49 protein-coding genes and 2 pseudogenes are annotated in these 56,128 nt (G+C 65.9%); 20 read left to right on the top strand and 31 right to left on the bottom strand.

Going from position 1 to position 56,128, the window contains the following annotated elements:
* Positions 1–322 (bottom strand): annotated as a pseudogene (locus AC1DW9_RS30975) (IS110 family RNA-guided transposase); the annotation flags it as partial.
* A 174-nt stretch (positions 323–496) separates the two neighbouring features.
* Here AC1DW9_RS30975 and AC1DW9_RS30970 point away from each other — a divergent pair.
* From AC1DW9_RS30970 to AC1DW9_RS30960, 3 genes and pseudogenes are all read left to right on the top strand, one after another.
* Positions 497–1,360 (top strand): tyrosine-type recombinase/integrase, encoded by an 864-nt coding sequence (locus AC1DW9_RS30970; RefSeq protein ID WP_476855281.1) that lies wholly within the window; start codon positions 497–499, stop codon positions 1,358–1,360.
* A 16-nt stretch (positions 1,361–1,376) separates the two neighbouring features.
* Positions 1,377–1,631 (top strand): annotated as a pseudogene (locus AC1DW9_RS30965) (transposase zinc-binding domain-containing protein); the annotation flags it as partial.
* Positions 1,526–1,936 carry a transposase gene (locus AC1DW9_RS30960; RefSeq protein WP_476776813.1) on the top strand — a complete coding sequence of 137 codons (411 nt, stop codon included), beginning with the start codon at positions 1,526–1,528 and terminating at the stop codon, positions 1,934–1,936. The pseudogene AC1DW9_RS30965 and the gene AC1DW9_RS30960, both read left to right, overlap by 106 nt.
* A 799-nt stretch (positions 1,937–2,735) precedes the next feature.
* Here the strand turns inward: AC1DW9_RS30960 and AC1DW9_RS30955 are convergent.
* Positions 2,736–3,905 (bottom strand): IS110 family RNA-guided transposase, encoded by a 1,170-nt coding sequence (locus tag AC1DW9_RS30955; protein WP_441481456.1) that lies wholly within the window; start codon positions 3,903–3,905, stop codon positions 2,736–2,738.
* A gap of 326 nt (positions 3,906–4,231) precedes the next feature.
* On the opposite strand from AC1DW9_RS30955, the gene AC1DW9_RS30950 reads away from it, so the two are divergent.
* From AC1DW9_RS30950 to AC1DW9_RS30930, 5 genes are all read left to right on the top strand, one after another.
* On the top strand, positions 4,232–5,140 hold the full coding sequence (locus AC1DW9_RS30950; RefSeq protein WP_441493667.1) for a LysR substrate-binding domain-containing protein: 909 nt from the start codon (positions 4,232–4,234) through the stop codon (positions 5,138–5,140).
* A gap of 98 nt (positions 5,141–5,238) precedes the next feature.
* Positions 5,239–6,297, top strand: coding sequence for a D-2-hydroxyacid dehydrogenase (locus AC1DW9_RS30945; RefSeq protein ID WP_476776811.1), 1,059 nt, complete (start codon positions 5,239–5,241; stop codon positions 6,295–6,297).
* Between the two features lie 64 nt (positions 6,298–6,361).
* Positions 6,362–8,008: an ABC transporter substrate-binding protein gene (locus AC1DW9_RS30940; RefSeq protein ID WP_476776810.1), complete on the top strand. Its 1,647-nt coding sequence runs from the start codon at positions 6,362–6,364 to the stop codon at positions 8,006–8,008.
* A gap of 64 nt (positions 8,009–8,072) precedes the next feature.
* Complete coding sequence (locus AC1DW9_RS30935; RefSeq protein ID WP_441493664.1) at positions 8,073–8,993, top strand: ABC transporter permease; 921 nt, start codon at positions 8,073–8,075, stop codon at positions 8,991–8,993.
* 33 nt (positions 8,994–9,026) lie between these two features.
* Positions 9,027–9,905, top strand: a complete 879-nt coding sequence (locus AC1DW9_RS30930; RefSeq protein ID WP_441507191.1) for an ABC transporter permease — start codon at positions 9,027–9,029, stop codon at positions 9,903–9,905.
* 604 nt (positions 9,906–10,509) lie between these two features.
* Here AC1DW9_RS30930 and AC1DW9_RS30925 read toward each other — a convergent pair.
* The 6 genes from AC1DW9_RS30925 to hisD form a co-directional block, all read right to left on the bottom strand.
* On the bottom strand, positions 10,510–12,093 hold the full coding sequence (locus AC1DW9_RS30925) for an ABC transporter substrate-binding protein (protein ID WP_476776809.1): 1,584 nt from the start codon (positions 12,091–12,093) through the stop codon (positions 10,510–10,512).
* Positions 12,094–12,101: 8 nt separating this feature from the next.
* The gene (locus AC1DW9_RS30920) at positions 12,102–13,079 is read right to left on the bottom strand and encodes an aminotransferase class IV (protein ID WP_441493661.1); all 978 of its coding nucleotides are present in this window, start codon (positions 13,077–13,079) and stop codon (positions 12,102–12,104) included.
* Positions 13,072–14,565, bottom strand: a complete 1,494-nt coding sequence (locus AC1DW9_RS30915) for a M81 family metallopeptidase (protein ID WP_441493660.1) — start codon at positions 14,563–14,565, stop codon at positions 13,072–13,074. The genes AC1DW9_RS30920 and AC1DW9_RS30915 overlap by 8 nt, the downstream gene beginning before the upstream one ends.
* A gap of 106 nt (positions 14,566–14,671) precedes the next feature.
* On the bottom strand, positions 14,672–15,565 hold the full coding sequence (locus AC1DW9_RS30910; protein WP_441493659.1) for an ABC transporter permease: 894 nt from the start codon (positions 15,563–15,565) through the stop codon (positions 14,672–14,674).
* On the bottom strand, positions 15,562–16,503 hold the full coding sequence (locus tag AC1DW9_RS30905; RefSeq protein ID WP_441493658.1) for an ABC transporter permease: 942 nt from the start codon (positions 16,501–16,503) through the stop codon (positions 15,562–15,564). Before AC1DW9_RS30905 ends, AC1DW9_RS30910 begins: the two co-directional genes overlap by 4 nt.
* A 5-nt stretch (positions 16,504–16,508) precedes the next feature.
* Entirely contained in the window at positions 16,509–17,813 is a 1,305-nt protein-coding gene (gene hisD, locus AC1DW9_RS30900; protein ID WP_476776808.1) for a histidinol dehydrogenase, read from the bottom strand.
* 141 nt (positions 17,814–17,954) lie between these two features.
* On the opposite strand from hisD, the gene AC1DW9_RS30895 reads away from it, so the two are divergent.
* Both AC1DW9_RS30895 and AC1DW9_RS30890 read left to right on the top strand, forming a co-directional pair.
* Positions 17,955–18,773, top strand: coding sequence for an XRE family transcriptional regulator (locus tag AC1DW9_RS30895; protein WP_476776807.1), 819 nt, complete (start codon positions 17,955–17,957; stop codon positions 18,771–18,773).
* Between the two features lie 369 nt (positions 18,774–19,142).
* Positions 19,143–21,995, top strand: a complete 2,853-nt coding sequence (locus tag AC1DW9_RS30890; RefSeq protein ID WP_476855280.1) for an autotransporter domain-containing protein — start codon at positions 19,143–19,145, stop codon at positions 21,993–21,995.
* Between the two features lie 238 nt (positions 21,996–22,233).
* On the opposite strand, the gene AC1DW9_RS30885 is transcribed toward AC1DW9_RS30890, so the two are convergent.
* From AC1DW9_RS30885 to AC1DW9_RS30850, 8 genes are all read right to left on the bottom strand, one after another.
* Entirely contained in the window at positions 22,234–22,815 is a 582-nt protein-coding gene (locus AC1DW9_RS30885; RefSeq protein ID WP_441507200.1) for a hypothetical protein, read from the bottom strand.
* A 324-nt stretch (positions 22,816–23,139) separates the two neighbouring features.
* Positions 23,140–24,186 carry an extracellular solute-binding protein gene (locus AC1DW9_RS30880; protein ID WP_441493646.1) on the bottom strand — a complete coding sequence of 349 codons (1,047 nt, stop codon included), beginning with the start codon at positions 24,184–24,186 and terminating at the stop codon, positions 23,140–23,142.
* Between the two features lie 5 nt (positions 24,187–24,191).
* Positions 24,192–24,998, bottom strand: coding sequence for an ABC transporter permease (locus AC1DW9_RS30875; protein ID WP_441493645.1), 807 nt, complete (start codon positions 24,996–24,998; stop codon positions 24,192–24,194).
* Positions 24,995–25,879 carry an ABC transporter permease gene (locus AC1DW9_RS30870; RefSeq protein ID WP_441493644.1) on the bottom strand — a complete coding sequence of 295 codons (885 nt, stop codon included), beginning with the start codon at positions 25,877–25,879 and terminating at the stop codon, positions 24,995–24,997. Before AC1DW9_RS30870 ends, AC1DW9_RS30875 begins: the two co-directional genes overlap by 4 nt.
* Entirely contained in the window at positions 25,876–26,961 is a 1,086-nt protein-coding gene (locus AC1DW9_RS30865; protein WP_441493643.1) for an ABC transporter ATP-binding protein, read from the bottom strand. The genes AC1DW9_RS30870 and AC1DW9_RS30865 overlap by 4 nt, the downstream gene beginning before the upstream one ends.
* Positions 26,958–28,265, bottom strand: a complete 1,308-nt coding sequence (locus AC1DW9_RS30860; protein WP_476776805.1) for an NAD(P)/FAD-dependent oxidoreductase — start codon at positions 28,263–28,265, stop codon at positions 26,958–26,960. Before AC1DW9_RS30860 ends, AC1DW9_RS30865 begins: the two co-directional genes overlap by 4 nt.
* Positions 28,266–28,267: 2 nt before the next feature.
* Positions 28,268–29,101 (bottom strand): IclR family transcriptional regulator, encoded by an 834-nt coding sequence (locus AC1DW9_RS30855; protein WP_476776804.1) that lies wholly within the window; start codon positions 29,099–29,101, stop codon positions 28,268–28,270.
* 226 nt (positions 29,102–29,327) lie between these two features.
* Positions 29,328–29,978 carry a DUF2239 family protein gene (locus AC1DW9_RS30850; protein ID WP_476776803.1) on the bottom strand — a complete coding sequence of 217 codons (651 nt, stop codon included), beginning with the start codon at positions 29,976–29,978 and terminating at the stop codon, positions 29,328–29,330.
* 120 nt (positions 29,979–30,098) lie between these two features.
* On the opposite strand from AC1DW9_RS30850, the gene AC1DW9_RS30845 reads away from it, so the two are divergent.
* Positions 30,099–30,434 (top strand): GIY-YIG nuclease family protein, encoded by a 336-nt coding sequence (locus AC1DW9_RS30845; protein ID WP_476776802.1) that lies wholly within the window; start codon positions 30,099–30,101, stop codon positions 30,432–30,434.
* Between the two features lie 16 nt (positions 30,435–30,450).
* The gene (locus AC1DW9_RS30840; RefSeq protein ID WP_476776801.1) at positions 30,451–31,365 is read left to right on the top strand and encodes an alpha/beta fold hydrolase; all 915 of its coding nucleotides are present in this window, start codon (positions 30,451–30,453) and stop codon (positions 31,363–31,365) included.
* 186 nt (positions 31,366–31,551) lie between these two features.
* Here AC1DW9_RS30840 and AC1DW9_RS30835 read toward each other — a convergent pair whose 3' ends face one another.
* A complete protein-coding gene (locus AC1DW9_RS30835) occupies positions 31,552–31,731 on the bottom strand; it encodes a hypothetical protein (protein WP_476776800.1) in 180 nt (59 codons plus the stop codon).
* 253 nt (positions 31,732–31,984) lie between these two features.
* On the opposite strand from AC1DW9_RS30835, the gene AC1DW9_RS30830 reads away from it, so the two are divergent.
* Positions 31,985–32,296: a hypothetical protein gene (locus AC1DW9_RS30830; protein ID WP_476776799.1), complete on the top strand. Its 312-nt coding sequence runs from the start codon at positions 31,985–31,987 to the stop codon at positions 32,294–32,296.
* Positions 32,297–32,494: 198 nt separating this feature from the next.
* Here the strand turns inward: AC1DW9_RS30830 and AC1DW9_RS30825 are convergent, their stop codons facing one another.
* Entirely contained in the window at positions 32,495–34,096 is a 1,602-nt protein-coding gene (locus tag AC1DW9_RS30825; RefSeq protein WP_476776798.1) for an ABC transporter substrate-binding protein, read from the bottom strand.
* Positions 34,097–34,517: 421 nt separating this feature from the next.
* Between AC1DW9_RS30825 and AC1DW9_RS30820 the strand changes: the two genes are divergently transcribed.
* Positions 34,518–34,937, top strand: coding sequence for an OsmC family protein (locus AC1DW9_RS30820; RefSeq protein WP_441493634.1), 420 nt, complete (start codon positions 34,518–34,520; stop codon positions 34,935–34,937).
* 194 nt (positions 34,938–35,131) lie between these two features.
* Here AC1DW9_RS30820 and AC1DW9_RS30815 read toward each other — a convergent pair whose 3' ends face one another.
* The gene (locus AC1DW9_RS30815) at positions 35,132–36,343 is read right to left on the bottom strand and encodes a M24 family metallopeptidase (protein WP_476776797.1); all 1,212 of its coding nucleotides are present in this window, start codon (positions 36,341–36,343) and stop codon (positions 35,132–35,134) included.
* Positions 36,344–36,745: 402 nt separating this feature from the next.
* Between AC1DW9_RS30815 and AC1DW9_RS30810 the strand changes: the two genes are divergently transcribed.
* Positions 36,746–37,090, top strand: coding sequence for a hypothetical protein (locus AC1DW9_RS30810; protein ID WP_441507213.1), 345 nt, complete (start codon positions 36,746–36,748; stop codon positions 37,088–37,090).
* Positions 37,091–37,092: 2 nt separating this feature from the next.
* Here the strand turns inward: AC1DW9_RS30810 and AC1DW9_RS30805 are convergent, their stop codons facing one another.
* The 8 genes from AC1DW9_RS30805 to AC1DW9_RS30770 form a co-directional block, all read right to left on the bottom strand.
* On the bottom strand, positions 37,093–37,962 hold the full coding sequence (locus AC1DW9_RS30805; protein ID WP_476776796.1) for an isocitrate lyase/PEP mutase family protein: 870 nt from the start codon (positions 37,960–37,962) through the stop codon (positions 37,093–37,095).
* A gap of 99 nt (positions 37,963–38,061) precedes the next feature.
* The gene (locus AC1DW9_RS30800) at positions 38,062–39,249 is read right to left on the bottom strand and encodes an ABC transporter substrate-binding protein (protein ID WP_441507215.1); all 1,188 of its coding nucleotides are present in this window, start codon (positions 39,247–39,249) and stop codon (positions 38,062–38,064) included.
* Positions 39,250–39,310: 61 nt separating this feature from the next.
* Entirely contained in the window at positions 39,311–40,033 is a 723-nt protein-coding gene (locus AC1DW9_RS30795) for an ABC transporter ATP-binding protein (protein ID WP_441507216.1), read from the bottom strand.
* The gene (locus AC1DW9_RS30790) at positions 40,030–40,758 is read right to left on the bottom strand and encodes an ABC transporter ATP-binding protein (protein WP_441492773.1); all 729 of its coding nucleotides are present in this window, start codon (positions 40,756–40,758) and stop codon (positions 40,030–40,032) included. Before AC1DW9_RS30790 ends, AC1DW9_RS30795 begins: the two co-directional genes overlap by 4 nt.
* On the bottom strand, positions 40,755–41,720 hold the full coding sequence (locus AC1DW9_RS30785) for a branched-chain amino acid ABC transporter permease (protein ID WP_441492774.1): 966 nt from the start codon (positions 41,718–41,720) through the stop codon (positions 40,755–40,757). The genes AC1DW9_RS30790 and AC1DW9_RS30785 overlap by 4 nt, the downstream gene beginning before the upstream one ends.
* Entirely contained in the window at positions 41,717–42,595 is an 879-nt protein-coding gene (locus AC1DW9_RS30780) for a branched-chain amino acid ABC transporter permease (RefSeq protein ID WP_441492775.1), read from the bottom strand. Before AC1DW9_RS30780 ends, AC1DW9_RS30785 begins: the two co-directional genes overlap by 4 nt.
* A 27-nt stretch (positions 42,596–42,622) precedes the next feature.
* Positions 42,623–43,957, bottom strand: coding sequence for a phenylacetate--CoA ligase family protein (locus AC1DW9_RS30775; RefSeq protein WP_476769502.1), 1,335 nt, complete (start codon positions 43,955–43,957; stop codon positions 42,623–42,625).
* Between the two features lie 15 nt (positions 43,958–43,972).
* Positions 43,973–44,755 carry a citryl-CoA lyase gene (locus AC1DW9_RS30770; protein WP_441507219.1) on the bottom strand — a complete coding sequence of 261 codons (783 nt, stop codon included), beginning with the start codon at positions 44,753–44,755 and terminating at the stop codon, positions 43,973–43,975.
* A gap of 194 nt (positions 44,756–44,949) precedes the next feature.
* Here AC1DW9_RS30770 and AC1DW9_RS30765 point away from each other — a divergent pair, with 194 nt between their 5' ends.
* The 4 genes from AC1DW9_RS30765 to AC1DW9_RS30750 all read left to right on the top strand — a co-directional run bounded on the left by AC1DW9_RS30765 (position 44,950) and on the right by AC1DW9_RS30750 (position 49,075).
* Positions 44,950–45,666: a GntR family transcriptional regulator gene (locus tag AC1DW9_RS30765; RefSeq protein ID WP_441492778.1), complete on the top strand. Its 717-nt coding sequence runs from the start codon at positions 44,950–44,952 to the stop codon at positions 45,664–45,666.
* A gap of 198 nt (positions 45,667–45,864) precedes the next feature.
* The gene (locus AC1DW9_RS30760) at positions 45,865–46,245 is read left to right on the top strand and encodes an autotransporter domain-containing protein (protein WP_476776795.1); all 381 of its coding nucleotides are present in this window, start codon (positions 45,865–45,867) and stop codon (positions 46,243–46,245) included.
* Positions 46,246–46,775: 530 nt separating this feature from the next.
* Complete coding sequence (gene edd, locus AC1DW9_RS30755; RefSeq protein ID WP_476776794.1) at positions 46,776–48,620, top strand: phosphogluconate dehydratase; 1,845 nt, start codon at positions 46,776–46,778, stop codon at positions 48,618–48,620.
* Between the two features lie 209 nt (positions 48,621–48,829).
* Positions 48,830–49,075, top strand: a complete 246-nt coding sequence (locus tag AC1DW9_RS30750; protein WP_441508707.1) for a DUF982 domain-containing protein — start codon at positions 48,830–48,832, stop codon at positions 49,073–49,075.
* A 135-nt stretch (positions 49,076–49,210) separates the two neighbouring features.
* Here the strand turns inward: AC1DW9_RS30750 and AC1DW9_RS30745 are convergent, their stop codons facing one another.
* Entirely contained in the window at positions 49,211–49,498 is a 288-nt protein-coding gene (locus tag AC1DW9_RS30745; RefSeq protein WP_476776793.1) for a DUF6894 family protein, read from the bottom strand.
* 158 nt (positions 49,499–49,656) lie between these two features.
* On the opposite strand from AC1DW9_RS30745, the gene AC1DW9_RS30740 reads away from it, so the two are divergent.
* Positions 49,657–49,923 (top strand): hypothetical protein, encoded by a 267-nt coding sequence (locus AC1DW9_RS30740; RefSeq protein WP_476776792.1) that lies wholly within the window; start codon positions 49,657–49,659, stop codon positions 49,921–49,923.
* 130 nt (positions 49,924–50,053) lie between these two features.
* Here AC1DW9_RS30740 and AC1DW9_RS30735 read toward each other — a convergent pair whose 3' ends face one another.
* From AC1DW9_RS30735 to AC1DW9_RS30725, 3 genes are all read right to left on the bottom strand, one after another.
* The gene (locus AC1DW9_RS30735) at positions 50,054–50,314 is read right to left on the bottom strand and encodes a DUF7696 family protein (RefSeq protein ID WP_441508704.1); all 261 of its coding nucleotides are present in this window, start codon (positions 50,312–50,314) and stop codon (positions 50,054–50,056) included.
* Positions 50,315–50,903: 589 nt separating this feature from the next.
* Complete coding sequence (locus AC1DW9_RS30730; RefSeq protein WP_476776791.1) at positions 50,904–53,243, bottom strand: autotransporter family protein; 2,340 nt, start codon at positions 53,241–53,243, stop codon at positions 50,904–50,906.
* A gap of 840 nt (positions 53,244–54,083) precedes the next feature.
* Positions 54,084–55,523, bottom strand: coding sequence for an IS1182 family transposase (locus AC1DW9_RS30725; RefSeq protein WP_476776790.1), 1,440 nt, complete (start codon positions 55,521–55,523; stop codon positions 54,084–54,086).
* Positions 55,524–56,128: the final 605 nt, after the last annotated feature.

Genomic DNA, 56,128 nt, shown 5'->3' with positions numbered 1-56,128 from the left:
CGCTGGAGGCATGGATGACATAAGCCTCGACATTGTGGGCTCGCAACCATCGGGCGAGCCAGAAGCCATCGCGCCCGGCCTCAAAGGCTACGACGATCCGCTGGATCGGGCGCCCGTTTCGTTCGGCCTCCACTCGCCAGCGATGCAGCAATTGCAGCAGGCCGTGCTGATCGACGGGCAGCTTCTTCAACGGCTGGCGCTCCACGCCTGGGACGAGGCCGGCGACCAACCAACTCGCCTGGCCCATCTCGATCACGGCGACCAGGGTCGCGCCTTGATCGAGCGGAATCGAACATCTGCTCGCATCGATGCTGTGTGCCATAAAGGTGCTCCATCGCTGATTGCGGCAACGATGGTACCGGCCTCGTTGCGCCGCCCATAGCTTCTAAGCCGCTCTCGCGGCAGGGCGCTTCGTCGCGTGCATCGCTGAGATTTCGCATGTGAGGCGCTGCATCCGAGGATTTCGGGGTCGTTTCCCTGATCCTTGGAGGCCTCCATGACCGATCCCGTCACCGTCAGCCCGCTGCGCCAGCGGATGATCGAGGACATGACGATCCGCCAGTTCGGCGAGCACACGCAGCGCGACTATGTCCGGCAGGTCCGCGCGTTCACGGCCTTCCTCGGCCTGCCGCCGGATCGGGCCGAGCCGGAGGATCTGCGGCGCTACCAGCTCCATCTGGCCTCGCTGGGGGCAAGCTACGCCCGAATGAACCTGGCCTGCACCGCGCTGCGCTTCTTCTTCCACATCACGCTCGGCCGGGCCGGCTTCGGTGACCGCATGGCGCGGATCCCGACGCCGGAGCGGTTGCCCGTGGTCCTGAGCCCCGAGGAGGTCGCGCTGCTGCTCGCCCACGCGCCGAACCTCAAGGGCCGCGCCGCGCTCAGCATCGCCTATGGCTGCGGCCTGCGCGTCTCCGAGATCGCCCACCTCAAGGTCGCCGACATCGACAGCGCCCGCATGCTGATCCGGGTCGAGCAGGGCAAGGGCCGCAAGGACCGCTATGTCATGCTGGCGCCCGACCTGCTCGCTCTGCTGCGGCAATGGTGGCGGATGAAGCGGCCGCGCGGCTGGCTCTTCCCCGGCCAGCAGCCGGGCCAGCCGATCACGACGCGACAGCTCAACCGGGCCTGCCATGCCGCGGCCGAGGCGGCGAGGCTCGACAAGCGGGTCTCGATGCACACGCTGCGGCACAGCTTCGCGACGCATCTGCTGGAACGGAAGACCGATATCCGCGTGATCCAGGTCCTGCTCGGCCACAGGAAGCTCGACACCACCGCCATCTATACCCGCGTCGCACTCAGGACGCTGCGCGAGGTGCCAAGCCCGCTCGCCCTGCTGGCGCCGCCGCCACCACCATAGCGGTCCCGCGCCGCTCATGGCGCGGCCTCCGCTGGAGGTCGCGGATATCCTGAACCGGCATGGCGAGGCTTATCCCGCGCGCCATCGGCTCAGCCGCGGCCAGCTCAAGGTGATCGGGGCGATCCGGGTCTGCCGGACGGCTGCGCTCGGCGGCCATGTCATGCGCTGCGGCGACTGCGATCACGCCACGATCGCCTACAACTCCTGCCGCAACCGCCACTGCCCGCGCTGCCAGGGCGCGGCGGCGAAGGACTGGCTCGCGCTACGACGCACGAGTTCATCCGCCGCTTCCTGCTCCACGTCCTGCCCGACGGCTTCCACCGCATCCGCCACCACGGTCTGCTCGCCTCCGGCCGGCGCGCCGATACCATCGCCCGCATCAGGCAGATCATCGCGGCGGGCACACCGGCCGACATCGCCAGGGACGACGTCTCGGTCGCCGCCGAGCAACCCGAGCAGGCCCCTGAACCGCATCCGCCATGCCCATGCTGCGGCGGTCGCATGATCCTCGTTGAGCGCTTCGCGCCGGGTTCTGCCCCGCGCACCATCCTCGCCGTCAGGATCGACACCTCATGACGATGGCGCCGCGGCGACACCCTGAGGAAGCGCTGCCGGTCCCGGCCAGAGAGCGGGCGATCCTGCGCGGCCCGCTGGCGAAAATGGAAATCGCTCCGGTCCCCGATCCGTCCCAGGCGCAGCAAACCCCAGGCTTCTGGGCAGCTCGCTCAGAACATCACGCCGCTGACGCGCGTCTCGTACGATCCCGTCGACCAGGCCGCGCGGCGAAATCCCCATAGCCCACGGCCCCGGGCCGCGGCTTCCTCCCCTGGAGGCTTTCGAACGCCGGCCCTCAGCCCGTCCGAACCCGCTCGCAGGGGCCGGCATCCGAAACCCTTGTATGGGGCCATATGTGTCAAGCTTGATCTTCGATCATTCCCATCTCCTTGTTCGGCCCAGATGGGACCATCTCCTCGTCCCGACCTGACTTCGGCCTAGCCGCCCCGCGCGCAGTGACGGTCAAGGGCGGCCGCAGGCCGTGGCGAAGCAACTTGCCCTTGACCGTCACGAGCACGGCGGCAGGCTGCGTTGGTCGGGCGGGAGCTTTTCTGCAGAGCGGCAAACAGAAGACAGTTCCGAGGGGAGCTCGCCATCGGCGGCGCTGATCGCGCCACAACCTTGTATTCGGTCGATCCGTGCGGATCGGAACCATGATGCAGTCATACGCATCAGCGGCGAAGCTCCGAGACGGCGGGCCCATTCTTCACAGCGGCTTGGAAGCCATGGGTTTAGCGGCGGGTCACCGCCACCTCGGATCGTCATCGGCAGACCCTGGCATGGGCTGCCAAGATGGTTGTCCCTCTCTCCGTTTGGTCGCTCATGACGCCGGACGTAAGACGACGCCCTGCGGCACCTCTCCCGTCCTGACGAGGCGCCACAGGGCGATGAGCAGCTTGCGCGCCAGCGCCACGATCATTGTCTTGCGCGTGCTGCCGCGTCCGTCGGCGGTTCGCGCCTGAAACCATCGGACCAGGACACTGTCCTTTTGGAACCTGAGAAAACGCCACGCCAACTGAATCATGCCACACCGGACGCGAGCGTTGCCGGCACGCGCAAGTCCCCGTTCGCGCCGGCGTCTGCCGCTCTCGTTCGGTGAACCGGTGAGGCCAGCGTAACGGGCGACAGCCTTGCTATCACGCAGGTGGCGCAAGAGGATCTCGTTGACCAGCATGTCCGCCGTCTCCACGCCCACGCCGAGGACCCGTGCAATGAGCTGTATCATCGCGTGCGGGCCTTGCGCGCCGGCAGGGGTTGCCGCGAGCCTGTTCCGGCGTTCCTCCTCGATCGCGCGGACCTGCTCGCGCCCGACGCGTAGCCGCACCACGTGGCGGCGCAGCTCCGCGCGGGTGTTCTCCGGCAGCGGCATCCCTTCCGCCGTGCGCAGACCTTCGAGCCTTTCCTCGGCCTTACCCGGGGTCGGCCGAAAGCTGCGGATGCCGAAGCGAGCGAGGATGGCCTTTATCTGGTTCACGATCCGCGTCTGCTCCGTGACCAGGTTCCCGCGCTCGCGGTTCGGCCGCCTTGCGTCCTCCTCCTCGACTGTCGGGATCGCCGCCATGCTGCAATGGCGCTTCTCCCCGCGCAGCCAACCGAGAAAGACGCGCATCAGCAGTTCCGTGTCGAGGCGATCGGTCTTCGCGCGCCGGTGTTCGCGCGACACTGCGATGCTTGAAGGATGGATGACGTAGGCCTCGATACCGCGCGCCCGCAGCCAGCGCGCCAGCCAGAAGCCGTCGCGCCCGGCCTCATAGGCGAGGGCGATGCGCTTGATCTGGCGTCCGGCCTGGCCGGCTTCGTCGCGCCACCGCCGCAACCGCTTCAACACTGCCTCCGCGTCGGCATCGAGCGTCTTCAAAGGCTGGCGTTGGAGGCCGGGAACCACCGCGGCAACGAGCCACTTCGCTTGGCTCATCTCGATCACGGCGACGATCGTGCTATCCTGCTCGAGGGCGGTGAGGGATCTGCTCGCGTCAAAAGTTTGCGACATGGGGCGCTCCTTCGGTGGCCGTTGAACAGCGCCGAAGGTGCCATGCCCTCGCCGCCCGCCCCATAGCATCTTCACATTTGCAGACATTGGCGAGTTGCCCAGAAGCAGACGTACGAGTGCGCTGGCCGGAGTTCTGACCGAAGCCGTGAATAAGCGGCGTACAGCGGTTACGTGCCGATGACGCGCACTCATGCTGGAACCGACCAACCCGATCGAGGCGCAACAATTCCGCTACGCCGTGACAGTGCCTGCTGGAGGCTTGAGTCGCACGCGCCTTATGAGAACGACTCCATTGACATGATTAAATATCATGTCAATGGAGTCAGATGCCTGACTTCCCATCCCTGAACGGTCTGCGCAGCTTCGAGGCGACGGCGCGTCTCGGCAGTATGACACGCGCGGCATCGGAACTCGGCGTCACGCAAAGCGCCGTCAGCCGCGCCTTGTCCTTGCTGCAGGCGGAACTTGGCTTTCCGCTGTTCCTGCGCACCAAGCCGTCAATCCAGCTGACGTCAAGCGGCGAAGCGATCTTCGTCGAGTTGCGCCACTCATTCGATCGGATGCGGACGCTGCTCGCGCGCCTTCGCCAAGATCAGAACGCATACGGATTGACCATCAACGTGCTGCCGACCTTCGCGCTGCGCTTCCTGATTCCGCGCCTGCCGGCATTCAAGGCGCAGCATCCGGACATGCAGGTCGACATCGTCGTCGGTGAGCAGGCGATCGATTTCGCCCTCGACGCCGTTGATGTCGGCATCCGCTATGGAAATGGCGACTGGCCGGGCGTGAAAACCTATCGGATACTGGACGAAGAACTGGTGATTGTCTGCGCGCCGCGGCTGCTCGAGGGCCGCACGGCGATCGATCCCGGGGCGCTTCGGCCCGAACAGCTCATTCGCCACACTACCCGGATCGAGGCCTGGCCTGAATGGTTCGAGAACCTTCATCTGCCGACGCCGACGCCTGCTGGCCTCGGCTTCGAGCATTTCTTCATGGTGATCGAGGCGGCCGTGGTCGGCATCGGCTTTGCCCTGCTGCCGCGGTTCCTGATTCGGCGGGAGTTGGAGAACGGCGACCTCGTTATCGCGTCGCCCCATATCCTGCGCCGCGAGCAAGGCTACTTCTTCATGTGCAGCCCGCTGCGCCGGTCCGAACCGAAAATCCTCGCCTTCCGGCGCTGGCTTCAGGGCGAGCTGGCAGCCCTAACGGCAGAAGGGCGTCCTCTTGAAATGTGAAAAATTCTCATGATAGTCATGTCCGCCGCCTGGATCTGTCCGACAATCAGACCGGCGCGCCGGGGTCGCCGCATGCCATCAACCAAAATCCGCGCGCCATGACGTCGTCGCCCGCGCATATCGCGTTCATCACCTCGCCGCTGGAGAGCGAGCATGTCGAGCGCATGCGCGCGGCGGCACCCGCCGGCGTCGACATCATCTTCGCGCCCGATCTGCTGCCAATGACGCGCTATGTCGGCGATCACAAGGGACGCGACAGCTTCCGGCGTACCGGGGCGCAGCAGCGCCGCTGGCGTGAGGCGCTCGGACGCGCGACGATCCTCTGGGATTTTCCAACCGGCGCGGAGGATGAGCGAGGCCTTGCGCTCGCGCCGAACGTGCGCTGGGTGCAGACGACCAGCTCGGGGGTGGGACAGCAAGTCCATAGCTTCGGGCTTGCGCCGACCGACCTGATCGTGACCACGGCTCGCGGCGTCCATGCTGACGCGCTGGCGGAGTTCGCATTTCTCGTGATGCTTGGCCATGTGAAGGATCTGCCGCGCCTGCAGCGCGATCAGCAAGCACATCGCTGGGAGCGCTATTGCGGCGGAGAGCTCTCCGGCAAGACGGTTGCGATCGTCGGCGCCGGTAAGGTCGGCGCCCGCATCGCCGCACTCGCGCGTGCGTTCGACATGTCGGTGACAGCGGTCGTCAACAATCCGTCGCCAGCGCGGAGCGCCGAATTGTTCACGACGGATATCTACGGCCAGCCGGACCTGCACAAGGCGCTCGCCAGCGCGGACTATGTCGTTCTCTGCACGCCGCATACGCCGCAGACCGAACGCATGCTCGATCGCACGGCGTTCGCCGCGATGAAACCCGGCGCCGTTCTGATCAACATCGCGCGCGGCCAGGTTGTCGATGAGGCGGCGCTGATCGCGGCGTTGTCGAGCGGGCGGATCGCGTTCGCCGGCCTGGACGTCGCCGCGGTCGAACCGCTTCCGCCGGGATCGCCGCTCTGGTCGATGCCGAACGTGCTGATATCGCCGCACTCGGCCAGCACCGCGCCGAGCGAGAACGGCAAGATCGTCGACATCTTCATCGAGAATCTCGGCCACTACGTCGCCGGCCAGACGGAGAAGATGATCAACGTGCTCGACAAGGCGCGCATGTATTGAGCCAAAACCTGCCGCGGCCAACGGCGCGCGCAGGATGCGGCGAAGAGGAACGAGGGAGGAGAGCATGATGAAAGCCCGGTGCAAAAGCCTGCTTGCTGCGTCGATCGCCCTGGGCGCCGCGCTGTCGGTGCCTGCCGCCGCGCAGGAGGCCAAGCCGCAATATGGCGGCGAACTCGTGCTCGCTGGACAGCTCGACAAGACGATGTTCCCCGGCCGTAACACGGACGCCGGCGGCATGGACGTTTACTTGAACGCCTGCGAGACGCTGGTCGAGCTGACAGCCGATCGTCAGATCAAGCCAGTGCTGGCTGAGAGCTGGACAACGTCCGAAGACAAGAAGACCGTGACGTTCAAGCTGCGGCCGGGCGTGCAGTTCCACGACGGCACACCGTTTAACGCCGAGGCGGTCGCCTTCGTCTTCAACGAAGCACTCGCTAAGAAATTCCTTTATGTCAGCCTGCTCGAGGGATTGCAGAAAGTCGTCGCCGACAATGACGGTCAGGTGTCGTTCCAGATGTCGGCGCCGTCGGCAGCGCTTATTCCCAATCTCGCTTACCGCACGATGTGCATCTTTAGCCCGACTGCCTACAAGGCCAAGGGGGAGGAGGGCCTCGGCAGCAACATCATCGGCACAGGCCCCTTCATCAACACCGGATATGCGAAGGGCGAATACGCGCTCTTCAAGAAGAACGACAAGTACTGGCAGAAGGGCAAGCCTTATCTCGACAGCATCCGCATCCTCTTCGTACCGGATGTGATGACGCGCCTCGCGATGCTGGAGAGCGGCGAGATCGACCGCGCCCCGGGCATTCCGAATTTCGACATTCAGCGGCTGGCCAAGGACAAGAGCATCGCGCTACGGACCATGCCGAGCCTGCAGCAGCATTATGTCGTCATCAACAATCTGGTGAAGCCGCTCGACGATCCCAAGGTGCGGCAGGCGCTCAACATCGCCGTCGACAAGGCCGGCATCGTGCAGTCCGTTTTCGCAGGCACCGGTGCCACGTTATCGCAGGCTCCGACATTATCGCCCGGCGTGTTCGGCTTCGCCGATATGCGCGAGCCCGGCAAGGACACGATCTTCCCGTTTGATCTCGCCAGGGCGCGGGCGATGCTGAAGGAGGCCGGATACGAGGATCGAAATGGCGACGGCTTCGTCGAGGACGCACAGGGCAAGACGCTGTCGCTCAAGCTCTATGGCCGGAAGGCTGGAACGGGCGACTACGAAATCGCGCAGCTCGTGAAGACGTTCCTCGAAAAGCTTGGCGTCAAGACCGAGCTCACGATCCTGGAGAGCGCGACGTTCAGCGCTGCGCTCTCGGTCGGGCCGAAGGATGCGAAATACGATCTCGCCGTATTGTCCTGGACCGTGCCGACGGCCGATCCAGACGAGCCGATGATGTATATGACGCATACCAAGGCGTGGAAGCCGGCCGGCGCCAATCGCATGTTCTTCTCCAATCCGGAGACGGACAGGCTGGCGGAGGCGGCGCATGTGGAGAGCGATCCCGCGAAGCGCGCCGAAATTGTGCGGCAATGGATGGCCGAACTTCTGAAGTTCGCGCCGGTCATCTACCTGCCGACGCTCAACCTGACCGACGCGACGCGCAGCTATGTGCATGGTGGCGTCTATCTGCCGTCGAATGTTTATGACGGGACCTTCGCCTGGATCGATCAAGCCGAGCGCAAGCGCCAGGGGATCAACCGCTGACGCTCATGAAAGCCGCTCTTCCTCCAATGCTCGCGCCGGCGGCGTGCCGGGAGCCTGACTGCGCATGATGAAGATGATCGCTAGCCGACTGGTCTTCATGATCGTTGCCGGGCTCCTTTTGTTGACGTTTCTGTTTTGCTTGTTCCATGCGATCCCCGGCGATCCCGCGCGCTTGATCGCCGGCGACAGCGCGCCGGAAGAGCTGGTCGCGAGCATCCGCACGGCCTACGGGCTCGATCAACCGCTTGGCGCGCAATATGTCGCCTACATGGGCAAGGTGCTGACGGGAGATTTCGGCGTTTCGAACTTCTCGCGTCAGCCTGTGCTCGCGATCGTCGGTCCGCGCCTGTTGAACACCGCTCTCCTGGCTGCCTGGGCGATGCTTTTCGCGACGACGATCAGCCTCGTCCTCGGCTCGCTCTCCGCCATGTACTGGAGCCGGCCGATCGACAGAGGCGTGTCGCTCGTCTCGCTCATCGGCATCTGTACGCCGATCTTCGTGTCGGGGATCGTCGCGATCTATTTTTTCGGGGTCTATCTGCGCTGGCTGCCGATCGGCGGCATGACCACCTGGCGTCACTACGTCATGCCGGTGTTGACGCTTGGCTTTGCGCAAGCGGCGGGCTTCACGCGCATGGTCCGCGCCTGCATGATCGATGCATTGCAGCGCGATTTCATCGTGACCGCGCGCTCCAAAGGCGTCCCCGAGCGCACGATCGTCTTCAAGCATGCACTGCGCAATGCATTGCTGCCGATCATCACCTTTTTCGGCCTTGGCCTCGGCAGCATGCTCGGCGGCGCCGCAGTCGCAGAATCGATCTTCAATTGGCCCGGCCTTGGCCGGCTCATGGTCGATTCGATCCTCACGCGCGATCTTCCACTGACCCAGGGCTGCATCTTCGTCTTCGCGATGATGTTCGTGCTGGTGAATCTGATCGTCGACCTGCTCTACCGCTGGGCGGATCCAAGGCTAGCCCATGATTGATCGGACAGCCTCGCCGCACCGGGCACGTGGCACATGAATCTGTTCAGGCACTATGCCCGCGATCGCGTCGGCCTTTTCTTCGGCGTGATCCTGGCCCTGTTCTACCTCGTCGCGATTCTCGCGCCGTGGATCGTTCCGTCCGACCCGCTGGAAACCAACCTGACGGCGGGGCTGTTGCCGCCATCCGCCAGTCATTGGTTCGGAACGGACCAGTTCGGGCGGGACACGCTGGCACGCGTGATCCTTGCGACGCGCGTGACTTTGCAGATCACGACGGCTGCGCTGCTGTTCTCGTTGCTGCTCGGCGTGCCGATCGGCATGGTCGTCGGCTATAGCGGAGGTCTCGCCGACGCGATCGTGATGCGCCTGACCGACATGATGCTGATCTTTCCGACGATCATGATCGCCATCGTGATCGTGGTCGTGGTTGGTCCGTCGGAAAGGGGCGTGGTGATCGCGCTTGGACTGTCGCAGCTCCCGAACTTCATCCGCATCGCGCGCAGCGCCGCTCTCGCTGTCCGACAGGAACTCTATATCGAGGCGGCGATCGCCGCTGGCGCAAGCTGGTCCGACATCCTGGTTCGACACGTGCTGCACAACATTTCCGCTCCGGTGATCGTCAAGGCGACCATCACGCTTCCCGGATTCGTGATCGGCGCGTCCTCGCTTAGCTATCTCGGCCTCGGCGTGCAGCCGCCGATGCCGGAATGGGGGCAGATGCTGAACGAGGCGAAGGGCTTCCTCACTCGCGCACCCTATCTGATTATCGGTCCCGCGGTCGCGCTATCCCTCTTCGTGCTCGCTGCGAACCTTGTCGGCGACAGCCTCAACGAGGCGCTTGATCCGAAGCTGCGCAGCCGCCGCCTTCTGCCGCTGGCGATGCTACGCCGACGCCAGGGCCAGAAGCCATGACCGCGCTTCTCGAGGCAAGGATTTGCGCGTCCAATTCGTGACGCCGTCAGTTCCACCCGCTGAATTCCAGTCATCAAGAGAGAAGTCGTCGCGTTCTGCGTCGCCCTCCCTGTCGTCAGAGCCGCTCGTCGAAATTTCTTCGGCTAGGAGCATATCCTTCGAGAGCAGGCCCGCATCCTCGAGCCCTTCCAGGTCGGGCAGGTCGCGCAGTCTGGCAAGACCGAACACCGGGCGGCCGCTGCCTGCAGCGCTGAGGCATCCTGCGACAACCTGCCAGCACTCTCCTCATCGATTCCAGGCACGCCGGCCTTACCCAATTGCAGACATTCCGAAGGTAGAGGCTGGGCCACTTTTGCCCATCGGCCGGCGCGCCAACCGGGCAGCCCGTAAGCAGACTCCCTGGATGTCGGGAAAGGGCCAACTCCGACCACCCGACGCCGATCTCCATGGGTCTCAAATGGGTTGGGACTGCGCGTCGAGCAGATCCAGCCGGTGCTGGCGCCGAGCGGACAGGGTGAAGCGCGGCCTGACCAGCCCCAGCCGGACCTGATGCCAAAACCCGCCGGATCGCTCCGGCGGGTTTGCTGTGGCTGCGGACCGGATGTCAGACCCGGCGGACGTTCCAGAACAGGGGGGAGGAGGCCGTCAGGATGCCCTGCAGGTTGCGGCGATAGGCGGTCTTGGGGATGATCTGGCCGAGCGGCGCGACCGGCACGGTGGTGAGCGCGCTGCGCTGCACATCGTCCAGCAGCTTTTGCGCCTGGGCCTCGTCGGTGCTGGCCAGCCATTGCGCGGTCAGCGTCTCCATCTCCGGGCTGTCATGCCAGCCGAACCAGCCGGACGCGCCGGCGCCGCGGATATAGAGGTTCTCCGCCGGGTTGGTGACGGAGGAGCCGGGCCAGTTCGTGTGAAAAATGCTCCAGCCGCCGCGCTCCACCGGCTCCTTCGAGGTACGCCGCTGCACGACTGTGCCCCAGTCCATCGTCTGCACGTCGACATTCAGGCCGAGCTTCTTCAGCAGATCGGCCGTGATGTCGCCGAGCGGCGCGATCAGCGGATGATCGGCGGCGTGAAGCATGACGATCTTCTCGCCCTTGTAGCCGGAAGCTGCGATCGCCGCTTTGGCCGCCTTCAGGTCGGGCGGCTGCTTCATGATCTCGGCGCCGAGTTCCTTCACACCCGGCAACCCGCAGGGGAACATCGCCTGGCAGGTGCGGAAGCTGCCGGTATCGCCGGCCATCACCGTCTGCATGTAGTCATCCTGCGTCACGGCCGAGAGAATGGCCCGCCGCAGTGCCGGATTGTTGAACGGTGCCTGCTGATGGTTGAAGCGCATCCCGAGGATCAGGCCGTAAGGGTCGAGCGTGCTGGTCGCGATCTCCTTGTTCGAGGTCAGCGTCGACATCAGGTCGGGCAGGGGGCGTTCCCACCAGTCGACCTCGCCGCGCTGCAGGGCGCCGGCCGCCGTCGCCGGGTCGGTGATGACATGCCATTCGACGCGGTCGAAATTCACGCGCTTGCCGCCCGACGTCCAGTTGGCCGGCTCCTGGCGCGGCACATAGCCCTCGAATTTCTCGTAGACCATGCGCGAGCCCGGCACGAACTCGTTGGCGACGAAGCGGAACGGCCCCGATCCCACCATCTCCTTGACCGGCGCCATCGGGTCGGAACTGGCGATCCGCTCCGGCATGATGAAGGCGGCCGAGGAATGCGGCTTGCCGAGCGCGCGCAGGAATTGCGGGAAGGGCCGCTTCAGCCGCACGCGGATCGTCTTGTCATCGACCGATTGCCAGTCGTCGACGACCGCGCCGAGCGCCTGGCCAAAACTGTCGCGCATGCTCCAGCGCTTCAGGCTGGCGACGCAGTCGCGCGCCCGCACCGGCTCGCCGTCATGGAATTTCAGGCCGTCGCGCAGCGTGATCTCGTAGGTCCTGCCGTCGTCGGAGACCGTGGCGCCGGCCGCCATCTGCGGCTGCGGCCGCAACTGGTCGTCGACGGCAAAGAGATTGTCGAACACGCAATAGCCATGCGTGGTCGAGACCGCCGCCGTGGTCACGATCGGGTCGAGGATGGCGAGGTTGGTTTCCGGGATGAATTTCAGCGTGCGCGCCGCCGTGCCTTGAGCGATGGCCGGGCGGGCAAGCGTGGCGGCGCCGGCTGCGGCGATGAACTGACGTCTGTTGAACATGGCAGGTCCTACTCCGAGGCAGAAGGGGCGGGGACGACGTAGTCGACGGGTTCACCGAGCCAGCCATCGGCGCGGCGTTGCCAGTAGGCGGCGTGGATCCGGGCGGTGAACGGGCCCGGTCCGTTGCGGATGGCCCTGGTGCCGACCGAGGTGACCGGCAGCACGCCGCCGGCGGTCGTCGTCAGGAAGATCTCGTCGGCCTCGAGCAGCGCTGTTACGGGAACGTCGGTCGCCTCGACCGCCATGCCGAGATCGGCGCAAAGCTCCATCACGGTGCGCCGTGTCATGCCGTCGAGCATGCCGCTGCGCGGGGTCAGCAGCGTCTCGCCCCTGCGGATGAAGATATTGAAGCCCGGGCCTTCCAGGACATGGCCCTGGCCGTCGGTCAGCACGACGGTCTCTGCGCCATGGTCGAAGGCCTCGAGCAGGCCGAGCTCGAAATCGAGCCAGTGGTAGTGCTTGACCATCGGGTCGACGGAGTTCGCCGGCACGCGATGCCGGCTGCCGACATGGAGATGCAGGCCGCGCTGCTGCACCTCGGGCGTCGCGATCCAGACATAGGGGATGCAGAAGGCCTGGAAACGCTGGGTGCAGAGCCGGATGTCGCGGCTGCCGATCGGCGGCCGGCCGCGCGTCATGATGATCTGCACATAGGCGTTGTCGAAGCCGGCGGTCGCGATCAGGGCGTGGACCGCGCTGTGGATCTCCTCGCGGCTGAGCGGCGAGGTCATGCGCAGGCGCTCCAGCGAGCGCCAGAACCGATCGAGATGGTCGTCGAGGCGAAACAGCAGCCCGTCCCAGGCCGAGATCGTCTCTTGGCAGGCATCCGAGCGCAGAAAGCCCCAGTCGAGCAGCGGCAGGGTGGCTTCCGCCACCGGCACGATCCTGCCGTCGATCCAGGCCGTGCCTTCGGCGAAGCGCGGCTCGATCGGCGGGCGGTTGCGGCTGCGCGTCGGCGCCGGCCAGGAAAGCAGGGGGTCAGTCACGGCTCATCTCCATGAAAACGGGTTGCGCCTGGTCGTCGCAGGGCCAGAACGGGCGCTGCTTGACGTGCCAGTCGATGCTGGCGAGGTTCGGGTTCGTCGGGCCCGCGCCGCCGACCATGACCCAGGAGGTCCCGGCATCGAGCAGGGTGCGAAAATTCATCGGGTTCTTGAAAACCACGATCTTGCAGTCGCCGATGTCGATGCCCGCAGCCCGATATTGCTCGTCCGCGTATTCGTAGGTCGCGTGGGTCGGCACGACGATGCGGAGCCGGCCGGCCCGGAGCACCGCGGTCGGCCCCATCTGGCCGGGCGTGCCGGCGCTAATGCCGGCCGAATAGGTGAAATGGCCGTCATGCAGGCTCTCGACCACCGCCTCGACCGCGACCGGCGGATGGAAGCGCGGGTCGAGCGCGGAGCCGATCGCGACGCGGATCGGCTGGCCGACGCCGAGCGCGAAGGCCTTTGCCGCTGCATTGGGATCGACGACCAGCACGGTCGCCTCCACATCGAGCCCGGCGCGCAGCAGGGCCGCCAGCACGGCCGGCGCGTCCCCGGGCGCGCCGCCGCCGACGCAGTCCGGCGCATCCGAGATCAGCACCCGCCCTGGTCGGGCGACGGCGTCACGGACGGCCTCGTCGGGAGACAGGCAGGGGATCTCGAAGGCGCGGCGACGGTCCCACATCGCCTGCACGATCTCGCCTGCGACGGCGGTGGCAGCTGCCGGATCGGCATCGGTCACCGCGACGCCCGCGATGCCGATACCGTCGATGTCGAGCCAGGGCTGGACCGGAAAATAGCTCGCGGCGAGCGCGCGCCCGTCCGCCTCGATCTGGCGCGCGAGCTGGCGCAGCTCCGCCATCGGCGCATCGCCATGGGTCGCGCCGCCGGCGACGGGCAGGAGCGCGTCGATGCGCCGGAGCCGGGTCACGGGCCGGATCCGGCCATGCAGTGCGCCCGCCAGCAGTTCGGCTGCACGCCGCCCGGTGCCATGGGCGTCGACATGGGGATAGGTTTCGTAGCCGACGAGAATGTCGGCATTCCCGGCCATGCGCGGCGTGACATGGGCGTGCAGGTCGAGGCTCACGGCAATCGGGATGCCGGGGCCGAGCGCCGCGCGCAGCGCCGCGAGCAGGGCGCCCTCGGGATCGCTCTCGCCCTCGCAGATCATCGCCCCGTGCAGGGCGAGGAAGACGCCGTCCACCGGCTCTCTCAGGATGCCGGCGACGATTGTCTCGAAGGTCTCGCGGTAGAAGGCGCCCTCGACGACGCCGCCGGAACCGCCATGGGCGACGAGGACGGGGAGGACCTCGAGCCCTTCCTTGCGCAGCGCCTCGAGCGCACCGGTGACGGCAAGGTCGCGGCCCTCGATCGCAGGCAGTACGGCTTCGCCTTCGACAAGGACCTTTCGGGCGAAGCTGTCGCGCCCGTTGATCTGCTGGGAGAGCGTGTTGCCCTCGAATTCAAAGCTGGCCAGTGCAACGCGCATGAACGTCCTTCCCCTTTTTCGTTTGATTGCCCGCAATGCTTGCGGTCAGGATCGAAGCTGCTACCGACCCGCTCCTCGCGGTTTGGCTTCCCGCACGCGCTTTCCCTCACAGGCTCTTGGCGATGCGCGGATCGAGCGAGTCGCGCAGGCCGTCGCCGAGCAGGTTGACCGCCAGGACCGTGATCGAGAGAAAGATCGCGGGAAACAGCACGATATGCGGCCTGACCTGCCAGAGCGCCCGGCCTTCGGCCATGATGTTGCCCCAGGACGGCGTCGCAGGCGGGATGCCGGCCCCGATGAAGGACAGGATCGCCTCGATGATCATCGCGCTGGCGCAGATATAGGTCGCTTGCACCAGCATCGGCGCCATGGTGTTGGGGATGATGTGCCGGATGATGATCCGCGGCGCCCTGGCGCCGCTGGCGACGGCCGCCTCGACATAGGGCTGTTCACGCAGCGAGAGAACGACGCCGCGTACGAGTCTGGCAACGCGGGGAATTTCCGCCAGCGTGATCGCCAGGACGACATTGCCGACCGAGCCACGCGTCAGCGCCATCAGGGCGATGGCGAGCAGGATCGGCGGGATCGACATCATGCCGTCGATGGCGCGCATGATGACGCCATCAGCCTTGCGCACGAAGCCGGCGAGGACGCCGATCGCCAGGCCCGCCAGCGAGGCGAGCGCCGCGACCGCAAACCCGACGACGAGCGAGACGCGGGCGCCATAGACGACACGCGAATAGACGTCGCGCCCGAGCATGTCGGTGCCGAACCAGTATGCTTCCGAGGGCATCCGGGTCCGCCGTGCCGGCGAGATCTGGGTCGGGTCGACCGTCCAGAGCAGCGGCGCCAGCACGGCGATCGCGACCATGGCGAGAAGCAGCCCGCCGCCGACCGCGACGGACGGGTGCCGGCCGAGATAGCGCAGGAGACGCTGCAGCCGCGAAGGTCTCGCGAAGAGCCGGGTCCCGCCCGCCTCGGTGCCGGTGAGCGCGGTCAATAGCGTATCCTCGGGTCGACGATGGTGTAGGCGAGGTCGATCAGCAGGTTCACCAGCACGTAGACGAAGCTGAACATCAGGATGACGCCCTGGATCACCGGATAGTCGCGCTGCAGGATCGCATCGACCGTCAGCCGGCCGAGACCGGGAATGGCAAAGACGCTCTCGGTGACGACCGCGCCGCCGATCAGGAGCGCGATGCCGACGCCGATGACCGTGATCACCGGCACGGCGGCGTTCTTCAGCGCGTGCAGGAACAGGACGTTGCGATGGCTGACGCCCTTGGAGCGGGCGGTGCGGATGTAATCCTGCTGCAGCACTTCGAGCATCGTCGCCCGGGTGATGCGGGCGATCAGCGCGATATAGACGAAGCCGAGCGCCAGCGCAGGCAGGATCAAGTTGCGCAGCCAGGGCCAGACACCCTCCGCCAGCGGCGTGTAGCCCTGCACCGGCAGCCATTCGAGCTTGAGCGCGAAGACATAGGCGAGGAGATAGCCGACGACGAAGACGGGCACGGAAAAGCCCAGCACCGCAAAGGCCATCGCCGCCTTGTCGACGACGCTTCCCGCATTCCAGGCCGCGAGCACGCCCATCGGCACGGCGATCAGCACGGTGACGAGCAGCGTCAGCACCATCAGCGACAGCGTCGGCTCGATGCGCTGCGCGATCAGCAGCGTGACCGGCCGCGACGTGAAGATCGAGGTGCCGAGATCGCCCTGCACGACGCGCCAGGCCCATTCGCCGAAGCGGATCAGATAGGGCCGGTCGAGGCCGAGGCTCTGCCGGATGCGCTCGACCTCGGCCGGCGAGGCCTGGTCGCCGGCGATCACGGCGGCGGGATCGCCCGGCGCGATATAGAGCAGCGAGAAGACGAAGAGGGCGACGAAGGCCATCACCGGGATGGTCGCGACGATGCGCCTGATGATGAAGGAGAGCATCGGGGCTATTCGGCCGCGGCGCCGTAGGGGATGTTGCGCCCGCCGAAGCGGCGGACTCGGATATTGGCCTGTTCGGCATGGCCGACGAAGCCTTCCATGATGCACAGCCGCGAGCAGGCTTCGCCGATCAGGACCGAGGCCTCGTCGGTCAGGATGCGCTGATAGGTGCAGGTCTTCAGGAATTTCCCGACCCAGAGCCCGCCGGTATAGCGCGCCGCCTTCTTGGTCGGCAGCGTATGGTTCGTGCCGATGACCTTGTCGCCATAGGACACGGTGGTGCGCACGCCGAGGAAGAGCGAGCCGTAATTCTTCAGGCGATCCTGGAAATATTGCGGGTCCGCGGTCATCACCTGCACATGTTCCGACGCGATCCTGTCGGCTTCCTCCGCGAGTTCCTCCAGGCTGTCGCAGAGGATGACCTCGCCATAATCCTCCCAGGCCTGGCGGGCGATTTTTGCCGTCGGCAGGATCGCGAGCAGCCGCTCGATCTCGCGCATCGTCTCGCGCGCCAGCGCCTCGGAGGTGGTCAGCAGGATCGCCGGCGAATTGACGCCATGCTCGGCCTGTCCAAGCAGGTCGGTGGCGCAGATCTCGCCATCGACTGTCTCGTCGGCGATGATCAGCGTCTCCGTCGGGCCGGCGAAGAGATCGATGCCGATCCGCCCGAAGAGCAGGCGCTTGGCCTCGGCCACATAGGCGTTGCCGGGGCCGGCCAGCATGTCGACCGGCTTGATCGTCTCGGTACCGAACGCCATCGCCGCGATCGCCTGGACGCCGCCGAGGCAGTAGATTTCATCCGCGCCGGCCAGATGCTGGGCGGCGACGATCAAGGGGGCGGGCGCGCCATTGAAGGGCGGCGCGCAGGAGATGATGTGCTCGCAGCCCGCGACCTTGGCCGTGACGACCGACATATGCGCCGATGCCAGCAGCGGATATTTGCCGCCGGGCACATAGCAGCCGACATTCGCGATCGGGATGTTCTTGTGCCCGAGGATCACGCCCGGCAGCGTCTCGACCTCGATATCCCGGAGCGCCGCGCGCTGCGCTTGCGCGAAGTTGCGGACCTGCTCCTGGGCGAATGCGATGTCGTTGCGCTGCTGTGTCGTCAGCCCATCGACGCAGGCCCGGATTTCGGCGTCGCTCAGCCTGTAGGAGGCGCGGTCGAGCCCGTCGAACCGGGTGGCGAGCGCACGCACCGCCTTGTCGCCGCCGGTCTCGACCTGCGCCAAAAGCTCCTCCACCGCCTTGGTGAGAGCCTTGTCCTGAACCGCATCGTCAAACCGTGCCGCCGTCTTCAAGCGCCTGATCATCACTGCCTTCCACACCACATCTGAGCGCAAGTGTTCGGCGCTGCCGTGCCGGCTGACAATTTCGCAGTCGCTTGATTGCTGACGCGAAGTGACGCAGTGATCGCGTCATCATGCTGCTGATGCTTGGGGGGCGGGGAGGCTATGAGACCGGATGGGGTAGAACGATTTTCGGCGAACCTGAGGTTCCTCTGCGAGCGGCACAGCTCGATCACGGCGGTCTGCCAGAAGATCGGGCTCAACCGGCAGCAGTTCAACAAGTACCTCTCGGGCGTGCACCTGCCGTCGCCCGGCAATATCCGGCTGATCTCGCAGTTCTTCGGGCTGGGCACCGCCGTGCTCTTCGCCGACCCGGACGAGGTCCGGATGCTCGTCGACGGCAATTATTTTCCGGTGCTGGAACGGCTGCGCGGCTCGCGCCAGTTCGACGCCTTCATGAATGCAGCCGTACTCGGCGCCAAGCGGGAGACGCCCGATATCGCGGGGGTCTATGACCGCTACCAGTATTCATCGATCTACAAGGGCGCGATCATCCGCTCGCTGCTCTGCATCTACCGCAACGAGAACCTCTACCAGCATTGCTATCTCGAACGCTTTCCGAGCGCGGAAGCTCGGGGGAAGACGGATTACATCTTCAAATATCACGGTTTCACGGTGCCGCTGGCCGGGCGGATCTTCTTCTTCGATTTCGAGAGCGTGCAGAAGAACGAGCTGACGACGTCGATCCTGATGCCGGTTCAGCGCAGCAAGACCAAGTTCATGTTCGGCATCGCCAGCGGCATCGCGGCGACCATGCTGCGCGAGCCCTATGCGACCAGGACCGCCTTGCATTATCGCCGCGCCGGCCTGATCGGCAGGGCGGACATGGCCATCGCCACGACCTTGCAGCCCGACGACCCCTCGATCCCGCGCGATGTCCTGCACTATCTCGGCGATGGCAGCGACATGCTGCGGGTGAGCTGAGCTGCGCTGGCGGGGACTGGAACGGGGGGCGGGGACAGGCGCCTGGCGCCGTTTGACCTCAAGGCGAGGACGGTTCCGCGTGTTGCCGTCGCGCAATGATGCGGCTTCAGACCAGACCATCCGCCAGTTCTTCCGCCAGCATCGTGGTGGGCAGGTTGGTATTGGCCTCGGGGTGCGCAGGGCATCACCGAAGCATCGATGACATGGAGCCCGCGGACCCCGTGGATGTGCCATCGCGCGGCGAGGCGAAAACCGCGGAATCACCGGACGAAATACGGCATTTGCCGTATTGAGCGCCGCGGGCGGAATCCCGAAGCTGCGGACATGAGTCTCCGTGCGGAGGCTTTTTGCTCCCGCCCGAGGATGCCCTTGCCTGTCCGAGCCAAGCCCGCCGTCGCCGCCCTGTTGCTGACGACAGTCCTGACGAGCGCAGCCGCTGCCCAGTCGACTGGCCTCCTGACCGATCCGAACACGTGGCGGACGCCGGAATACCTGGCGCAATGGGGCCTGGAAACCATCAATGCCGCCAAAGCCTATGCCCGAGGAGTCGATGGCACCGGTGTCCTGGTCGGGGTCATCGATRGCGGCATCTTCGCCGGCCATTCCGAGTTCACCGGCCGTTACGCCGGTGGCTACGATTATCCCACCGGAACGGTGCAGGCGATCGATCGCGGCGGGCACGGCACGATGGTTTCATCAGTCATCGCCGCCAACCGTGACGGCAGCGGCATGCACGGCGTCGCGCCCGGCGCCTCGCTCATCGTGGCCGGAGCAGAAGACGCGCGGGGATGGATCGATTCGGATTTCGCGGCACGCGCCTATGCCGACCTGCAGGCGCGCGGCGTCCGTATCATCAATAACAGCTACGGCGATGACCGCCCGGTTACGGCATTCACTGCGGACAGCTACCTGGCGGAGTATGCCGTCGAAACCCCCGCCTATCGGCGCGCCGTCGCTGCGGGCGTTCTCAGCATCTGGGGCACGGCGAACCAGGGTCTCAACCAGCCGAGTGCCCAGGCTGGACTGCCGCATCTCTTCCCGGAGCTGGAGCGCGGCTGGCTGGCTGTGGCGGGTTATGCGAACGGCTACGAGCCCTGGTATACCAACCGCTGCGGCGTGGCCAAGAACTGGTGCCTGACGGCGCCCGGTGGCGGCGACTGGTTCGACACCGAATTTCCCGATGATCCCATCGTCGTGGCCAACACCAAGGGCGGCTACTCCAAGGTCTACGGCACCTCGCTCGCGGCGCCGCATGTCACCGGCGCCGCGGCCCTGGTCTGGCAGATGTTTCCGTTCTTCACGGCGGATCAGGTGCGCCAGACGCTGTTGGGGACGGCGCGGGACATCGGTCCGCCGGGAGTGGACGAGATCTTCGGCTACGGGTTGCTCGACGTCGGCAAGGCGGTGCTCGGTCCCGGCCGCTTCGACTGGGGCGACTTCGTCGTCGAGCAGCCAGGGGGTGTCGCATTCTTCGAGAACGACATCGTCGGGGCAGGGGGGCTGGTCAAGCGCGGCGGCGGCGAACTCGTGCTGTCGGGGCACAGCTCCTATGCCGGGGCAACGCGCGTCGAGGGCGGCTTCCTCTCGGTGATGGGCAGCATTGCCTCCCCGACCACGGTCAGCGGGTTCGGCGTGCTGGCCGGCACCGGCGTGATCAAGGGCTCCGTCGAGAATGCCGGCGCCGTCTGGGCGGGCGACGCCTATGGCGTCGGCATGCTGACGGTCAACGGCAACTATGTGCAGCGGCCCGAGGGCGTGCTGGTCCAGCAGATCGACGGCGCAGGGGGCCTCAACCATCTCGCCGTCGCCGGCAGGGCGAGCCTTGCCGGCCTCGTCGCCTTCACCGCGGAGAACCGGCTTCTGCCGCGCTCCCTGACCGCGCCCGTGCTAAGCGCCGGCCAGGGGATCAGCGGCCGCTTCGACGGTGTCGAGGGGCCGGCCGGCGACGGCACGGCCGCCTTCATTCGGGCGAGCCTGCGCTATGAGCCCCGCGTCGCCTATCTCGACATCCGCACGTTGCCGTTCGACACGCCGGAGGTCTGCGCCTCCGCCAACCAGTGCGCGGCTGGCAGCGGGTTGGAGCGCGGACTCGCCGGCGCGGACCGCGACCTGCGCGAGGTGGCGGGGGTGTTGCAGGCGGCGGGTACGCGCGCCGGCGCGCAGCGCGCTCTGGCAGCGCTGGCTGGCGAGACGCAGGCCAATCTCGGCACGCTGGCGCTCGGCGGCTTCGTGCCCTTTGCAGGAATGATCGAGCGGCGCCTCACTGCGCTGCGCGCCGGCCAGGCCGGGCCCAGCGGCGAGTGGAGTTCGGCGATGGCCTATGCGCCGGGCGCGACCAACAACCCGCTGGCGGCGATGCTGAGGCAGCTCCCGGCCGCCCCGGTCGCGCCGCAGAGCAGCGCCTGGCTGCGTGGCTACGGCCTGTTCGGCAAGCTTGGCGGCGACGCGAATGCGGGCGGCGGCACATATCGGGGCGGCGGCGCGATCGCCGGCGTCGACCGGCAGTTCACGCCCGCGTTCCTGGCCGGCGTCAGCGTCGGCTATTCCAGCACAGATGGCGATTTCCGCAATTTTGGCGGCAATGGCAGCGTCAAGGCCTATGAGGGCGCGCTCTACGGCGGCTATGCCAGCGGCCCGCTGCGCTTCGACGGCATCCTGGGCTATGCCCGCCTCGGCTTCGACAGCGAGCGCAGCATCGCCTTCGGTGGCCTGTCGCGCCAGGCCCGCGCCGCCTACGATGGCGACCGCCTCAGCGGCGCGCTGGAGGCCAGCTACGGCATCGATCTCGGCTGGTCGAAGATCGAGCCGCTGGCCGGACTGCGCTACACCTATCTGCACCAGGACGGCTTCAGCGAGACCGGCGCGGACAGCATTGGCCTGACGACCCGGCCGCAATCGGCGCAGAGCCTGCTCGGCAGCCTCGGCCTGCGTCTGGCGAAGAGCTTCGACATCGGCTCCGGCCGCCTCGCGGTCGAGGCGCGCGGGCGCTGGCAGCATGAATTCCTCGACGACACGATGGTGCTGAACGCGTCCTTCATCGGCGCCCCGACCGCAGGCTTCCCGGTGCAGGGTGCCCGGATCGCGCGCGACAGCGCGGTCATCGGCGCCGGCCTCTCGCTCCAGATCGACCGCAACCTGACCCTGTTCGCCGATTACGACGCCAGTCTGAACAGCGATGTCACCGCCCACGCCGCGACGGCCGGGCTGCGCGTGACATGGTAGAGGGCAAAGCTGTGCGGGAGCGGCGTGGACGGTGATGCAGCGTCCGTGCCTGATGGGTCCGGCGCCGTCACTGCAGGTTGGGAGGTTGGCCCGCTCTCGAGGGCTGGATGCATCCCGTCCTCGCTGAGGACATCCTGGTCGCAGGAGTGGCGAGCTGGCTGCGACCAGGTGCGATGCTCGCCTCCGTCCGGATGGGAGCTCGCACCTGGCATAGGCAGGCGGCGGTGAGCCGAGGGGCTCAGTTCTTCTGGAAGTGGAAGCCTTCAGCGAAGGTAAGCTCCACCATATCGCCACGCCTCAGGCGCCTGATCGCGTCTTGAATGCCGGGATCCGTGACTTCACGCGTCCGCGGTCCAAGCGGCCCGACATAGTTCACGACACCTGTCGCCGGATCGAAACTCTCGAACCTCGCGGTTACGGTCAGTGTCCGCACGATGAACTTGTCCGGCAGGTTCTGGAAGCTCGGGCTGCTGACCGCCTCGGTATAGACGATTGTCGGCTTGGCGCCTTTCCGAGCGCGCTTGGCACCAAGGATCACGCCTTCAACGCGTCGGATCCGGACGTTGTCACCGGCGTTGATATTCTGCAGGTCGCCGAACACGGACGGCACTGCGACGGGCCAGGTCTGGCGGCCCTGCCGGACGATCACCATGCGCTCGGCGGGATTCACCTCGGCGACCTCGACATCAAGCTGCTCGACTTCCACCGGGCCGACGCCGGCGACGATGACTGTCTGGCTTGTCACTGTCGGACCGGTCGCGCAGCCTGCAACCCCCACCGCCAGCGAGACTGCAAGGACCAAGCTCATTTGCTTCAACATCAGGCTTCTCCACTTTCAAAGGCAATCCGGTTTGAGACCTTTTGCCGGCCTCCGGATTCGATCGGCAGATTATGGAAGGCAGGAATGGATGACTGGGCGAGCTTCAGGAAGAAAAGGCCAAGTTCGGCCGCAACACAATAGGGGCTCGAACAACAATCTGCCTGGGCGCGACGAGACGTAGTCTCAGCGGTCAGCTGCGCGACGCCGGGTACAAAGCGACGCCTCCTCGCCTGGGGGCGCGGAATCCTGAGCCTGCCCCTCGGCGAGCCTGGTGGAAGTGATGAAAGCGGAGAGGCGGCCTTCGGCACGCCTCTCCGTCCTCTGTCAGCGGCGCAGGCGCGTCCAGACGCCGTCGCGCAGCTCGCGCGCCTTGAGTGAGCAATCCTTCACCGGCCGGAAACGCGTCATCAACGCTTCGGGCGGGTTGATGGCGGGATTGTCGCGCAGCTCGGCTGTCATGAACGCATCCGAACCTTTGATGGCGTTGTTGTAGCCGCTGAAATTCGAGGCTTCGGCGGCGTTCCGGGGGTCCATCATCCAGTTCAGGAACAGCTTGGCGTTCTCCGGGTTCGCAGCGCCCTTCGGCACGGCGAAATTGTCGCCCCACAGGTTCATCCCCTCGGTCGGATAGACGAAGACCGCAGTCGGCAATTTGGCCCTGGCGCGGTGCGAGGCGCCATTCCACTGCTGATGCAGCGCGACCTCACCGGCTGCGACACGATCGATCGTGCCGGTCGAGGAGTAGATCTTCACGCTCGGCTTCTGCTTCGCCAGAAGCTCCAGGATGCGCTGCGCATCGGCGGGGTTCTCGGTGCAGGTATCGAGGCCGAGATAGATCGCCGCGGCGCTGAACATTTCGCCCTGATCATTCAGCGCGGCGATCTTGCCGACGAGGTCGGGGCGCGGTTCGAAGAATTCCTTCCAGCTCTCCGCCAGCTTGCCGCCGGGAACCTTGGCGGAATCATAGGTGAAGCCGGTCGAGCCCCAGAGATAGGGAACGGAATATTCGCGGCCCGGATCGGCATCGGGGCGATCATGCGGCGCCTTCACATTCCCAAAATTCGCGAGCTTCGCCGCATCGATCTTCTGCAGCAGGTTGGAGCGGATCATGGTGGCGAGCACGGAGTTGGTCGGCACGACGATGTCGTAGCCGCCGCCGCCCGCCTGCAGCTTGGCCAGCATGGTGTCGTTGCTGTCATAGACGTCGACGCTGACCTTGACGCCGGTCTCGGCTTCGAAGCGCTTGAGCAGATCCGGCGGCACATAATTCGCCCAGCTGTACAGCAGCAGCTGCTTGGACTGGGCCAGCGCGATACCTGGTGCGCTGGCGAGCGCCAGGGCCGCCACCGCAAGACGGAAATAGTGTTTCAAGACGCTTATCCTCCCTTGTGTTGACTGGCGGGCCGCCGTCCGAGCAGGAAGGCGACGCCGATCACGGCGATCGAGGTGAGAAGCAGGATCGCCGAGAGTGCGTTGACTTCGGGCGTGACGCCGATGCGGATCATGCCGAAGATATAGACGGGCAGCGTCGTGGCGCCGGGGCCGGCGACGAAATAGGTGATGACGAAATCACCCAGCGAGCTGATGAAGGCGAGCAGTGCGCCGGCGAGAATGCCGGGGCCGAGCAGCGGCAGTTCGATGCGCAGGAACCGCTGCCATGCCGAGGCGTAAAGATCGCTCGCGGCCTCGATCAGAGCGGGGTCGAGGCCCGCAAGGCGAGAGCGGATCGGATAATAGGCGAAGGGGATGCAGAACACGGTGTGCGCAAGGATGACCGAGAGCAGGCCGAGCGGCGCCCCGATCAGCACGAAGAGCAGTAGCAGCGCCACCGCCGTGACGATTTCAGGGACCAGCAGCGGCAGTCCGAGCAAGCCTTCGACGACACCGCGATAGGCCGAGCGCGTGCGCGCGACGCCAAGCGTTGCGGCGGTCGCCGCTGCCGTCGCCAGCACCGTGGCAATGCTCGCCGTGATCAGCGAGTTCTTGGCCGCGCGCAGCATGTCGCCATTGTCGAAAACCGCCGCGTACCATCTGACGCTGAACCCGGTCCAGATCGTCGTCAGATCGCTGGCGTTGAACGACAAGGCGACGAGCGTCACGATCGGTAGATACAGGAAGACGAGCGCCAGCCCGGCGATGACGCTGGCGCCGGGAATGCGCAGCAGGTTCTGGTCGCGCATCATGACAGGCGCTCCGCACGCCGCCGCACCAGCGCAAGCAGCGCCAGCGACAAGAGCAGGATGAGCACGAGCACCAGCGCCAGCGCCGCTCCGAACGGCCAGTTGCGCGAGGCGCCGAACTGGGCCTGCACGAGATTGCCGATCATCAGCGACTTGCCGCCGCCCAGCAGCTCCGGGCTGACATAGGCGCCGAGACAGGGCACGAAGACGAGAACCGCGCCCGCGACGATGCCCGGCATCGCCAAGGGCAGCACGACGCGCGTGAGGACGCGGATCCGGTCGGCGCCGAGATCGAAGGCCGCTTCGATCAGCCGCCGATCGATCCGCTCCAGCGCCACATAGACGGGCAGGATCATGAAGGGCAGGAACGAGTAGGTCAGGCCGATCCCGGTGGCCCATGGCGTGTAGAGGATGTCGAGCGGCTGGCTCGTGATCCCGAGCCATAGCAGCAGGCTGTCGAGCTGGCCGCCATTCCGCAGGATCAGGATCCAGGCGAAGTTGCGTACCAGGAGATTGGTCCAAAACGGCACCGTCACCAGAAACAGGATGATGGCGGCGCGGCGCGGCGACAGCGTGGTCATGTAGAGCGCGGTCGGCAGGCCGATGGCGAGCGTCAGCACCGTGGTGATCGCCGCGAGACGGAATGAGCGGCCGAAGATCGCGATATAGTCGCTGTTGAAGGAGAGCGCGCCGAGCAGATCGCGCTCGAGCAGCAATTTCTCGTAGGCGACAGCGGTATGGCTGCCCCAGAGCACGCCGCCGAAGGGTGCGCGCTCCAGCGTCGAGACGTAGACCATCAGCAGAAGCGGCGCGACCATGAAGGCCACGAGGAACAGCGCGGCCGGCGCGGTGAGGGCGATATCGCGGGAGCGGAGCTCGTTCATGCCGCAAAGGCCCTGACGGCATCGCTCGGAAAGGCAAAGCCGCTGACCTGCCCGATCAGGGCCGTGACATCGGCATCTCCCGGCAGGCGGGCCCGCAACAGGGCCCCGCCCGGCAGGGATGCATGCAGCATCAGATCGCTGCCACGATAGACGGCCTGGCGGGCCTGACCGCGCAAGCGCGTTGTCTGCGCCGGCACGACGGCGACGCGTTCGGGGCGCACGACGAGCATCGCCTTCTCGCCCGGCGCAAGGAGGCCGGCATCGGCGACGGCGATCGGGCCATCATCGTCTGACGCGCCAGCCAGGCGGAAGCTCCCGCCATCCCCGCTTCGATCGACGCAGATCGCAGGCAGGAGATTGGCCTCGCCAATGAACTCGGCAACGAAGAGATTGGCCGGGCGCTCGTAGATATCGGCTGGTCGCCCGATCTGCATGACGGCGCCGCCGCGCATCACGGCGACGCGGTCGGACATCGTCAGCGCTTCCTCCTGGTCATGGGTGACGAAGACGAAGGTGATGCCGGTTTCGGTCTGAAGCCGCTTGAGCTCGATCTGCATCTCCTTGCGCAGCTTGAGGTCGAGCGCCGACAGCGGCTCGTCCAGCAGCAGCACTTTCGGTTCAGGCGCCAGCGCCCGCCCGAGGGCGACACGCTGCTGCTGTCCGCCCGAGAGCTGGGCGGGCCGGCGGTCGCCAAGCCCGTCGAGGCGCAGCAGGCGCATCATCTCGGCAACGCGCGCCCGAATGGCCTCGCGCGGCCGGCCGAGCATCTCGAGCGCGAAGGCGATGTTCTGCGCCACGCTCATATGGGGAAACAGGGCGTAGCTCTGGAAGACCGTATTGACCGGCCGGCGGTTCGGCGGCGTTCGCTCCATTGCGGTGCCATCGAGCAGGATCGCGCCCGAATCCGGATTTTCGAAACCGGCGATCATGCGCAGCAGGGTTGTCTTGCCGCAGCCCGACGGGCCCAGAAGTGTGAAGAACTCGTTCTTCAGGATATCGAGCGAGACGCCGCCCAGCGCAGGCTGACTGGCGCCGGCGAAGGTCTTGCGTACCGACGAGATGGCGACGGCTGCATCGGTCATGGGGTTTCCTTTGCCGGCCGCGATGCTCGCCGCCGCATCTGCTGGAACTGGTCGCCGAGCTGATGGCGCCAATAGATGAACTGGAATGCGGCCCGGCCAGCCGAGCCTGCAGCGAAAGGCAGCCCGAATGGCGCGAAATGCCGGTGGCGGTCGTCACCGTCGGCGATGGCGCCGGCGATCAGCTCGCCGGCGAGCGTGGTGTTCACCAGGCCCAGGCCGCCAAAACAGGCGGCAGCCCATAGTCCTTGTTCCAGGGGGCCGATCACCGGCATGCGGTGCCGGGCGATCGGCATCAGGCCGCCCCACGCCATCTCGACCTTCAGATCGGCGAGTTGCGGATAGATCCGCGCCATGTCGCCACGCAGCAGCCGCGCCAGCCGCGCCGCGTTGGGTTCAAGCGCGCTCGCCCGCCCGCCCCAGAGCAGCTGTCCGTCGGGCAGGACGCGATAATAATCAGTGGCGACGCGCGTATCCGAGACGGCGGCGTCGGTCGCGATCGCCTGCCTGATGCGCTCGGGTGCGGGCTCCGTCGTCATCACGAAACTCGCGACCGGCACCGTCGCAAGTCCCAGGCGCCTGTGGAGCAGGCCGAGATGCGCACCACCGGCAAGCACGACATGACGGGCGGAGACGGCGCCGGCCTTCGTCGCGACAGTCCAGGCCGTGCCCCGGCGCTTCAGCGAGACGACGGCGGCGCCTTCGTGCAGGTGTGCACCGTGCTGCGCCGCAGTGGTTGCCATGCCACGCGCCAGATTCAGCGGATGCAGCTGAAGCGACGAGGGATTGAGATACCCGTCGGCATAGCGATCGGTCGCGAGCATCGCGCCGAGCTGGGCCGCCGGCAGATGAACGAGGCCCGCATTGAAGCGCTCGTTCATGGCTGAGACATAGGAGCCCAGGCTGTCCGGGTGTTCCGCCATCCGGCACCGCAGGGCGCCGTGGCCGACGAGCACCGTCGGACCCAGCGCTTCGGCCCGGCGACGAACGATGGCGAGCGCCTCGCTGCTCAGCCGCCAGAGCGCCCTGGCTTCGTCGATGCCGAGGCGATCGGCCAAAGCCGGCATCGCAATCGGATAGCCGCGCGTGGCAAGACCGCCATTGCGTCCCGATGCGCCCCAGCCGATGCGGTGCGCCTCCAGCAGGATGACGGACCGCCCGCGCTCGGCCAGCGCCAGCGCGGCTGCGACGCCGGCAAGGCCGCCGCCGACAATGCAGGTCTCAGTCTCGTGATCTCCGTCCAGCCCCGGCCAGTGCGCGTCGTCGGTTCGCGTCGCCGCGTAATGAGTGGGTGGGTAGCCGCTCATCGCTAGTAGCCACCACCGGCGATCAGGCGCGCGGTCGCGACAGACAGTGGTGCGAACCGCTCGCGCACCGTGCTCTCGTCGTATTCGGCATAGGACATGGCGATGTGAACCGCAGCCCGCGGCAAGCCGCGCATATCGACCACGGGTGCCGAGACCACGATTTCGCCCACCAGGGTTTCCTGCACGGAGATCGCGAACCCATCCGTCCGGGCGCGGTCGATCGCAGCCATGATCTGATCGACATCGGTGACGGTATAGGGCGTCAGCTGCCTGCGGTTGCTGCGTTCGACCAGAGCCAGGGCTTCCGCCTCCGGCAGGCGCGACAGCATGGCCCGGCCGCCGGACGCGCAGAAGGCGGGGATGCGGCGGCCGACCAAGGTTGCGCCGAACGCCTCCCGCTGGCTTTGCAGACGCACGACGTAGAGAATGTCGGTGCCGTCGAGAACGCTGAGATCGACCCGCTGCTGACAGTTCTGGCGGAGGTCGGCGAGATAGGGGGTCGCCACCTCGACCAGCGGATCGCTGCGCAGATAGGCATAGGCGAACCCAAGCGCGCGCCGCGACAGACTGTATTTGCGGGTCGCCGGATTCCTCTCGAGATAACCAAGCGCATAGAGCGAGAACGTGAAGCGCTGCGCTGCGCTTTTGTCGAGGCCGGTCGCGGCTGCGATCTCGGTGATGCCCATCTCGCGCTGGTCGGGGCTGAAGGCTTCCAGCACCGCGAAGCCGCGCTGCAACGAGCCGACGAACATCGGGCTGGCAAGCATGCGCGCCCGATTGTCCTCTTCGCTTTCGGAACGCTCAGGTGCCTCTGCGGCATCCTGCTCATCTCTCATCGCGCTCTCCCTCGTTTCCCCGAGCTTATTCGCGCACATGAATATCGCAATAAGATTTTTAGTATTTTATTTTAGACAGAGAGTTCCGCCGTAGTGGGCCGCGTGATCCCCGGAAAGGGCGGTTGCCCCCGGGGGCGGCTGCCGGATCACGATCGTCCTTCCGACTCGCGGAAGGACGCCAGGGACTATGCGGATTAGCTGACGTCCGAAGGTCGCAGGAGGGTGGTTAGCGGATTGTTGGATCCGCTTCCTGAGGGGCGCGAAGCGGACATGATCCAGTCGCCAGCTTCAAAGCATGGCGTCTTACGTCCGGCGGCCAAGCGTTCATGCGGTCGGCAAAGTCCCGATCCTCGCCCGCGAACAAGGACCGGATAGCATCCTCGAAGCCAGGAAGGTCACCGGCCAATGCGTTGAGAAAGCGGTAGGCGGCTTCGCGCGCGGCCTTGGCTTGGGTCTGGCCACCATCGGATCGGCGAGCCTCGTCTACGAGGCGCCGTAAAACCTGTGACGTCCCGCCGGGCTGCGCGGAGAGCCATTCCCAGTGTCGGGGAAGCAGTGTGACCTCTCGGGCGACGACGCCTAGTTTCGGCCGCCCACGCCCGCGAGGCTCTGCATCGGTGTCCGAAGCCGTTTGCGTCCTGGCCGCCGCTGTCTCTCGCTTCCCCCGCTCGCTGAGACGGACCACGACTTCGGCGGTCGTGCCTCGCAGGTCGAGATCCACGACGGAGCCCGTAGCATCGTCGAAGACGAGAATGGACGCGTCAGCGCGGTCGCCTTCAGCGGCCTTGATCGCCAAGGCCACGTCAATCAGAGATCCAGCCGCTAGCTGCTCCGTGCCGACGAAAGCGGTGCACAACTTGGACAGGTAATCGGACATAGGATCCTCCACCGCGAGTTATTACCCGGCCAAAAAGGCGTGCGTCAATATTACCCGGGCAATATTGCTTTCTCAAACTGCTTCGGCTAGCTGTCGCCGCCGTCAGGAGGCGCTCACGTCATGAAACGCGAAGATCGGAAGGCAGCCGTAGCGGCCTATCGGAAACGAGAGATCGCGACCGGCATCTACGCCGTTCGCTGCATACCCACCGGTGCGGTCTGGGTGGGACAAGCTCCTGACTTGTCCACGATCCAGAACCGGCTTTGGTTCACCCTGCAGCTCGGAAATAACACGCATCGTTCCCTCCAGGACGCGTGGCGCGCCGAAGGGACGGAGGCATTCACCTTCGAGATCATCGAGCGTCTTGAGGAAGAAGAGAGCGACTATGTTCGCGCTCGCCTGCTGCAAGAGCGCCTCACGCACTGGGCAGACAAACTACAGGCTACCCGGATTTGACGGCTGGAAGCGGACGATGATGAAGAACCTGAACAGTAACGGCATCACCCTGGCCTATGACAGCTTCGGTGAGGAAGCGGCGGAGGCCATCCTGCTCATCTCCGGACTGGGGACGCAGATGATCCGCTGGGCTGATCCCTTTTGCGGGGAACTGGCCGCGCTGGGTTATCGCGTCATCCGGTTCGACAATCGGGATGCCGGGCGTTCAACCTCCTTCGCCCAGCATGGAACCGTAGATGTCGGAACGTTGGTGTCTCTCCTCATGGCGGGACAGCGGCCACCTGTGACCTACACACTTGCCGACATGGCCGCGGATGCAATCGGCCTGCTTGATGCCCTCTCCATCCCGCAGGCCCATGTTGTTGGGCGCTCGATGGGCGGGATGATCGCTCAGATGATGGCGAGCGAGTACCCGTCCCGTGTTCTGTCGCTCACCTCGATCATGTCGGCGACGGGAAACCCGGCCCTGCCGTCGGCAGAACCGGACGCCATGACGATGATGATGCGGCCCGCACCCGATCCAGTCTTGGACGAGGCGGGCTTCCTTGATCACGGCGTCGCCTTCGCCCGGCGCGTCGCTGGCACCGCTTATTCGTTCGACGAAGAGGCTTGCCGTGCTCTCCTCGGGGAGGAGGTTCGGCGAGGTCGTGTACCAGGCGGGTTCGGGCGCCAATTTGCGGCAATTGCGCTGGCCGGTGACCGCCGGTCACAACTGGCTACGATCAAGGCGCCGGCCCTCGTCATTCACGGGACGAACGATCCTCTCGTTCGCCCCGGCTGCGGTCAGGATACCGCGGCGTCAATCCCGGATGCGGAGATGATGCTGATCGATGGGATGGGACACGATCTGCCCGCGCAGCTCTTCAGTACCGTGGCGCACGCCATCGACCGAACCGCCCGCCGTTCGCGGCCGTCGACTTTCGGAGCATAGGAAGGCACCTCTGGCCGCAAGTGAGTTCGGCGTCCGCTTCCCGGAGAGCCACCTCCCTGCTCCAATGGCACATATGGATGGAAAGCTGAGATTTGGCTGGGAGCCAAAGGCGGACATGAGAAACTGAAGGTAACTTCAGCCTGCCATCGCACGGATCGCAATCGGCCAGATGATTACTTTCTGAACTCAAGCTTGCGGTGACTGGCCGGTTTTTCCGTTCACTTCACTTTCGCGATAATCGGAGGCTTCCAGGTGCCGTCGAGGATAGCTTTCTCCGCCATCGTCGACGCGCGGCCGGATCGTCACCTTGGCCTTCTGAGAGGCCGATGCGGCGCCGATCAGCGCGAGTTGCAGGCGCGCCGTCACCCTCACGCAGTTTGCGCGATCGGAGATAACACGCGGGGATTGCGAACCTCACCGATGCGTGAGTAGCCCGACACCCGAAACGGGTGTCAACGTAAGGGTGCCACCGCAGGTCATGCGAGCCTGCTGCCGGCGTGGTGCGCGAAGATGCACCGGATAACGACGCTTCGGCGCCGGCATTGCCCCGTCAATGCAGGCGTCCGCCCACAGGAGGCGACTACGACGTTTCTCACGACGCGATAGGGAGCAAACAGCCATGAAGCCACTTGTCACTGCCAGCCGCTGCGCCAAGACCCTCACCCTTGCGCTGGGCACAACGCTTCTTGCCACGATGGCACTTGCGCAGGAGGGCCCAAACCTACGGACAATGCAGTGTGCCGAGGCCAAAGCCCTGGTCCAGTCGAAGGGCTCCGCCATTCTCAACTCGGGCCCCAACATCTTCAATCGCTACGTCAAGGATTCCGCGTTCTGTGCGGAGGACATGTATCTCACGCCCGCCTGGGTCAGGACCCAGAATTCGAGATCGTGCTTTGTCGGCTACACATGCTCCGACAACCGTGATGACTAGAAGTCCCGGCTGATGACTGGAAGTCCCCAGTGGAGCGGCCTCAGCGCTTGAGACCCAGGCGTCCACGCGACGCGGGAGAGCTCAAAAGAGGCGCGGAGCCGTCGCCACAGGTCGACGCTGCGTCGACGTAAGAGCCCGGGCGGCCCGTTGCAGGGCCGGCCGCCCGGGTGTCGAATGGCCGTCGCCGACGTCAGCGCATCAGTTCGTCCTGCTCGGGCGGATATTCATCGCCAGCGTGTCTTCGTCGACGCGCGGCATGATCGTCACCTTGGCCTTCTGCGAGGCCCATGCCGTGCCGATCAGCACCAGCGGCAGGCGCGGCCGGTCCTTGCCGATCAGCGCTCCGGCCTGCTCGAGCAGGTTGCGCCGCTTCGCCTCGTCGAGTTCGACCCCGGCGGCGTCGATCAGCCTGTCCAGTTCGGCATTGCTGTATCCGGTGACATTGTAGCCGCCCAGTCCGCGCGCGATATCGGCGGTGTGGGTCAGGGCCGCCAGCGTGTAATGCGCTTCCCCCGTGGAGGTGCTCCAGCCGTAGAGGGTCAGCGAATACTCGCCGCGCTGCCGTGCCGGGAACAGGATCGTCGTCGGCTGCCCATTGGAGACGGCATCGATGCCGACCCTGGCGAGCATCTGGACGACGGCAGCGCCGACCTCCTTGTCACCCGGCAGACGGTCGGTGGTGAAGCTCAGCGTCACCCTGAAGCCGTTGGGAAACCCGGCCTCTCCGAGCAGCTGCCTTGCGCGTGCGGCATCGGGCCTGGTGATCGGCAGATCGCGATTGAACCCGAAGATATTGGGTGTCACGAGCTGGCCGACGGGTTTGCCAAAACCTTCCATGGCGATCTCGGCCAGGGCCTGGCGATCGATCGCGAGATCGAAGGCTTCCCGGACGCGCGGATCGAGGAAGGGGTTCTTCGGCAAGGGCGAGCCATCCCTGGCGAAGACCTGAGGGCTCTTCTCGCGGAAATCGAAGTCGACATTGAACAGATAGATCGTGTCCGTCTTTGTCACGGCGAGCTTGGGATCGCGGCCAAGCGAGGTCACGTCCGAGAGGGGCGCACGGGCGATCAGGTCGACCTGGCCCGCCTTGAGTTGCGCGACCCGCGAGGCATCGTTTGGAATCTCCTTGCGCACCACGCGCTGCCAGGGCTCCTTCTCGCCCCAGAAACCGTCAAACCGCTCCAGGACCAGCTCGGAGCGCGGCGTCCACGAGACGAATTTGTAGGGCCCGGTCCCGATCGCGGCCTTGCCGGAGTTGAAGGCGGGATTCGCCGCCTCCGCCGTCAGCAGCTCCTTGGCGGCCTTGGACGAAACGATGAAGAGGCGCACGAAGTCGTTGGGCAGCGTCGGCGCCGGGCCGTCGGTCTCGACCCGCAGCGTATAGGGATCGATGATCGTCACGTCCTTGACGCGGCGGACATAGACGGAGACGGGGCTCGGTCCCTTGATCTGGCGCGAGCGCTCGATCGAGAACTTGACGTCCTCGGCCGTGAAGGCGCTGCCGTCATGGAAGACGACGCCCTGGCGCAGCTTGAATTCCCAGGCGGTTTCCCCAACCGGTTTCCAGCTCAGCGCAAGCCGGGGCTCGAGCTGGAGCTCGTCGCCCGCCCAGACCAAGGTGTCGAAGACATGCTTCAAGGTCTCGGCATGCGTCCCCGTCGAGGTGAAATGCGGATCGACCGATTCCGGGCCGGCGCGAACGCCGATCGTCAGGGTTTGCGCGAAGCCCGGGGCGGCTAGCGAGAGAGCCGTGCCGAAAGCCAGGGCGGCGAGCGAAAGGGAAAAGCGCTTCTTCATCATGGAACCGTTCTTGGAGCCTGGGGCGGCCGATATCTGGCCATGCGGACGCGCTCGGAAGAGTTCCGAGACGTCGGCAGGAGGGCGGTGGTGGGGAAGGGGGTATCTGTCGCGACGCGGCGTCGCGATAGATTTGTGGTCAGGTAATAGAATAGTTCTAGCTAGTGATCGAACGTAATAGAGATAGACTTGCTTATATAGGAGGTCGATCGCGATCATGTTGAATGATATCGAGCGGAATGATCGAACGTCAACGAAATTGAATTGGCGATTATGCGGTCGTGTTCAGAAATTAAATCCCTAGGTAGCTGCCGTTCTGAAAGTTATTTCTTTTTTCAAAATTCGACGTCGCAAACTCTTATGCATCAAAGCTTGGGCGGCTAGTGTGCCCGTCCAGCCCAGTCGAACAGCAGGACACCAAGCGATGAGCGGACGATACAGCGTCACGGCCTCCACCTCCGGGGCGCCCGGTCGCTATGTGATCGAGGGGCACGGCAAGGTGCTGCTGTCCGATTCAGCCATGGTCCGGCAGATCCCTTCGATCGCGCCGGGGCCGATCGAGCTTTTGGTCGCGGCCTTGGGGTCCTGCGCTCTCGCCAGTGCCGAAAGTGATGCGCTGGAGCATGGCATCGCCTTCCAGGCGATCTCCGCAGCGGTGGATGCGACGCGCGACGAGCAGGACGAGACGCGCTTCTCGGCGATCCATGTCGCCATTTCGGTCACGGGGGTGTCTGCGGCTGAAGCGCCAAAACTGCTCGGGCACCTTCTCAATCAATGCCCGATCTTCAACACCTTGCGCCGCGGCGGCGGCGAGGTGACCGCCGCAATCGCCGCGCTGCCCTGAGCGGCCCACATATTCGCAGGCGGGCCGATGCTTCGGCTGGTGTCGAGGGCCTGGGTCCCGCTCGCCAGGATTTATCGACATTCGCCCGCCCGGTGGGCAGGCTCTTCTTCTTCTGCCTCTGCAACCCAGGCTGAACCCTGGGTCGCAGGAGCGCAGGCGCGTCCCTTGCTGCGACTTGCCTTGCCGCTAGAGGCTCAGGCTTCGTAGCCCAAGGGATCGTCGACGCTATGGGCCGGCTGCGTGAACCAGCGCGCACCGCCTTCCGCCATATAGGCGATGTCCTCGAGGCGAACGCCGAATTCGCCGTAGATGCACATCATCGGCTCGACCGAGAAGCACATCCCCGCCGCCAGCGGCGTCCGGCTGCCCTTGACCATGAAAGGCTCCTCGTGGATCTCGAGGCCGAGGCCGTGTCCGGTGCGATGGGGCAGGCCCGGCACCTTGTAGCCGGGGCCGAAGCCTGCGGCCTCGATCACGCCGCGCGCAGCCTGGTCGACGGCCTCGCAGGGCGCGCCGAGCACGGCCGCCCCGAACCCGGCGAGCTGTGCGCGCTTCTCCAGGTTCCAGATCTCGCGCTGACGCTCTGTCGGCTCACCGAAGACATAGGTGCGGGTGATGTCGGAGTGATAGCCGCCGAGCCTGGTCCCCGTGTCGATGAGCACCATGTCGCCGTCGGCCAGCGTCTGCGGGTAGGGGACGCCGTGCGGATAGGCGGTGGCTTCGCCGAACTGCGCGGCGCCGAAGGTCGAGCTCAGCCCGAGCTTGCGATGGGCGCGGTCGAGGAATTCGACCAGCTCCGTCGTCGTCAGGCCGACGCGCAGCACCCGCGCCGCAGCCCGGTGAACCTCCATGGTGATGTCCATGGCACGCTGGATCAGGGCGATCTCGGCTGCCGATTTCACCTGGCGGCAGGAAGCGGCGATCGGACCGCCGCTGGCGAAGCTGTAGCGGTTGCCGGCCTTGCGCAATCCGTCGGCGATGAAGAAGGGGGTATGGGGGTCGAGTGCGACGGTGCCGCTCTCATAGCCGAGGCTGCGGATCGTCTCGACGACGAGCGCGGTCGGGTCCTCATGCTCTTCCCAGCAGCGCACATCCTCGCCGAACTGCATGTATTCGCGCGTCTTCGGCTCCTCGAAGGCCGGGCTGAGATAGACGATTTCGCCCTCTGCCGGGATGATCGCGCCATGCAGGCGCTCGGTGAGCTTGAGCTGGATGCCGGTGAAATAGTGCAGGTTGGCCGAGGTATCGAGATAGAGCGCCTGCAGCCCCTGTTCGCGCAGGAGCGCCTGCGCCCTTTCGATGCGGGCCTTGAACTCAGCGACCGCGACCGGCTCGACGCCGGACGTCATCGAATTCAGCCTGGCGAGTTCCGCTTCGAAGCTCGAGCCTCCCACCCCAATCGTCATCGGTCGTCATCCCCTTGGTTCGTTCGGTTCCCGGAACGCTGTTCCGGCGCGCGCGGGCACGGCTGGGCCATAAATCCTGGCCCGTCGTCCCGGTGCAGTGCGCGTTGATAGTGCCTTGCATATTATTCGTCGACAATGACGCGAAAGGCATCGCCGGGTTGCGATAGCGCGTGCGTGACCCTCGCATCGATCGATGATGCGCTCAGTCGCTCCGGGCAGAGGGATGTGTGGCACGGCGGGCGAGCGCTGTGCTAAGTTTGGCCCGTCGCGTGCAGGCGAGATGAGGCGCCGGCTCGTCCGGTGGGGGATCGCGGTCATCCCGCGGATGCCGAGCCCCACAATCCGTCACGCCGACCTGATCATGAGGCGCTCTCCCACGTTTGTCCGACGGGAGGACAACCGATGCGACACACCCTGACCGACAAGGCGTTTGCGGTGGCCCTGGTCCTGGCCGCGACATCGCCAGCCTGGGCGCAGGATCAACGCCCCGGGTTCAGCCAATCCCTCACCTGCAGCTTCAGCCACGACCAGGGGGAAACGAGGATCACCCTGAGTGGCCGCTGCTCCGGCGCGCTCGACTTCAGCCTCTCCGTCCAGATCGAGCGCCGGGACGCGTCGCGGACGAGGGGGCAGGAGAGAACCTTCCGCGAGGGCACGGGGCCCATAGCTGACATCGCTGAGCCAAGGTCAGGTTCTGGCGTATCCGGCACGCAAAGATGGCGAGCGATCGGTGGCTTCGATCTCTGACGTCAGCTCTCCCCGTCTTCTGCGTGCGCTCGTTCGAACGCCCAGACGCGCTCGAAGCCGATCATGTGGACGAATTCAGTGAACGGGTAGAGCTGGCCATCCCAATTTCGCGTCGAGCCGGTCGACTTGAGATGCGCGAAAACCGCCTGCAGCGTGCTCGCGGCGGCGAGCAGTCCGGCAACCGGGTAGATCGCGATCCTGTATCCGAGCCCCTCCAACTCCGCGCGGCTCAGGATCGGCGTGCGGCCACCCTCGACCATGTTCGCCACCAGCGGGGCGTCGAAGGTCCGGCCGATCCGCTCCATTTCCTCGACGCTTTCGGGCGATTCGATGAACAGGATATCGGCGCCGGCCTTCAGGAAGGCCTCTCCTCGGCGCAGTGCCTCGTCCAGGCCGAGCGCCGTGCGGGCATCGGTCCGGGCGATGATCTTGAACGCGGGCGACGAGCGCGCATCGGCCGCGACCTTGATCTTGCGGACGGCATCCTTGAGCGGAATCACCCGGCGGCTCGGAGTATGGCCGCATTTCTTGGGGAATTCCTGGTCTTCGAGCTGGATCGCCTGGGCGCCGCTCGCCTCGTAGCCGCGAACGGTATGGTCGACATTGAGCAGGCCGCCATAGCCGGTGTCGCCATCGGCTATGAGCGGCGTCGCGGTGCCTTCGGCGATCTGGCGGACGCGCCCGACCATGTCGGTATAGGTCGCCAGACCGGCATCGGGATAGCCGAGATGGGAGGCGACGACGCCGAAGCCTGTCATGTAGAGCGCGTCGAATTCGGCCTGGTCGGCGAGCTTGGCCGAAACCAGGTCATAGACGCCCGGCGCGACGATCAGCCCGGGCCGGCTCAGGCGTTCGGAAAATGTCTCGGGCATGGGTGATTCCTGCTGACGCGGGGCCGGCCGCCTGCGACGGCGGCCGGGACGATGGCATTGGCCGGGCTCTCTTTGCGCCCGGCTCTCTTGGGCCGGGTTCTATTGCGCGGGGTAGGTGATCTTGGCCGCGGCCTTCTCGGCCGGCCAGACGACCTCTTGGCCCCCGTCGGGCTTGTACTGCACGGCGATCATGCTCGCGTCGGTGATGAGCTGGTGCTTGCCCCCCATCTCCGAGGCCGTGTAGGCGACTTTGCCATAGGGCGTGTCGAAGGTCGTGGAGCCGAGATTGGCCAGGATCTTGGCCCGGTCCCAGGAGCCGGCCGCCTTGGCTGCATCGCGCAAGGTCTGCATGGCGACGTAGCCCTGCACCGCGCTCGACACGACTTCGCCGCCACGCTTCGCCTCGGCTTTCTTGACCCATTCTGCCAGGCCCGGCGTCGTCTGCTTGGCCGACCAGAGATCGACGACGACGACATTGTCGCCGGCTGGGCCGAAATCGGAGCGCTTCTCACCGGCGCCCTGAGTGACGAGCAGCTTCGGCTTGATGCCGAGCTGCAAGGCCTGCCGGGCGATCTGGAGATTGTCCCCGGAATAGCCGATCAGGAAGAGGATGTCCGGGTTGAGGCCCTTGGCCCGGTTGAGGATCGGCGAGAAATCCGGCGTCCCAGCACGGAAGGGCTCGTTCATCACCACCTCCAGGCCGGCTTCCTTGGCATATTGCTGGGTGAACTTGGCGCCGTCGGTGCCGTAGAGCTTGTCCTCATAGGCGATGGCCAGCGTCTTTACGCCCGGAATGCTCTTGAAGAAGTTCACCGCAGCCTTCTGGCGATGATAGTCCCAGATGTAGACGTGGTGGTACCAATCGTTCTTGCCGAAGGTCTCCTCCAGCCGGACGGAGGACGAGCCTGGATGGATGAAGATCGGCTCGTAGCGCTGCACGGCGCTGAGCAGCGCAAAATCCGAGGTGCTGCCGAAGCCGCCGACGAAGGCGTCGACCTTGTCCTGCGTCGCGAGCTTCGCCGCGATGCTGGCCGAGGTATTGGGCTCGCCCTTGGTATCCTCAATGACGAGCTCGATCTTGCGGCCGAACAACCCGCCCGCCTCGTTGATCTCGTCGGCGGCGTATTGAATGCCCCAGAGGATCTGGGTGCCGCCACCGGCGAGCGCACCGGTCAGCGGCAGCGGCACGCCGATCTTGATCGGCGCCTGTTGTGCGAATGCGGGCGCGGCGATTGCCGTCCCTGCGAGCATGGCGCCCGCCACGAGGCCTCTCAACTTGGTCCACATCGTGCTTTCCTCCCTGAATTCGCCTGCTCGCAGACGGCAGGTCTTCGCTTGGGTTCTCAGGCTAAAATCCGAGATAGGCGATCCTGAGTTTCTCGTTGCCGGCCATGTCCTGCATCGTCCCGGTCAGGGCGACCTGCCCCTCGTCGAGCACGAGGCACGTATCTGCGACGCTCATGGCGGCGGCGAAGTTCTGCTCCGCCATCACGATGGCGCAGCCACTCGCCGCCTTGACGCGCCCGAGCGCCTCGAACAATTCCTCGACCAGCTTGGGCGCCAGCCCGGCCGAGGGCTCGTCCAGCACCAGCACGCGGGGCTCGATCATCAGCGCGCGCCCGATCGCCAGCATCTGGCGCTGCCCGCCGCTCATCGAACCGGCGAGTTGCCCGGCGCGCTCGCGCAGGATGGGAAAGAGCGCGAAGATGGTCTCGAAGAGACGCTCGCGCTCGCCAGCGGCCGCTCGCGGCGAGAGGGCCTCGAAGGCGCCGCGCAGGTTTTCCTCGACCGTGGCATTGGCGAAGCAGCGTGCGCCGTCGGGAACGAAGGCGACGCGGGCGCGCGCGAGTTGCCAGGGCGACAGCCCGGACAGATCCAGGCCGTCAAGCCTGAGGCTGCGCCGCCCCGTCTCGACCGTGCCGATGAGCGCGCGCAGCGCGGTCGTCTTGCCGGCCCCGTTGGGACCGAGCAGGACCAGGAGCTCGCCGCCCGAGACCGCGAGCGACAGGCCGGGCAGGACGACGAGCTCGCCGTAACCCGCCTTCTCGATGGAGACTTCGAACCGGTTCACAGCGAGAACCCCTTGCCCAGATAGGCTTCCCGGACACTGGCATCCTGCAGCACGTCCTGGGGCTTGCCCTGTGCGAGCAGCCGGCCCTGATTGAGGACGATGGCATGGCCGCACAGACGCGCGATGATGCGCATGACGTGCTCGATCACCACGACCGTGACGCCAGAGGCATGGATCTCGCGAACCAGGCCGATCACCTGGTCGGTATCCTCCAGGCTCAGCCCGGCCATGGCCTCGTCGAGCAGGAGAACCGTGGGGCGGCAGGCGAGGGCACGGGCGATCTCCAGCCTTCGCAGATCCGAGACCGAGAGCTGGCCGCAGCGCGTGCCGACCGCGGGACGCAGGCCGCAATAGCGGGCGAGATCGCCGGCGCTGCGCGCGCCGCCGGGCAGGGCGCGGCCGGAACGCGCATAGGTCAGCGGGACCGAGATCACCTCCTCGATGGTCAGTTCCTTCGGTACGCGCGGAACCTGATAGGTCCGCGCCAAGCCGCGATGGACGATCAGGTCGGGACGCAGCCCGTTGATCGGCTCGCCGCCGAGGCTGATCTTGCCTGTGCGCGGCGGGATCTGCCCGGAGACCATGTTGACGAAAGTGCTCTTGCCCGACCCGTTCGGCCCGATCAGCGCCGTGATCGCCTGGCCGGGCACGTCCAGCGTCACCTCGTCGATCGCCTTGAGGCCGCCAAAGGCGACGGTGCATGTCTCGACGCTGATCGCTGTCATGATGCGAGCCTCGGCTTGGTCTGCGCCTGCCCTGACCTGGGCCGACGCCGCCGCAGCCGGTGCCGGACGAAGCCCACCAGCCCCTCCGGCATGCCGACGATGAACAGGATGATGACGGCGCCATAGACGACCTGATAGCCGACGCCGCCGACGACATGACGCGCGACCTCTTCGAGCAGACGCAGCACCACGGCGCCGACCAGCGGGCCGAGCGTCGTGTCCATGCCGCCGAGGATGGTCACGGCGAGCGGCAGGACGTTCCAGTTGGTGGTGAAGACATCGTCGGGAATGACGTATCCGTAGAGGCCGCAATAGCAGGCACCGGCGAGGCCCGCGACCATCCCGGAGACGACGAAGGCCAGGATTTTCAGCCGCGTGACAGGCACACCCGAGGCAGCCGCGAGATCGGGATTGTTCCTGATCATGAAGAAGGCCGGACGAAAGCGCCTGCCGAGGAAAATGTCGCTGACGATGGCGGCCGCGACCAGGCAGCCGGTGATGAACAGGAGCTGCAGCGGCGGCGATCCACCCGCGATGACCGGCGGCATGATGCCGGTCGAGCCGCCCGTCAGCCCCGGCGTGACCAAGATCACGACATGGATCGACAGGCTGAAGGACAGGGTCGCGATGGTGAAATAGAGCCGCCGCAGGCGCAACGTCACTGCGCCCAGCAGCAAGGCGACCACGCCGCAGAGCAGGATGCCAACGGTCCAGCCGAGCACGGGGCCGAGCACGGGCGTCAGCAAGGCCGAGCCATAGCCACCGATGCCGAAGAAGGCGGCGTGGCCGAGCGAGACCTGGCCGGTGCGGGACAGGATATCCCAGGCCAATGCGAGGATGGCCGAGATCGCCGTGCCGATCGCGACCTGAACCAGAAAGGGCCGATCCGCGGCCGCGATCAGCAGGAGTGGCGCCGCAATCGCCGCATAGAGGGCGAGCCGTGCGGGAAGACCGGAACTCATGCCTGCACCTGCTTGCCGAACAGGCCGCTCGGGCGCACCAGGAGGACGAGCAGCAGAACCAGGAAGGAGACGCCGAAGCCCCAACTGCCGCCTCCCGATACGAAGGTGCTGATCAGGCCTTCGATCAGGGCGAGGATGGCCGCCCCGATCAGCGCGCCGGGGATATTGCCGAGGCCGCCGAGCGCGATGATCGCGAAGGCGCGGATGACGAGGTCGACGCCGACCGTCGGCTGAACGTAAAGCACGAGCGCGACGAGCCCGCCGGAGATGCCGGCGGCCGCACCGCCGATCGCGAATGACAGCTCGAAGACGCGGTCGACATTGATGCCAGCATGCATGGCGAGCACGGGGTCGTCGCTGGCGAAGCGCATCTGCGTGCCGTAGCGGGTGTGGTTCTTGATGCCGAGCATGACCAGGAAGAGCAGCAGGCCGACCAGCGCGACGACGATATTGTTGCCGGGAATGGTCACGCCTGCGAACTGGAGCGAGGGCAACAGCGCCGGCGCCTGCATCACCCGCGCATCCGGCGACCACAGAATGATCGCGATATTGAGGATCAGGATGGACAGGCCGAGCGTCGCCAGAAGCTGATTGTGCTCGTCCTGCTTCAGCACGCGGGCCAGGAAGCCGCGATAGACCAGGATGGAGAACAGGCCGAGCGCGACGCCCGAGGCCAGCATGCCCAGCCAGGGCGACAGGCCGTAGCCGGTATAGAGCCAATAGGTCAGGAAGGCGCCGAGCATGACGAATTCGCCATGCGCGAAATTGATGATGCGCGTCACGCCGACCGTGAGCGTGAGCCCGGCCGCCACGGCCGCGTAGAGGCCGGCCACGCAGAGCGACAGCAGAACCGCCTGGACGATCGACGCGGTCATGTCCGCCTGTCCTCCACGCAGAGCGCCTCAGTCATCGACCGTCTCCGTCGACGCTTCGGAGAAATCGAGCAGTCGCGACTTGTACTCGCTGCGCGGCAGCGTGCCGGCCGGGGCGAGGTGCACGGTGGTGGTCACCACCAGCGTGGCGCGGATATCGCTCTCGATCTTCTCGCGCAGACCATCCGAGGCGGTCTCGCCTTCGGCAAGCTCGACGACGACCTTGAGCGGCGGTGCCTGCTTGACGCCCTTCGCGGAGGGGCGGACCGAGACCACGCCGGTGACGGCGGGCGCGAACCGGTTGACGACCTCGCGGATCGCCGAGGGAAACACGTTCACGCCGCGGACGATCAGCATGTCGTCGGTCCGGCCAATGCAGCGCACCCGCGGCGACGTGCGGCCGCAGGAACAGGCCCCCGTGCGCAGGACGACATGGTCGCGGCTGCGAAAGCGCAGCAGCGGCGCGCCGCGATGCCTGAGATGGGTGTAGACGAGTTCGCCGGTCGCGCCGTCGGTCTGCGGAACCTGCTTGCCGGTCTCGGGATCGATCAGCTCGAAATGCACGAAGCCGCGGCCGGAAAAATGCATGCCCTGCTGCTGCTCGCACTCGCCCCAGAGCGAGACGGAAATATCGCCGATCCCCATCGCCTCGGTGACCTTGGCATTCCAGGCCTGTTCGAGCTTCTCGCGCATGGCCGGCTCGCCGCCGCCGGGTTCGCCGGCCACCATGATCCGCCTGATGCTGCTATTGGGCAGGTCGAGCCCGCGCGCCTCGCCGATCTCGGCGAGATGCAGCGCATAGGACGGGGTGCAGGCGAGGATCTGCGGCTTGAGTAGTTTCACGGCGGCGAGCAGCCGCTCGGTATTCCCGGTCCCGACCGGGATGTGGCAGAGGCCGAGGCGGGGGAAGGAATCGAGTGCGGCGCCGGCGACGAACGGCCCGGCATTATAGGTCGAGATGACGCGCTCGCCCTTGCTCAGGCCGCTGGCGCCGTAGCTGCGGGCGGAGGTTCGGACCCAGTTTTCCAGGTCGCCTGCGGTCAGCGGAATATAGCTTGGAATCCCGGTCGTGCCGCTGGTGGAGAAGATGCGCACCACCTCCTCCAGGGGCGCTGCGAGATGCGTCCCGATCGGATGGGCCTCGCTGCGGCTCTGCCGCAATTCATCCTTCTCGGTCAGGGGCAGGGCTTCGATGTCGTCGAGCCCGCCGACCGATTCCGGCGTCGCGAAGCCGTTCGCCTGCAGCTTGTCGCGAAAGAAACGCGAGTGTTCGAAGAGATAGCCGACCTGTTCGCGATAGAGGCGGTCGTCAAGCGCGCGCTGCTCGGGCCAGGGAAGTGTCTCGATATCGGGCTCTTGGAGCATGTCCCGGTCCTTCGCTTACATCGTGGGGTCGTAGGCGATCGCTTCCTCGGCGTGGTGCGCGAGAATGAAGCCGATCGGGCGCTTTTGTTCCTCGGCGAGATGCCCGAGAAGTCCCGCGGTGCGGGCCAGGATCGGCACGGCCTTGATCATCGTGTGCGGGAAATCGAGGTCCATCAGCACGGCAGCGATCGGACCGGAGACGTTGAGCGGCATCTGGCGGCCCCATGCCGTCGCGACAGCGCTGCGCATCCGCTTCAGGAGGTCGAGATGGCGACCGGCAATGCCGCGTTCCTCGACCAGGGCGAAGATCCGCTCGGTTCGCGGATCGACGGGATGATGGATCGGGTGGCCGAAGCCCGGCATCTTGCCGCCCTCGCGCCGTGTCCTGGCGGCGATGTCGTTGACGACGGCATCGGGATCCTCACCGGCATCGACCCGGGCAGCGGCTTCGGCGAGCACCTTGGCGCACAGCTCGGCCGTGCCCAGAACCACCGTGCCGCAGCCGAGAATTCCGGCGGCAACGGCGCATTGCAGGCTGTCGGGCGCTGCGGCCAGCGTCATGCGGGCGGCCTGCGCCGTCGGTGTCAGCCCATGCTCGGCGATCGCGACGAGGAGAAGATCGAGGAAATAGCGCTGCTGCTCCGACGGCTTTTCGCCGGTCACCAGGAAGAAGAAGAAATCGGTGAAGCCATAATGGCCCATGATCTCGCTGGCGAAGTCCCTGCCCCGGATCTCGATCCGGTCCGGAGTGGACGTACAGATGCCCGTGATGGCCGGGCCGGCCTTGCCAATCAACATGTCGCTCCTCCTGCCGCAGCCAGCACGAGGCGAAGCGAAAGCCGCGCAGCGGCGAGAGCCGTGCGATCAGTCCCGGATGGGGGACAGGCGTTTCCTCTTCGCCGCTTTCGGCTTGTTTTGTCTTTTAAGTTTGTAGGACAATATTGCAGGTCGAAACGTTGTCAACCGGGTTTCCTGCTGATAGGCAGATCGTCATGACGACACTCGACACCCACCTCGCCAGCGCTCTGCCGGAGCCCGAGAACGCCGAAGGCCCGGCGCGCGGCGGAACCGTCGAATACGTCCTTGATCATTTGCGCGCCGGTGTGCTCCAGGGGCGCTATGCGCCGGGCCAACGCCTGATCGAAGCCGACCTGACGCGCGATCTGCGGGTCAGCAGGGGGCCGCTACGCGAGGCCTTTCGACGCCTCTCCGCGGAGGGCATTCTTGAGATCGTGCCGCATCGCGGCGCCCTCGTGCGCCGCCTGACCCTGCGCGAGATGAAGGAGCTGTTCCAGATCAGGCTCGGCCTGGAGACCCTCGCTGCCCGGCTGGCTGCGGAAGCGATGGCCGATCCGGTGACGAAAGCGCGGTTCGAGCGGGAGATCGAGGCGATCTGGGACGAGCACCCGCGCCCTCCGGGCGCTGAATATATCGACGAAAACCATCAGTTTCACGATGCGGTCGTCGCGGCGAGCGGCAACGAGCAATTGCTCAAGCTGACGCGGCAGCTTCGGCTCCCTGTCCTGATGTATCAGCTGGCGGGAACACTGAAGGCCGAGAACATCGCCGCTTCGCTGGCCGAGCATCGCGCCATCGCGCGCGCCATCCTCGCCGGCGACGCCGCACTGGCCGAAGTGCATGTGAAGGACCATCTGCAGCGCGCCATGGGCCTCGCGCAGGCCATGCCACACCGGGTTTTCGCTCGCTAGCTCATCGGACCGGACATCGTATCCGCCCCGATGATCTAACCTTTTGTGTTAGCATCGGCTTTGCCCCGAAAACCGCAATCCACTTTTCGGGCCGATCCTTTAACGCATCGCAGCGGCACGTCTTCGGCGGCGAGCCCCATCCTGCTCGCTGTTTTTCGACCGGCGATCTGAGAGACGCGTGGCTTCGCGTGGCTTCGCGTGGCTTCGCGTGGCGCCGGAAGGCGCTGCGCGCACACTCGCGCAAGACCCGCTACCAGAGCCGCAACCTCGCGCAGCGAGCTTGGCCTGCAGCTCGATTATGCCAATAGCCTGAACGGGCTGCCGGTCGCCGGCTATCTGCGGGCGAGCTGGGCGCATTACTTCCAGCGCGATGCCGGTCTCTCCGCCTCGATCGCCGGGCTGACCGGCTCAGGCTTTGCGGTCGAGGGGGCCAGGCCCGCGCGCAACAGCGCGCTGCTCGCCGCCGGGCTCGACCTCAAGCTCAGCCCCTCCGTCACGCTCGGCGCCCGCCTCGACGGCGAACTCTCCGGCCGCACCAACCGCCTCGGCGGCCAGGCTCAGATCAGGGTCAGCTTCTGAGCTGGCCCGTTCGGAGCTGATCGCGTCTTCCGGCGCGTTGATCGGGTCGGTCGGGGAGGGCGCTTGCGGTCGGCAAGCGCCAGCGGTTTCTGTCGCCAGCATCTGGAGGCGATCTGCCGCCCTTTTCGGCCGAGGCGACCGAGTGACCAGTCCAGCGTGTCTCAACCGAAGATGCTGCGAGCGAGGAAGCCGCCCGGCACTGCCTCGACCTAGCCCCCGACACCTCATCATGGGAATGATCCGCAGCATTCCCCGCATGGCGTCGAGGAGCGGCTCCCTGCGCGGGGGTGACTTGCGAGACGGTGATGGTCTTTGCGCTGCGCGCGATCAGGGTGTTGATTGAGGCTTGGCCCGGCTCGCCATCTCCAACGGAAGAGAGTGCGAGCAGCAGCGATCAAGCTCGGGCATGGCGCCGACGTCGGGATGGCCATCTTTTTGCAACATGCTCCGGCGGAGGGCGACGCATGAGAACGCGAATGCCCTGACCATGCCGTGTTCGTCGCCCATTCATACCGAGTCAGGAGGTCCCGATGACCGGCCAAGCCAGTAACCCGATCCTCGATGCCCGCCTCGGCGAGGTGACGGAGCGCATTGTCCGGCGCTCCCGCGACACGCGCCGGCGCTATCTCGACCGGCTGGCCGCAGCCGCCGAGGCCGGACCGCGCCGCCAGCGGCTCGGCTGCGCCAACCAGGCGCATGGCTTTGCCGCCTGTGCGCCACACGACAAGGCGATGCTGCGCTCCGGCGCGGGCGCCAATCTCGCCATCGTCACCGCCTATAACGACATGCTCTCGGCGCATCAGCCCTATGAGCGCTTTCCCGAGCTGATCCGCGCCACGGCGCGGGCGGCAGGCGGGGTCGCGCAGGTCGCCGGCGGCGTRCCCGCCATGTGCGACGGCATCACSCAGGGCGAGGCCGGCATGGAGCTGTCGCTGTTCTCGCGCGACGTCATTGCGCTGTCGACCGCGGTTGCGCTGTCGCACCAGAGCTTCGATGCGGCCGTGTTCCTCGGCATCTGCGACAAGATCGTCCCTGGCCTGATCATCGGCGCGCTGTCCTTCGGCCACCTGCCGGCGGTGTTCATTCCGGCCGGCCCGATGACGTCCGGCCTCTCCAATGACGACAAGTCGAAGGCGCGCCAGCTCTTCGCCGAGGGCAAGGTCGGCCGCGACGCCCTGCTCGAGGCCGAGGCGCAATCCTATCACAGCCCCGGCACCTGCACCTTCTATGGCACCGCCAACACCAACCAGATGGTGATGGAAATCATGGGGCTGCACCTGCCGGGCGCCTCCTTCGTCAATCCCAACACGCCACTGCGCGATGCCCTGACCCGGGCGGCGACCGAGCGGGCGATGGCGATCACCGCGCTCGGCAACGACTATACGCCGGTCGGGCGGATGCTGGACGAACGCGCCTTCGTCAATGGCGTGGTCGGCCTGCATGCCACCGGCGGCTCGACCAACCACACCATGCATCTCGTCGCGATGGCGGCTGCCGCGGGCATCCAACTGAGCTGGGACGATTTCTCCGACCTCGCCCAGACGACGCCGCTGCTGACCCGGATCTATCCAAACGGCAAGGCCGACGTGAACCATTTTCATGCTGCCGGCGGCATGGGCTTCGTCATTCGCGAATTGCTCGGAGCCGGGCTGCTGCATCGCGATGTCGAGACGGTCTGGGGCAGCGGGCTCGACGCCTATGTCCAGGAGCCCGCGCTCGGCGCCGACGGTGCGCTGACCTGGCGCGACGGCGCCGAAAACAGCGGGGACGAGATGGTGCTGCGCGGCGCCAAAGCCCCGTTCCAGCCGACCGGCGGGCTCACGGTTCTGACCGGCGATCTGGGCCGGGCCGTGATCAAGACCTCGGCCATTGCCAGGGAGCGCCATGTCATCGAGGCCCCGGCGCGGATCTTCCACAGCCAGGAGGCGCTGCAGGCCGCCTTCAAGGCCGGCGAGCTCACGGGCGACCTCGTCGCGGTGGTGCGTTTCCAGGGGCCGCGGGCCAATGGCATGCCCGAGCTGCACAAGCTGATGCCGCCGCTCGGCGTGCTGCAGGACCGCGGTTTCAAGGTGGCGCTGGTCACCGACGGACGGCTGTCGGGCGCCTCCGGCAAGGTTCCGGCCGCCATCCATGTCACGCCTGAAGCCGTCGAAGGCGGGCCGATCGCGCGGATCCGCGAGGGCGACCTGATCCGGGTGGACGCGGTGGCGGGAACGCTGACCGTGCTGGTCGAGGCCGCGGAATGGGCCGCGCGCAAGCCGGCCGAGGCCGATCTGGAAACGTCGCATTGGGGCGTCGGGCGCGACCTGTTCGCGTCGTTTCGCGCCGCCGTGGGAACAGCCGATACGGGGGCGACGATCTTTTCGGGGGTGTAGACCGTCGGACCGGAGAGCATGTCCGGTTTGATGAGCTAACTCTTTGTCTTTGCGTCGGCTGTCCCGAAAACCGCAATCCAGTTTTCGGGCCGATGCTTGAGCGGGGCAGGGCGCTGGCGTCGCTGCCCCTGAGCACTTTGCCCGCCGGCTCCTCAGGGAACTGCAGGCCGCCCCTTGCGTTCTGGCAGTGAGGAGCACGGGAATGTGCCATGCCGATGCACTGGTTCACCCCACCCGTTGTCGTTCAAGCCGACCGGCCTGAAGTGACCTATTCGGTCACCCATGTCGAACGAGCTGCAGAGTTCCTGCTTGCCTGGAAAGCGATAGGTGCGGGCCCGAAGTGGCAAGACGCTGTGCGCGCCTGCACCGCAGTGCTCAACGGTGCCGGGACTGTTGGTCATGCTCGGGAGACGTTCGAGGAGGCAGCGCGGGAGTGTGGCCGCCTTATCGGGTAGTCAGGCTGCGTTGACGGAGCTGGCTGCCCCACGAAGCGGATCCCATGGGGGCCGCGGGAATCTCTCGCGTCTACGAGCGTTTAGCTCTGTACCTCACGTGAACACTGGCCCGGTGGTCCAGCAGTTGCGCCCCTCTCACTCGTCACTTGGCCGGGTGATGGAGTTCCGGAGCTGTGAGGGGGGAACTGGCGTTAGCCACTGACTGTCGAGGGTCAGTTTCGCCGCGAAAATAGGGGTTCCATCGGCGTAACGGATTCTCATCTCGACGCTGAGATTGTCACTGGCCTGGATATGCTCTGCGATGATGTCGCCGAGGCTGGAAAGTGCTGAAAGGCGTGCGGCCGCGTGATCTTCCAAGTCAATCCCTTCGTCATCCGCCACCAGTTCGGTGTTGATCTCGATGTCGAAAAAATACTGAGCCATGCAGACTCAACCACGCCAAGGTCGGCTGGTTCCCGGCCCTCCGCGCGTTCAATTCGTTGCATTATGACCACGGTTGCGCACGACCGCTCGGGCCGTAGCTTTCCGCGCTTGTGTTCTTTTTAAATGTTTTAAACTGTGAGCATCGCAGGGAGAATGCGATGCCGTTTCGTTCCATTGTGGCCACACCGGAAGAACTCGCCCTGATTGTGGCCGTGTTCGAGAAGGCTTGGAGCGAGATCGATGCGCGAGGATCGTTCGACGTATTGAAGGCCGCCGGCCAGCGTGAGCGCCTTGGCTACATCGTCGCCGGATTGTGGTCGGCGGGCGAAACGATCGATCTGGCCAAACTCGCTGTACTACGGTTCGATGAGACCGCTATGGCTGACGCTCTCGAACGCCAGACGGTCATCCCGAACAAACCCTGACACATTGGTGATGCTGCACGGAACTCGGCGCTTCGCGATGGGTTCGCTATCGCGTGGGGGCGTCGTCCACATCCGGCGCCGTCACGGCCTAAGGGCCCCGCTGCTCCCGCCGGATCAGCGAGGCCCCCTGTCAGCCCTTCGTCTTGATGAGGCGAAGCCGCTCGATCTGAACTTTCAGCGCGGCAACGGCGGCCGCGCCGCGAATGCCCCTGATGCCTTGGCTTTCGCGGTCAGGGGCGCCGGGGACGCCGTCCAGGATTTCGGCACGCTTCGCCTCGGGCAGGGAGAGCAGGTATTCCACCTCGCATTCGTGCCGCCACTCCCCGGAATCCGAGAGAACCTCTCGGCCGAAGAGATGGGACCAGACAACGCGAGGGGAGGAGCCGGGCACGGTGAGCCTCCAGGGTTGCCCCCAGGCCGGTCGATCGCAATGTCTTCATCGACGCAGGCACCGCATCCTGCTTGGGCTTAATCGTGAGGCTGGTCTCTGGTTCCGTCAAGGAACGATTCCTCCGGGCCCGGCGTTCTCCTGACGTGATGGCGAAGCTGCTGCGCGCGCGCACCGTTTTCTGCGATCCCGTTCCGGCGCCGAGGCGCTAATAGGCGCCGTCATTGCGCGGCGTAAAGTTCCGCGCCAGGCTTACCTCGTCGACGCTCCGCTCCCCCGCATCGAGCCGTGCCTCGCCACGCTTGCGACCAAGCCGCCCACCGGTGAAGCGACCGCATCTCAGTCCTCGCGGAACCCATCTCAGAATGAGCCGGCGGGCCGCTGCCGTCCGGAATCGGACCCATTGGAGACATGTGAAGATCGGCGTCTGGTGCCCGTGGTTGGCCCCATTGCCGACATCTGCAGGGTCCGCTTGCAGGTAAAGTGACTGAAGACAGCGTAAGGACGGCCGGGTTTGGCAGACTCGCGAGGTCCCGCCCCGGCTCGGAACCAATCGTATGACCTGCGTATGAAATGTCGGCAGGCGCCGCGCCTACCAGGTGACGCGCAGGCCGAGATTTCCCTTGATGCCGCGGCGATGGTCGCCGCCGATATTGCTGGTGTAGCTCGCCGCCGCGTAGACACCGACGTTCGGCATCACCTGGGCCGCGACGCCGCCGCCCAGTTCGAGCGAGCTGTAGCCGAAGCCGGTTGCAATCGGCGTGACGTTGAAGGTTGCCGTGTCGCTGCCCGAAAACGTGCGCCAGAGATTGGCGAGGAGATAGGGTTTCAGCGTCATCCCGCCCAGTGCCCAATCGCCGGTGAGCCGCGCGCCGATTCGGCCGGTCAGCGCATCGTCGGGCGAAAAGCGGACCGCGGAGAAGCGATCTCGCTCCGTTCCGAACGAGACCGATTGCCAGATCAGTTGCGCCTGCGGCTCGAGCGCCAACCCGGCACCGATCTGGATGGGATAGCCGGCCTCGAGCGAGCCGGTGAGACCAGCTCCGTCGGCGCTCATCCCGATGCCGCGGGTCGAGCGCGGATCGCCATCGAACCAGGAGGCCAATAGCACCGCGTCGACATACCAGCGTGACGGACCGATATGGGTCCAGTAGGCGCCGAGGCTGGTTGCATCCATCGTCAGCTTGCCGACCAGCGCCCGCTGCTGGGCGAGAGCGAAGCCGCGGGCGTCGAGATCGGCGCTGGCGAATCCGAGGAACAGGCCAAGCCGGTCGCGGTGGCCATCATAATCCCAGCCGAAGAGATCCTGACCGGCCTGGAAGCCGCCGAGATTGCCCTTCATCTCGGGCGAGAGCAGGCCTGAGCGACGCTCTTCGGCACGGCGACCGAAGACGCGGCCCCAGGCGCCCGGAAGCGCACCCGAGCCGAGGAGCAGGGCCTGATCGCCCTGGCGCTCGTGAAAGGTCCCGAGCGTCGCCAGGCCGAGCTGGCGCGCCACACCGGGCAACAACGTGTAAAGCGCCGCTTCGGGGCGGAAGAGAGGGATGGGACTGCCGGGAGGCGTCACGCCGGGCGGCGCAGGTCCGACCGGGGGCGTCACGCCGGGGGGCGTCGGGAGGAACTGGTTTCGCAGGAACCAGTCATTCTCGGTGCCGGGCGTAACGCCACCCTGGAACAGGAGATACTCGTAGGCGCCAGCCGCGACGACGCCGCCGAGCGCGAAAGCACCGGGGTCGGTGGTTCCGCCATTCACCGCGCTGACCACCTGGATGCCGTTGCCTGTCGTCAATTCGCCGGTCCCGCCAGCATTGGTGACGGTGATGAGGGAATTGCCGGTCGCCGAGCCGCCATTGATAACGAGGCGATCGGAAGGCGAGCCGTCAGTTCCGAGGACAGTGTTCAGCCCTATCGTGCCGCCACTTCCCGTATAGCTCGGCGTCGTCAGGAGTGTGCCGGGCGCAGTGTCCGTGCCCATACTGACGAGGCCCGCATTGGCGACGCTCGGAATGACGTGGCTGAAACCGTTGAGATCGAGCGTTCCGCCGCTTGCAACCGTCATGGCCGAGTTTGGGCTGAGCGCGTTCAGCCCACCGGCCCGCAACGTGCCTCCGGTGACGTTCGTTGCGCCCCCATAGCTGTTGGCAGCGGTGAGCGTGGTCGTGCCCGCAAGCACATTGACCGTGCCATTGCCGCTGATCGCCGACGCAAACGCGTAGTCTGAGGAGGTGTGATTGAAGTTGACCGTACCGGTGCCAACGCCAAAAGCGACGCTCGGGGCCCTCACTGTGCCGGGCGCCGCCGCCGGATTGCCCGCGCCCGCGCCGATGTTGAGCGTGCCAGTCGATCCGGTATTCGCCGCGATCACGACAGAAGGCGCGGCGACGACGCCGCCATCCGCAATCGTCAGCGCGCCAGTGCCCAGATTGCCAATCCTGATCCCCGCAATGTCGCTCCAGAAGGAGCCTGCACCAGTCACGGTCACGGTACCGCGCGCCCCTGCACCGTTGCCGATATTGGTGACGAGGGGGGTGATATCGAGGACCGTCCCGCCATTTGCAATCGTGAGTGTGCCGGTGCCGAAACTCCCGATATTGAGCCCGCCCTGTGGGCCGTTGATCCAGCTGGAGCCCCGGCCGGTCACCGTCACCGTGCCCGTCGAGCCCGCAGACTGTCCAATCGAGCCTCCGGCGCTGCTCGCCGCAGTACCGTCTTGAGCCGTGCCGCCGTCTTGAATGATGAGAGTGCCGGTCCCCAGGCCGCCGACCACCAGGGGGTCAATATTCGTCCAGCTGGAGCCCGGGCCGGTCACGATGACCGTGCCCACCCCGCCGGAAAGATTCCCGATCGTCCCGAGCTCATTGGTCAATGTCCCGCCGTTCTGGATCGTAAGCGTACCCGTCCCGTTTGCACCGACGGACAGATTGTTAGCCACGGCGCCCGGGCTGCTGATCACCGTCCCATTCGGCGTCACAGTGTTGATGATTGCGTCGTCGGTCCGCCTGGGAAAAGTAGAATCCCAGTTGCCACTAAAGAACCAATCGGAGGTGAACCGTCCGGTCCAGTTGCGCGTCTGGGCGTGTGTCGAAACCGTCGATGCTGCGAGAAGCGCGATCGTCGCCAGCGCCGTCGATAAGCCAAATCTGACACTGCGTGCCGGCAACGCCGCGCGCCGCATAAACCGCGCGACAAGCCAACGCCTTCGATCGTTCGCGCCGGAGTCCGGCAGCACACGCCCCCAATCCATGGCCGCCCCTACGTGTGGCCCGCGGCGTGATCAGTCGATGATCGCAACGCGAGCTCAGTCAGAAGTCAGAATCGAATTTGGCTACGGCGTAACGTGGTGATCAGAGAAAGCGCCAATGACATCTACAAAATGTTTACGTCGGCGCGATGAGCGCGAATGCGGGCCCAAATATTCAAGGGCCTGTTGCACGAACGCCGCGGTTTCCGTTCGTATACTGCTGATATCACGGACCGGAATTTATTGTCGCCGCAATTACTGGTCCACCTGAGGCGGGCACTGCGATTGTCGGGAATACGTCGCGACCTGCCGCCGAGCTTCAATCTGCCCGCGTCCGCTTCAAGGCAACCCGCCAATGTCTGGTGGTGGCGTGATGGGGGGCAATGCGGCAGCACATGCGAAGGTCAACAATCCACCCTTCTCAGTCGTTGGTGGCGAGCCTCCGCACTTGCGGAATCGGACCGAGGCTGTGTGCAAACGCGCTGACGGCGTTTGAGCGACGAGCGGCGTGAACGCGTGACGAGATCGGGTTCAGGCGCGGATCGCTTCCATCAGCGACTTGGCACCGATGATGGCGATGACGCGTTTGAGGTTATAGGCGAGGACGTGGAGCCCGATCTCGGTCTTCACGTTGGGCAAGTGCCTCGTCAGGAAGTGCGTCGATCCCATCCAGGCCTTGATCGTGCCGAAGGGGTGCTCGACGAGCCGCCTTCGCAGGCGCATGACGCCGGGCGTCAGGTCCATCCGCTGCTGAAGGGGGTCGATGAGCGCCTCGTGCTCCCAGCGGGTCACGCGCCGCTCGACGCTGGGTGTGCACTGAGCCTTGAGGGCGCAAGCCTGGCAGCTGGCACGATCCCAGTAGCGGTGGAGCGTGATGCCCCGCTCGACCGTGGTCATATGGCGCGGCAGCAGCGCGCCGGATGGGCAGCGATAGACGTCCTGCTCGGGCAGATAGACGAAGTCCTGTTTGCCGAACCGCCCCTCCGCCTTGGCGCCGGAGGTCAGCGGCTTGGGCAGATAGGGCGTCACGCCCAAGGCCTCGCAGGAACGGATCTCCTCGCCGGAGAAGTAACCGCGGTCGGCCAGCGCATCGAGCTCTTCCACGCCCATGGCGTCTTTGGCCTTGGCGGCCATGGTTGCGAGCTGTTCGCGGTCGCTGCCGGTCATCACCACGTCGTGGGCAACGATCAGGTGATGCTCGGCTTCCACCGCGGACTGGACGTTGTAGCCGACGATCCCGCTGCCGCGTCCGCTGGTGGCCATCGAGCGAGCATCCGGATCGGTCAGCGAGACCTGACCGTCCGGCGCGGCCTCGACCCGTGCCTCCATCGCCTGAAGCAACTTCATCTGCTCGCGCAGCCGCTCGACCTTCTCCGTCAGCCGTTCCGAACGTGCCTCGGCGGCCTCGCCCTCCTGGCGGTCGGCCGTGTCGAGGTCGCGCAGGTAGCCGGCGATGTGCTCGGCGACTTGCTCCAGACGCTTCTGGAGCTTGTAGGCCGTGAAGTTCTTGTCGCGGCTGTTCACCGCCTTGAACTTGCTGCCGTCAATCGCAACCAGGGCGCTCCCGAACAGACCGATCTGACGGCACAGCACCACGAACTGCGCGCAAGCGGTCTGGATGGCCGGGCCATTGTCCTTCCGGAAGTCGGCGATCGTTTTGTGGTCAGGCGCCAGTCGGCCGGTCAGCCACATCAGCTCGACATTGCGCTGAGCCTCGCGCTCCAAGCGGCGGCTGGACTGGACCTTGTTCAGGTAGCCGTAGATGTAGAGCTTCAGCAGCGTCGCCGGGTGGTAGGCTGGCCGCCCCGTCGCCGCCGGTGTCAGGCCCTCGAAGTCCAGCGCCCTCAGATCCAGTTCGTCGACGAAGGCGTCGACCACCCGCACCGGGTTCTCATCGGCCACATAGTCGTCAAGACAATCAGGAAGCAGCGTCGGCTGGCGCCGGTCAGAACCTTGGACGAAGCGGCTCAACTCCCTCCCGACTGCAACGTCAGGAGTCTAACTCAACAGCGCGTTTTCACACAGCCTCGACCCGTAGCAGAAGTGAAAGGATCATGGGCTAGCTGGATTTCATGATCTATTGGCTGGACGATCGGCCGATCGAGTGGAGCTGCGAATGTCCAGTCCCCGGATGCCCAACCCCTTGAAGCCGTTGACGCCGATCGGTCGGCTTAAACTCGTGCTGGCCGCGATTTTTGCGGGTGTAATGTCCATGATCGGGTTCCGATATGCGCCAATGTATGCAGACCCGGCCTTTCAGCCGACTGGACGTTGGGCGCGCATGGCAGACTGGGAGCCCTTTTGGAGGGGGGCATACGCTGCGATCGGGGCTGCGTTCTTTGCGCAGATGGCGGTTGTTTTGTTACTTTTAGCGATGAGGCGCGCCACACCGAAGCAAGCGTCCGAAGCGAAGAGAGAGCATAGCAGGGTGCAGGCCGGTAAGACACCGCGCTCGGACGCGGAACGTCCGTAGCCGACCCTTCTCGGACTCTGTCCCCATCGCCACCCGGCGTCCGGAATGCGCGGAAAAGGAGACATGCGCCCAGCGTCACGCGCCGTGCCTCTCCCGCACGCAC

This window comes from Allobosea sp. P4_E12 (assembly GCF_056401655.1).
Note: the sequence above shows the minus strand (reverse complement) of the source record. Positions and strands in the feature narration are given on the sequence as shown.

Coding starts and splice junctions, on each gene's coding strand:
- AC1DW9_RS30930 (WP_441507191.1), top strand. CDS start 9,027: ATGAATCTGTTCAGGCACTATGCCCGCGATCGCGTCGGCCTTTTCTTC.
- AC1DW9_RS30955 (WP_441481456.1), bottom strand. CDS start 3,905: ATGTCGCAAACTTTTGACGCGAGCAGATCCCTCACCGCCCTCGAGCAG.
- AC1DW9_RS30855 (WP_476776804.1), bottom strand. CDS start 29,101: ATGAGAGATGAGCAGGATGCCGCAGAGGCACCTGAGCGTTCCGAAAGC.
- AC1DW9_RS30945 (WP_476776811.1), top strand. CDS start 5,239: ATGACGTCGTCGCCCGCGCATATCGCGTTCATCACCTCGCCGCTGGAG.
- AC1DW9_RS30750 (WP_441508707.1), top strand. CDS start 48,830: ATGCCGATGCACTGGTTCACCCCACCCGTTGTCGTTCAAGCCGACCGG.
- AC1DW9_RS30915 (WP_441493660.1), bottom strand. CDS start 14,565: ATGCGCGTTGCACTGGCCAGCTTTGAATTCGAGGGCAACACGCTCTCC.
- AC1DW9_RS30860 (WP_476776805.1), bottom strand. CDS start 28,265: ATGAGCGGCTACCCACCCACTCATTACGCGGCGACGCGAACCGACGAC.
- AC1DW9_RS30895 (WP_476776807.1), top strand. CDS start 17,955: ATGAGACCGGATGGGGTAGAACGATTTTCGGCGAACCTGAGGTTCCTC.
- AC1DW9_RS30970 (WP_476855281.1), top strand. CDS start 497: ATGACCGATCCCGTCACCGTCAGCCCGCTGCGCCAGCGGATGATCGAG.
- AC1DW9_RS30870 (WP_441493644.1), bottom strand. CDS start 25,879: ATGAACGAGCTCCGCTCCCGCGATATCGCCCTCACCGCGCCGGCCGCG.
- AC1DW9_RS30925 (WP_476776809.1), bottom strand. CDS start 12,093: ATGTTCAACAGACGTCAGTTCATCGCCGCAGCCGGCGCCGCCACGCTT.
- AC1DW9_RS30905 (WP_441493658.1), bottom strand. CDS start 16,503: ATGCTCTCCTTCATCATCAGGCGCATCGTCGCGACCATCCCGGTGATG.
- AC1DW9_RS30950 (WP_441493667.1), top strand. CDS start 4,232: ATGCCTGACTTCCCATCCCTGAACGGTCTGCGCAGCTTCGAGGCGACG.
- AC1DW9_RS30865 (WP_441493643.1), bottom strand. CDS start 26,961: ATGACCGATGCAGCCGTCGCCATCTCGTCGGTACGCAAGACCTTCGCC.
- AC1DW9_RS30775 (WP_476769502.1), bottom strand. CDS start 43,957: ATGCTCCAAGAGCCCGATATCGAGACACTTCCCTGGCCCGAGCAGCGC.
- AC1DW9_RS30785 (WP_441492774.1), bottom strand. CDS start 41,720: ATGAGTTCCGGTCTTCCCGCACGGCTCGCCCTCTATGCGGCGATTGCG.
- AC1DW9_RS30850 (WP_476776803.1), bottom strand. CDS start 29,978: ATGTCCGATTACCTGTCCAAGTTGTGCACCGCTTTCGTCGGCACGGAG.
- AC1DW9_RS30790 (WP_441492773.1), bottom strand. CDS start 40,758: ATGACAGCGATCAGCGTCGAGACATGCACCGTCGCCTTTGGCGGCCTC.
- AC1DW9_RS30830 (WP_476776799.1), top strand. CDS start 31,985: ATGAAGCCACTTGTCACTGCCAGCCGCTGCGCCAAGACCCTCACCCTT.
- AC1DW9_RS30770 (WP_441507219.1), bottom strand. CDS start 44,755: ATGTTGATTGGCAAGGCCGGCCCGGCCATCACGGGCATCTGTACGTCC.
- AC1DW9_RS30840 (WP_476776801.1), top strand. CDS start 30,451: ATGATGAAGAACCTGAACAGTAACGGCATCACCCTGGCCTATGACAGC.
- AC1DW9_RS30745 (WP_476776793.1), bottom strand. CDS start 49,498: ATGGCTCAGTATTTTTTCGACATCGAGATCAACACCGAACTGGTGGCG.
- AC1DW9_RS30765 (WP_441492778.1), top strand. CDS start 44,950: ATGACGACACTCGACACCCACCTCGCCAGCGCTCTGCCGGAGCCCGAG.
- AC1DW9_RS30740 (WP_476776792.1), top strand. CDS start 49,657: ATGCCGTTTCGTTCCATTGTGGCCACACCGGAAGAACTCGCCCTGATT.
- AC1DW9_RS30820 (WP_441493634.1), top strand. CDS start 34,518: ATGAGCGGACGATACAGCGTCACGGCCTCCACCTCCGGGGCGCCCGGT.
- AC1DW9_RS30810 (WP_441507213.1), top strand. CDS start 36,746: ATGCGACACACCCTGACCGACAAGGCGTTTGCGGTGGCCCTGGTCCTG.
- AC1DW9_RS30940 (WP_476776810.1), top strand. CDS start 6,362: ATGATGAAAGCCCGGTGCAAAAGCCTGCTTGCTGCGTCGATCGCCCTG.
- AC1DW9_RS30815 (WP_476776797.1), bottom strand. CDS start 36,343: ATGACGATTGGGGTGGGAGGCTCGAGCTTCGAAGCGGAACTCGCCAGG.
- AC1DW9_RS30780 (WP_441492775.1), bottom strand. CDS start 42,595: ATGACCGCGTCGATCGTCCAGGCGGTTCTGCTGTCGCTCTGCGTGGCC.
- AC1DW9_RS30875 (WP_441493645.1), bottom strand. CDS start 24,998: ATGATGCGCGACCAGAACCTGCTGCGCATTCCCGGCGCCAGCGTCATC.
- AC1DW9_RS30885 (WP_441507200.1), bottom strand. CDS start 22,815: ATGTTGAAGCAAATGAGCTTGGTCCTTGCAGTCTCGCTGGCGGTGGGG.
- AC1DW9_RS30805 (WP_476776796.1), bottom strand. CDS start 37,962: ATGCCCGAGACATTTTCCGAACGCCTGAGCCGGCCCGGGCTGATCGTC.
- AC1DW9_RS30825 (WP_476776798.1), bottom strand. CDS start 34,096: ATGATGAAGAAGCGCTTTTCCCTTTCGCTCGCCGCCCTGGCTTTCGGC.
- AC1DW9_RS30935 (WP_441493664.1), top strand. CDS start 8,073: ATGATGAAGATGATCGCTAGCCGACTGGTCTTCATGATCGTTGCCGGG.
- AC1DW9_RS30800 (WP_441507215.1), bottom strand. CDS start 39,249: ATGTGGACCAAGTTGAGAGGCCTCGTGGCGGGCGCCATGCTCGCAGGG.
- hisD (WP_476776808.1), bottom strand. CDS start 17,813: ATGATCAGGCGCTTGAAGACGGCGGCACGGTTTGACGATGCGGTTCAG.
- AC1DW9_RS30845 (WP_476776802.1), top strand. CDS start 30,099: ATGAAACGCGAAGATCGGAAGGCAGCCGTAGCGGCCTATCGGAAACGA.